Source organism: Pseudomonas veronii (assembly GCF_001439695.1).
Classification (GTDB): Bacteria; Pseudomonadota; Gammaproteobacteria; order Pseudomonadales; family Pseudomonadaceae; genus Aquipseudomonas; species Aquipseudomonas veronii.
The window spans coordinates 1-56,521 of record NZ_JYLL01000038.1 but is presented as its reverse complement, the minus strand read 5'-3'; the positions used below and the strand labels follow the sequence as shown (position 1 = coordinate 56,521).

Annotated in this window: 57 protein-coding genes and 2 pseudogenes (1 of these 59 cut by a window edge); 34 read left to right on the top strand and 25 right to left on the bottom strand. The window is 54.4% G+C overall.

The genetic code is table 11. The features are described from left to right. Positions 1-660: the 5' portion of a lipopolysaccharide core heptose(II)-phosphate phosphatase PmrG gene (gene pmrG / locus TU80_RS28205; protein WP_057005896.1), read on the bottom strand. Its footprint begins 27 nt before the window's first position; the window shows 660 of its 687 coding nt (coding positions 1-660); it begins with the start codon at positions 658-660; its stop codon lies beyond the left edge, outside the window. 132 nt (positions 661-792) lie between these two features. Here pmrG and tnpA point away from each other — a divergent pair, with 132 nt between their 5' ends. The 3 genes and pseudogenes from tnpA to tnpC all read left to right on the top strand — a co-directional run bounded on the left by tnpA (position 793) and on the right by tnpC (position 3,401). Continuing rightward, positions 793-1,419, top strand: a complete 627-nt coding sequence (gene tnpA / locus TU80_RS33835) for an IS66-like element accessory protein TnpA (RefSeq protein ID WP_306109636.1) — start codon at positions 793-795, stop codon at positions 1,417-1,419. Continuing rightward, positions 1,416-1,751 carry an IS66 family insertion sequence element accessory protein TnpB gene (gene tnpB / locus TU80_RS28200; protein WP_057005895.1) on the top strand — a complete coding sequence of 112 codons (336 nt, stop codon included), beginning with the start codon at positions 1,416-1,418 and terminating at the stop codon, positions 1,749-1,751. Before tnpA ends, tnpB begins: the two co-directional genes overlap by 4 nt. Positions 1,752-1,832: 81 nt before the next feature. After that, positions 1,833-3,401, top strand: a pseudogene (gene tnpC / locus TU80_RS28195) (IS66 family transposase). Between the two features lie 26 nt (positions 3,402-3,427). Here the strand turns inward: tnpC and TU80_RS28190 are convergent. After that, positions 3,428-3,784: a hypothetical protein gene (locus TU80_RS28190; RefSeq protein WP_234427167.1), complete on the bottom strand. Its 357-nt coding sequence runs from the start codon at positions 3,782-3,784 to the stop codon at positions 3,428-3,430. A gap of 427 nt (positions 3,785-4,211) precedes the next feature. Here TU80_RS28190 and TU80_RS28185 point away from each other — a divergent pair, with 427 nt between their 5' ends. Together TU80_RS28185 and TU80_RS28180 are read left to right on the top strand one after the other, a co-directional pair. Beyond that, the gene (locus TU80_RS28185) at positions 4,212-5,699 is read left to right on the top strand and encodes a SulP family inorganic anion transporter (RefSeq protein WP_057005894.1); all 1,488 of its coding nucleotides are present in this window, start codon (positions 4,212-4,214) and stop codon (positions 5,697-5,699) included. 11 nt (positions 5,700-5,710) lie between these two features. Then, positions 5,711-6,562, top strand: coding sequence for a universal stress protein (locus tag TU80_RS28180; RefSeq protein ID WP_057005893.1), 852 nt, complete (start codon positions 5,711-5,713; stop codon positions 6,560-6,562). Between the two features lie 95 nt (positions 6,563-6,657). On the opposite strand, the gene TU80_RS32230 is transcribed toward TU80_RS28180, so the two are convergent. Further along, on the bottom strand, positions 6,658-7,038 hold the full coding sequence (locus tag TU80_RS32230; RefSeq protein ID WP_082643907.1) for a rhodanese-like domain-containing protein: 381 nt from the start codon (positions 7,036-7,038) through the stop codon (positions 6,658-6,660). Positions 7,039-7,168: 130 nt separating this feature from the next. Between TU80_RS32230 and TU80_RS28175 the strand changes: the two genes are divergently transcribed. From TU80_RS28175 to TU80_RS33830, 9 genes are all read left to right on the top strand, one after another. Then, complete coding sequence (locus TU80_RS28175) at positions 7,169-7,495, top strand: ArsR/SmtB family transcription factor (protein WP_057005892.1); 327 nt, start codon at positions 7,169-7,171, stop codon at positions 7,493-7,495. Continuing rightward, complete coding sequence (locus tag TU80_RS28170; protein WP_057005891.1) at positions 7,492-7,926, top strand: YeeE/YedE family protein; 435 nt, start codon at positions 7,492-7,494, stop codon at positions 7,924-7,926. The genes TU80_RS28175 and TU80_RS28170 overlap by 4 nt, the downstream gene beginning before the upstream one ends. 2 nt (positions 7,927-7,928) lie before the next feature. Next, the gene (locus tag TU80_RS28165; RefSeq protein ID WP_057005901.1) at positions 7,929-8,348 is read left to right on the top strand and encodes a DUF6691 family protein; all 420 of its coding nucleotides are present in this window, start codon (positions 7,929-7,931) and stop codon (positions 8,346-8,348) included. A gap of 98 nt (positions 8,349-8,446) precedes the next feature. Then, positions 8,447-8,812: a YidH family protein gene (locus TU80_RS28160; protein WP_046482237.1), complete on the top strand. Its 366-nt coding sequence runs from the start codon at positions 8,447-8,449 to the stop codon at positions 8,810-8,812. Between the two features lie 255 nt (positions 8,813-9,067). Next, positions 9,068-10,084 (top strand): phosphate ABC transporter substrate-binding protein PstS, encoded by a 1,017-nt coding sequence (gene pstS / locus TU80_RS28155; RefSeq protein ID WP_082118724.1) that lies wholly within the window; start codon positions 9,068-9,070, stop codon positions 10,082-10,084. 73 nt (positions 10,085-10,157) lie between these two features. After that, on the top strand, positions 10,158-11,153 hold the full coding sequence (gene pstC / locus TU80_RS28150) for a phosphate ABC transporter permease subunit PstC (protein ID WP_057005900.1): 996 nt from the start codon (positions 10,158-10,160) through the stop codon (positions 11,151-11,153). Continuing rightward, entirely contained in the window at positions 11,150-12,022 is an 873-nt protein-coding gene (gene pstA, locus TU80_RS28145; protein ID WP_057005890.1) for a phosphate ABC transporter permease PstA, read from the top strand. Before pstC ends, pstA begins: the two co-directional genes overlap by 4 nt. Continuing rightward, positions 12,022-12,801, top strand: a complete 780-nt coding sequence (pstB, locus tag TU80_RS28140) for a phosphate ABC transporter ATP-binding protein PstB (RefSeq protein WP_057005889.1) — start codon at positions 12,022-12,024, stop codon at positions 12,799-12,801. Before pstA ends, pstB begins: the two co-directional genes overlap by 1 nt. Positions 12,802-12,865: 64 nt before the next feature. Further along, positions 12,866-13,276, top strand: a complete 411-nt coding sequence (locus tag TU80_RS33830) for a CrcB family protein (RefSeq protein WP_346243054.1) — start codon at positions 12,866-12,868, stop codon at positions 13,274-13,276. Between the two features lie 97 nt (positions 13,277-13,373). On the opposite strand, the gene TU80_RS28130 is transcribed toward TU80_RS33830, so the two are convergent. From TU80_RS28130 to TU80_RS28120, 3 genes are all read right to left on the bottom strand, one after another. Next, positions 13,374-14,594 (bottom strand): D-alanyl-D-alanine carboxypeptidase family protein, encoded by a 1,221-nt coding sequence (locus TU80_RS28130; RefSeq protein WP_234427168.1) that lies wholly within the window; start codon positions 14,592-14,594, stop codon positions 13,374-13,376. 84 nt (positions 14,595-14,678) lie between these two features. Further along, a complete protein-coding gene (locus TU80_RS28125) occupies positions 14,679-16,088 on the bottom strand; it encodes a sensor histidine kinase (protein WP_046482245.1) in 1,410 nt (469 codons plus the stop codon). Next, complete coding sequence (locus TU80_RS28120) at positions 16,066-16,743, bottom strand: response regulator transcription factor (RefSeq protein ID WP_046482248.1); 678 nt, start codon at positions 16,741-16,743, stop codon at positions 16,066-16,068. The genes TU80_RS28125 and TU80_RS28120 overlap by 23 nt, the downstream gene beginning before the upstream one ends. A gap of 212 nt (positions 16,744-16,955) precedes the next feature. Between TU80_RS28120 and TU80_RS28115 the strand changes: the two genes are divergently transcribed. Further along, positions 16,956-17,741 (top strand): substrate-binding domain-containing protein, encoded by a 786-nt coding sequence (locus tag TU80_RS28115; protein ID WP_046482250.1) that lies wholly within the window; start codon positions 16,956-16,958, stop codon positions 17,739-17,741. A 366-nt stretch (positions 17,742-18,107) separates the two neighbouring features. On the opposite strand, the gene TU80_RS28110 is transcribed toward TU80_RS28115, so the two are convergent. Genes TU80_RS28110 through TU80_RS32225 form a run of 4 tightly spaced genes read right to left on the bottom strand, consistent with a single transcriptional unit; the run spans position 18,108 to position 20,741 of the window. Beyond that, entirely contained in the window at positions 18,108-18,851 is a 744-nt protein-coding gene (locus TU80_RS28110) for a TraX family protein (RefSeq protein ID WP_046482252.1), read from the bottom strand. Then, entirely contained in the window at positions 18,848-19,285 is a 438-nt protein-coding gene (locus tag TU80_RS28105; protein ID WP_046482254.1) for a YqaA family protein, read from the bottom strand. The genes TU80_RS28110 and TU80_RS28105 overlap by 4 nt, the downstream gene beginning before the upstream one ends. A 12-nt stretch (positions 19,286-19,297) precedes the next feature. Next, a complete protein-coding gene (locus TU80_RS28100; protein ID WP_046482256.1) occupies positions 19,298-20,434 on the bottom strand; it encodes a nickel/cobalt efflux protein RcnA in 1,137 nt (378 codons plus the stop codon). A 7-nt stretch (positions 20,435-20,441) separates the two neighbouring features. Continuing rightward, positions 20,442-20,741 (bottom strand): metal-sensing transcriptional repressor, encoded by a 300-nt coding sequence (locus TU80_RS32225; protein WP_032894820.1) that lies wholly within the window; start codon positions 20,739-20,741, stop codon positions 20,442-20,444. 513 nt (positions 20,742-21,254) lie between these two features. Here TU80_RS32225 and TU80_RS28090 point away from each other — a divergent pair. The 3 genes from TU80_RS28090 to TU80_RS33765 all read left to right on the top strand — a co-directional run bounded on the left by TU80_RS28090 (position 21,255) and on the right by TU80_RS33765 (position 22,871). After that, the gene (locus tag TU80_RS28090; protein WP_057005885.1) at positions 21,255-21,992 is read left to right on the top strand and encodes a HupE/UreJ family protein; all 738 of its coding nucleotides are present in this window, start codon (positions 21,255-21,257) and stop codon (positions 21,990-21,992) included. Between the two features lie 12 nt (positions 21,993-22,004). Continuing rightward, positions 22,005-22,652 (top strand): hypothetical protein, encoded by a 648-nt coding sequence (locus TU80_RS28085; RefSeq protein WP_057005884.1) that lies wholly within the window; start codon positions 22,005-22,007, stop codon positions 22,650-22,652. Between the two features lie 90 nt (positions 22,653-22,742). Further along, entirely contained in the window at positions 22,743-22,871 is a 129-nt protein-coding gene (locus TU80_RS33765; RefSeq protein ID WP_258537024.1) for a hypothetical protein, read from the top strand. Positions 22,872-23,224: 353 nt separating this feature from the next. Here TU80_RS33765 and TU80_RS28075 read toward each other — a convergent pair whose 3' ends face one another. Next, positions 23,225-24,415, bottom strand: coding sequence for an MFS transporter (locus TU80_RS28075; protein ID WP_057005882.1), 1,191 nt, complete (start codon positions 24,413-24,415; stop codon positions 23,225-23,227). 261 nt (positions 24,416-24,676) lie between these two features. On the opposite strand from TU80_RS28075, the gene TU80_RS28070 reads away from it, so the two are divergent. From TU80_RS28070 to TU80_RS28060, 3 genes are all read left to right on the top strand, one after another. Next, complete coding sequence (locus TU80_RS28070) at positions 24,677-24,880, top strand: co-regulatory protein PtrA N-terminal domain-containing protein (RefSeq protein WP_017850086.1); 204 nt, start codon at positions 24,677-24,679, stop codon at positions 24,878-24,880. Positions 24,881-25,567: 687 nt separating this feature from the next. After that, a complete protein-coding gene (locus TU80_RS28065; RefSeq protein WP_046482581.1) occupies positions 25,568-26,308 on the top strand; it encodes a COG4705 family protein in 741 nt (246 codons plus the stop codon). 942 nt (positions 26,309-27,250) lie between these two features. After that, entirely contained in the window at positions 27,251-27,454 is a 204-nt protein-coding gene (locus TU80_RS28060) for a co-regulatory protein PtrA N-terminal domain-containing protein (RefSeq protein ID WP_017850088.1), read from the top strand. Between the two features lie 269 nt (positions 27,455-27,723). Here the strand turns inward: TU80_RS28060 and TU80_RS32215 are convergent, their stop codons facing one another. Further along, positions 27,724-28,428, bottom strand: a complete 705-nt coding sequence (locus tag TU80_RS32215; RefSeq protein ID WP_046482288.1) for a response regulator transcription factor — start codon at positions 28,426-28,428, stop codon at positions 27,724-27,726. A gap of 146 nt (positions 28,429-28,574) precedes the next feature. Between TU80_RS32215 and TU80_RS28055 the strand changes: the two genes are divergently transcribed. The 11 genes from TU80_RS28055 to TU80_RS28000 all read left to right on the top strand — a co-directional run bounded on the left by TU80_RS28055 (position 28,575) and on the right by TU80_RS28000 (position 40,933). Continuing rightward, positions 28,575-29,267 (top strand): response regulator transcription factor, encoded by a 693-nt coding sequence (locus tag TU80_RS28055; protein ID WP_017850090.1) that lies wholly within the window; start codon positions 28,575-28,577, stop codon positions 29,265-29,267. After that, positions 29,245-30,612, top strand: a complete 1,368-nt coding sequence (locus TU80_RS28050; RefSeq protein WP_026140411.1) for a sensor histidine kinase — start codon at positions 29,245-29,247, stop codon at positions 30,610-30,612. The genes TU80_RS28055 and TU80_RS28050 overlap by 23 nt, the downstream gene beginning before the upstream one ends. A gap of 507 nt (positions 30,613-31,119) precedes the next feature. Continuing rightward, a complete protein-coding gene (locus TU80_RS28045) occupies positions 31,120-31,905 on the top strand; it encodes a glycosyltransferase (RefSeq protein ID WP_057005881.1) in 786 nt (261 codons plus the stop codon). A gap of 1,028 nt (positions 31,906-32,933) precedes the next feature. Further along, a complete protein-coding gene (locus TU80_RS28035; RefSeq protein ID WP_057005879.1) occupies positions 32,934-33,947 on the top strand; it encodes an iron ABC transporter substrate-binding protein in 1,014 nt (337 codons plus the stop codon). A gap of 27 nt (positions 33,948-33,974) precedes the next feature. After that, a complete protein-coding gene (locus TU80_RS28030) occupies positions 33,975-35,537 on the top strand; it encodes an ABC transporter permease (RefSeq protein WP_082643910.1) in 1,563 nt (520 codons plus the stop codon). Beyond that, the gene (locus TU80_RS28025) at positions 35,534-36,562 is read left to right on the top strand and encodes an ABC transporter ATP-binding protein (protein WP_057005877.1); all 1,029 of its coding nucleotides are present in this window, start codon (positions 35,534-35,536) and stop codon (positions 36,560-36,562) included. The genes TU80_RS28030 and TU80_RS28025 overlap by 4 nt, the downstream gene beginning before the upstream one ends. Before the next feature lie 87 nt (positions 36,563-36,649). Further along, positions 36,650-37,414: a COG4705 family protein gene (locus TU80_RS28020; protein WP_057005876.1), complete on the top strand. Its 765-nt coding sequence runs from the start codon at positions 36,650-36,652 to the stop codon at positions 37,412-37,414. A 16-nt stretch (positions 37,415-37,430) separates the two neighbouring features. Beyond that, positions 37,431-37,859, top strand: a complete 429-nt coding sequence (locus TU80_RS28015) for a hypothetical protein (protein ID WP_057005875.1) — start codon at positions 37,431-37,433, stop codon at positions 37,857-37,859. 64 nt (positions 37,860-37,923) lie between these two features. Then, positions 37,924-38,589, top strand: coding sequence for a response regulator (locus TU80_RS28010; protein ID WP_057005899.1), 666 nt, complete (start codon positions 37,924-37,926; stop codon positions 38,587-38,589). Further along, a complete protein-coding gene (locus tag TU80_RS28005; RefSeq protein WP_057005874.1) occupies positions 38,565-39,914 on the top strand; it encodes an ATP-binding protein in 1,350 nt (449 codons plus the stop codon). Before TU80_RS28010 ends, TU80_RS28005 begins: the two co-directional genes overlap by 25 nt. An 833-nt stretch (positions 39,915-40,747) precedes the next feature. Beyond that, the gene (locus tag TU80_RS28000) at positions 40,748-40,933 is read left to right on the top strand and encodes a DUF3606 domain-containing protein (protein ID WP_057005873.1); all 186 of its coding nucleotides are present in this window, start codon (positions 40,748-40,750) and stop codon (positions 40,931-40,933) included. 160 nt (positions 40,934-41,093) lie between these two features. On the opposite strand, the gene TU80_RS34085 is transcribed toward TU80_RS28000, so the two are convergent. The 4 genes from TU80_RS34085 to TU80_RS27990 all read right to left on the bottom strand — a co-directional run bounded on the left by TU80_RS34085 (position 41,094) and on the right by TU80_RS27990 (position 43,473). Beyond that, on the bottom strand, positions 41,094-41,306 hold the full coding sequence (locus TU80_RS34085; protein WP_371918410.1) for a DUF6957 family protein: 213 nt from the start codon (positions 41,304-41,306) through the stop codon (positions 41,094-41,096). A 190-nt stretch (positions 41,307-41,496) separates the two neighbouring features. Then, complete coding sequence (locus TU80_RS27995; RefSeq protein WP_057005872.1) at positions 41,497-42,012, bottom strand: MarR family transcriptional regulator; 516 nt, start codon at positions 42,010-42,012, stop codon at positions 41,497-41,499. 400 nt (positions 42,013-42,412) lie between these two features. Continuing rightward, positions 42,413-42,805, bottom strand: coding sequence for a DUF6957 family protein (locus tag TU80_RS32850; RefSeq protein WP_134939371.1), 393 nt, complete (start codon positions 42,803-42,805; stop codon positions 42,413-42,415). Between the two features lie 122 nt (positions 42,806-42,927). Further along, entirely contained in the window at positions 42,928-43,473 is a 546-nt protein-coding gene (locus tag TU80_RS27990) for an arsinothricin resistance N-acetyltransferase ArsN1 family B (RefSeq protein ID WP_017848896.1), read from the bottom strand. A gap of 10 nt (positions 43,474-43,483) precedes the next feature. On the opposite strand from TU80_RS27990, the pseudogene TU80_RS32845 reads away from it, so the two are divergent. Continuing rightward, positions 43,484-43,573 (top strand): annotated as a pseudogene (locus TU80_RS32845) (arsenical resistance protein ArsH); the annotation flags it as partial. 122 nt (positions 43,574-43,695) lie between these two features. Here TU80_RS32845 and TU80_RS27985 read toward each other — a convergent pair. Next, positions 43,696-44,328 (bottom strand): antitoxin Xre/MbcA/ParS toxin-binding domain-containing protein, encoded by a 633-nt coding sequence (locus tag TU80_RS27985; protein WP_017848897.1) that lies wholly within the window; start codon positions 44,326-44,328, stop codon positions 43,696-43,698. Between the two features lie 227 nt (positions 44,329-44,555). Between TU80_RS27985 and TU80_RS27980 the strand changes: the two genes are divergently transcribed. Further along, positions 44,556-45,104: a 3'-5' exonuclease gene (locus TU80_RS27980; protein ID WP_010565120.1), complete on the top strand. Its 549-nt coding sequence runs from the start codon at positions 44,556-44,558 to the stop codon at positions 45,102-45,104. Between the two features lie 28 nt (positions 45,105-45,132). Here TU80_RS27980 and TU80_RS27975 read toward each other — a convergent pair whose 3' ends face one another. From TU80_RS27975 to TU80_RS33595, 8 genes are all read right to left on the bottom strand, one after another. Then, positions 45,133-45,615, bottom strand: coding sequence for a Mov34/MPN/PAD-1 family protein (locus TU80_RS27975; protein WP_057005871.1), 483 nt, complete (start codon positions 45,613-45,615; stop codon positions 45,133-45,135). Beyond that, positions 45,612-47,396, bottom strand: coding sequence for a ThiF family adenylyltransferase (locus TU80_RS27970; RefSeq protein ID WP_057005870.1), 1,785 nt, complete (start codon positions 47,394-47,396; stop codon positions 45,612-45,614). Before TU80_RS27970 ends, TU80_RS27975 begins: the two co-directional genes overlap by 4 nt. After that, positions 47,380-48,630, bottom strand: coding sequence for a nucleotidyltransferase domain-containing protein (locus tag TU80_RS27965; protein ID WP_057005869.1), 1,251 nt, complete (start codon positions 48,628-48,630; stop codon positions 47,380-47,382). Before TU80_RS27965 ends, TU80_RS27970 begins: the two co-directional genes overlap by 17 nt. Further along, a complete protein-coding gene (locus TU80_RS27960) occupies positions 48,631-49,797 on the bottom strand; it encodes an SAVED domain-containing protein (protein WP_057005868.1) in 1,167 nt (388 codons plus the stop codon). It lies immediately after the preceding gene. A gap of 356 nt (positions 49,798-50,153) precedes the next feature. Further along, the gene (locus TU80_RS27955) at positions 50,154-53,297 is read right to left on the bottom strand and encodes an efflux RND transporter permease subunit (protein ID WP_010565115.1); all 3,144 of its coding nucleotides are present in this window, start codon (positions 53,295-53,297) and stop codon (positions 50,154-50,156) included. After that, complete coding sequence (locus tag TU80_RS27950; RefSeq protein ID WP_010565114.1) at positions 53,294-54,778, bottom strand: efflux RND transporter periplasmic adaptor subunit; 1,485 nt, start codon at positions 54,776-54,778, stop codon at positions 53,294-53,296. Before TU80_RS27950 ends, TU80_RS27955 begins: the two co-directional genes overlap by 4 nt. Continuing rightward, positions 54,775-56,031 carry a TolC family protein gene (locus TU80_RS27945; RefSeq protein WP_010565113.1) on the bottom strand — a complete coding sequence of 419 codons (1,257 nt, stop codon included), beginning with the start codon at positions 56,029-56,031 and terminating at the stop codon, positions 54,775-54,777. Before TU80_RS27945 ends, TU80_RS27950 begins: the two co-directional genes overlap by 4 nt. A 99-nt stretch (positions 56,032-56,130) precedes the next feature. Then, positions 56,131-56,472 carry a hypothetical protein gene (locus TU80_RS33595; RefSeq protein ID WP_080752870.1) on the bottom strand — a complete coding sequence of 114 codons (342 nt, stop codon included), beginning with the start codon at positions 56,470-56,472 and terminating at the stop codon, positions 56,131-56,133. Positions 56,473-56,521 lie beyond the last annotated feature (49 nt).

Sequence of the window (56,521 nt, the reverse complement as noted above, 5' to 3'; positions counted from 1 at the left end):
CTTCCACTGTGTAAAACCCAGAGAGCCCAGGATCCTCGGCGCATTAGCACCATCGGCAGCTATGAAAAATGCCTCGGCGTAATCGCTGGATCGCTGACCTGCAGGCACCCGCATCGTGCGTTCGAAGTGATCGATGCAACCGCTGTGAGTAATCAGCACCAGGTTTTCCTTAGGTTTCTTGTAAGCCATCGCGGCATTCCTGAAGCCTGCGTCGCACTCGCCAACCCACTTCTGTGAGGTCGCGGTATTGCCCGCGATGAGATCGGCTGTCTGCTGGGTACGCGTCTTCGGGCTGGAGATGAGGGTAGCGTTATCAAGACCCAACTTCTGCAAACCCTTAGCGACAGCCAACGCCTGCTGCTGGCCATTGACCGTGATGCCGTTGGGGGGCCCGAAGCAGGGATTGCTTGAACGATCACAGCGCTCGGCATGCCTAACCATCACTATGACATTTCCCTCCATCCACTGTCCGTTAAGGCCGGACTGTACAAAGTTATTTCCATCACCCAGATCCGGCACGCGGGGCGCAAGGAAATACCATGTGGCAGCAGTCAATGCGGCAATGGCAGCTAAGCCAAATGCGATATTTTTCCTGCTCAAGCGCACGGTACGATTGTTCACTTTGCCTGCTGTAGCATCACCCATCTGGATGCTAGCCATATCATCACTCCTGCAGAGGTAGGAACAGCGGTACTAGTCAGGAGCTCGCCTTTTCGCGGCACCATAGATACTGCGGGAATGTAGAGATGGCTGTGTATTAAAACGGTGAAAACAACGTGAAAAAACAGAAGTATGCGTCACGCTTTGGGGCGACCAGAGTCAAGCATTCAGAGCCTCTTACTCGCCCCTGCATACGACGAAATCTTGGCCATCTGCACTAACGTCCCAGCCTCGTTGCCATCCTCCTCCAACATCCGGCCTCATGTAACCGGGGGGGGGGGCCGGAGGTCCATAAAATTAAAGGTCGGCGATTATAGAGATTGGGGCGTATGCGTCCGGCCAACACACCTTCCTGACCCCAACGCCAAAGGTGATGGTGTCCACCTGAAAGTGGACACCATTTCTAGCCTTTTAAGCGGGTCTTTCATGCAGTCACAACGCCGTTCCTATTCCAAATCCTTCAAGGCTCAGGTCATTCAAGAGTGCGCCCAGCCAGGGGCCTCGATTGCCAGCGTTGCGCTGAGCCACAGCCTTAACGCAAACCTCGTCCATAAATGGATTCGAGTCCAAGCGCAGAAAACCATGGCTCTGCAGCCTGCGTTCATTCCGCTGCCCTTGCAGCTAGCCGGAGTAAATTCACAAGCCGTGTCGTCGACTATTTGTCTCGAAATCCCGCACCCATGCGGCACCGTCAAAGTGAGCTGGCCAACCGAAAACGCCGCAGCCTGTGCCACCTTTCTGCGAGATCTGCTGCGATGATCCGCATCGATACCATCTGGCTCGCCACCGAGCCGATGGACATGCGCGCCGGCACCGACACCGCCATGGCCCGCGTGATTTCAGTGTTCGGTGCGGCGCAGCCGCACTGCGCTTATCTGTTCGCCAACCGCCGCGCCACCCGCATGAAAGTCCTGGTGCACGATGGGTTGGGCATCTGGTTGGCGGCACGTCGGCTCCACCAGGGCAAATTCGCTTGGCCTGGCACGCGCCACGGTTCACAAATGGAGCTGAGCACCGAACAGCTACACGCCTTGATACTGGGCTTGCCATGGCAGAGAGTTGGCCCCGCAAACGCCATTTCCATCCTCTGAACCGAGCCATGCCCCATCCGGCAGCGCAATTGTCCGATCAGCCTGTCGTCCTGTTTACGCTGATCTGGCAAGATCGGCGACATGACTTCGATCCCCGACCTCGACCAACTGAACCCCGAACAACTGCGTGCACTCGCGGCGCAGTTGCTGCAACGCGTCTCGGCGCTCGACGAGCAAGTTGAAACGATGGGCAAGACCGTCCAGGTCATGGACAAGAAGATCCATAACGACAAAACGTTGATCGAAAAACTCAGCCACGAGATCGCCCAACTCAAGCGTTTCAAGTTCGCCAAACGCAGCGAACAAATGAGCCCGGAACAGGCCAGTTTGCTCGACGATCTGATCGATACCGATATCGCTGCCATTGAAGCGGAACTGGAGTCGCTGCAAGTTACTCCGGCACCGACCCAGGAAAAGCAGAAACCCAAGCGTCGCGCCTTGCCGCCTGAGTTTCCCCGCACGCTGATCCATCACGAGCCGGACAACACGGAGTGTGCCTGTGGCTGCGCGCTCAAACGCATCGGTGAAGATGTCAGCGAGAAGCTCGATTACACACCTGGCGTGTTCACCGTGGAGCGCCATATCCGTGGCAAGTGGGTCTGCGACAGTTGCGAAACACTGATCCAGGCCCCGGTGCCAGCGCAGGTGATCGACAAGGGCATCCCGACTGCGGGCTTGTTGGCCCACGTCATGATTGCGAAGTTTGCTGACCATCTGCCGCTGTATCGCCAGGAAGCCATGTTTGGCCGCGCCGGCCTGGTTATCCCGCGTTCGACCCTCGCCCAATAGGTTGGCGCCTGTGGCGTGCAGTTGCAGCCACTGGTCGATGCGCTGCGCGAAGTGGTGCTTGAACAGCCGGTCGTTCACGTTGATGAAACGCCGGTGCAAATGCTCATGCCGGGCACCAAGAAAACCCATCGTTCCTACGTTTGGGCTTACGCCACCAGCCCGTTTTGCGAAACCTCGGCTGTCGTTTACGACTTCAGCCTCAGCCGGGCCGGCGAGCATGCGCATAACTTCCTGCAAGACTGGAAAGGCAAGCTGGTCTGCGATGATTTCGGCGGTTACAAGGCCAGCTTCGAACTCGGCGTGACTGAAATCGGCTGCATGGCTCATGCCCGGCGCAAGTTCTTCGAACTGCATGCGACCCAGAAGAGCACGCTGGCTGAACAAGCGTTGCGTTACATGCAGGTGCTGTACGAGATCGAGGGGGAAATCAAGGAACTGGAACCGGACATACGCCGCCGAATACGGCAGGAAAAGGCGGTACCCGTGATGGATGCGTTGCATGCCTGGATGGTTGCCCAGCGCGACATCGTGCATAACGGTTCGGCCATTGGCAAAGCCTTGGATTACAGCTTGAAACGCTGGACGGCGCTGTCGCGCTACCTCGATGACGGGGCCGTACCTATTGATAATAAATGGTGTGAGAACCAGATACGGCCTTGGGCGCTGGGGCGCAAGAACTGGCTCTTTGCTGGGTCGCTACGCAGCGGCAAACGCGCCGCTGCGATCATGAGTTTGATCCAGTCGGCCCGGAACAATGGGCACGATCCCTATGCCTACCTGAAGGATGTGCTGACGCGCATGCCTACGCAGCGAGCAAGTGAGATTGCAGAGTTGCTACCGCATAGGTGGCGTCCGGCTTAGTCGTGCAAGACGGTTTGCCCGTACGCTTACGAATCAAGCAGCACCAAGAGCACCGTATCGAAGGGTTGTCGTAGATCGATTGCACCCATACGTCCCGTAATCTTTTGCGGGTTCAGGATACAGCGACCCTTGATCTGGATTCTCGCGACACCATCTTCCAGCGCCTCTGTAGCGTCGTAACCTGCCTGCCTTGCAGGATGTAGCAACAGGCCGAGTCGAGTAGCAGCTTCGTACTCTGCGACCTCGCCGGTGACGCCCAGCGGCTTGCCGGTTAGGCGGTAGAATCTGCGCGCCAGCACCTTGGCGTCTTTCAGAATCTTTAGGATTTCCTCCTGAATCAATGCCGCCTGCAGGGGCTCGTTGCAATTATCGGGTTCAGTCATCCGCGAATGCTTCCAAGGCAGGGAGCAGCTTGGGTAGCTCAGTAAGGTTGGCAGTGACGATGTCATATTCTCCTCGACTGCTCAATCTAGTCCGATCAGGGCGAGTCCTAGGAAACCAACCAAACTGAGTCGGCGGGTGGCAATCGGCGATAACTCAACTGTATACTTATTGCTCAGCCCCGCGCTTGAGCTACAGGAACACCAGCATGACTGTACTCCGAACGATCTACTGGCAGCCTACGCCGCCTTAGCGCTACGCCCCCTCGCAACACCTCGCACCGGCCTGTTTTCGCTCGCGGTGCGTACTGCTGTATGCCCGGTTCTTACACCCAAAGCACACAGTCAAATAATCCTCAAAATTTGAATTCGTATCGACGCGCTCGCCATTCGCTTGGTGTACGTGCGGTGCATTGCCTTGGATATTCTGATGTTGCAATCACTCAAAAAAACGTGGTTCTCCAACGTTCGTGGAGATGTGCTCGCGGGGATCGTGGTCGCACTAGCGCTGATCCCCGAAGCCATCGCCTTTTCCATCATCGCCGGCGTCGACCCCAAGGTCGGCCTCTACGCCTCCTTCTGTATCTGCGCAGTTATCGCATTCGTCGGCGGTCGCCCTGGCATGATCTCGGCGGCGACCGGAGCGATGGCACTGCTCATGGTCACCTTGGTGAAAGATCACGGGCTTCAGTATCTGCTGGCAGCAACGCTGCTCTGTGGGGTACTCCAGATACTCGCGGGTTACCTGAAGCTAGGTTCGCTGATGCGCTTCGTCTCTCGCTCTGTGGTCACGGGTTTTGTTAACGCCTTGGCGATTCTGATTTTCATGGCGCAGTTGCCTGAATTGACCAACGTCACCTGGCACGTCTACGCCATGACCGCAGCAGGTCTCGGAATCATCTACCTGTTTCCATATGTACCGAAGATCGGCAAGCTGATTCCCTCGCCACTTGTGTGCATCCTGACCCTGACTGCTATCGCGATTTACTTGGGGCTGGATATCCGCACCGTTGGAGACATGGGTCAGCTACCGGACACACTGCCTATTTTCCTGTGGCCTGAAGTCCCGATGAACCTTGAAACCTTGCGCATCATTTTCCCGTATTCAGCAGCGCTCGCAGTTGTGGGCCTACTGGAGTCCATGATGACAGCGACCATCGTTGATGATCTGACCGATACCACCAGTAACAAAAACCGCGAGTGCAAGGGCCAAGGCGTTGCCAACATTGCAGCAGGGATGCTCGGTGGCATGGCCGGCTGCGCCATGATTGGACAGTCGATCATCAACGTGAAGTCTGGCGGTCGAACTCGCCTTTCAACTTTATGCGCAGGCATCTTCTTGCTGCTGATGGTCGTGTTCTTGGGCGAATGGCTCTCCAAAATCCCGATGGCGGCATTGGTTGCCGTAATGATCATGGTGTCCATCGGCACCTTCAGTTGGGACTCGCTGCGAAATCTGAAAGCGCACCCGTTGTCGACCAACATCGTCATGGTGGCAACTGTTGTGGTGGTCGTGGCAACGCATAACCTGGCCTATGGTGTGTTGGTTGGGGTGCTGCTGGCATCGCTGTTCTTTGCGAACAAAGTCGGGCACTACCTGGATATCACAAGCAGTCTTGAGGAGACTGAATCGCACCGGACTTACCGTGTTGTGGGCCAGGTGTTCTTCAGCTCCGCAGACAAATTCACCAATGTCTTCGACTTCAAGGAGGCACTCAAGAAGGTCACTATCGAGCTGACCCAAGCCCATTTCTGGGATATCACCTCGGTTGCAGCGCTGGACAAGGTGGTTATCAAGTTCCGTCGCGAAGGCGCCGAGGTTGAAGTGCTCGGTCTGAATGAAGCCAGTGCCACTATCGTTGACCGCTTTGGCGTGCATGACAAACCTGACGCCATCGATAAGCTCATGAGCCACTAAGGAGACCGACAATGACCCACGTAATGGCATGCATTGATAACTCACAATCCTCGCTGGCGGTCTGCGACTACTCAGCATGGGCGTCGCAACGACTTAGCGCGCCTCTTACCTTGCTGCATGTATTGGATGAGGAGAAATACCCTGCATCAGCAAACCTGAGCGGAAATATTGGTCTCGGAAGTCGAGAGCATCTACTGGAGGAGCTGGCTACTCTAGATGCTCAGCGTGCCAGGCTCGCTCTGGAGCAAGGTCAACACATGCTCGAGAAGTCCAGGGAGCGGACGGTCATAGCCGGCGCAGCTTTTCCTGAGTTAAAGCAGCGCCACGGACACTTGATAGAAAGTCTGATCGATCTTCAGGACGATATTCGACTGCTGGTCATTGGGCGAGTGGGTGAAGACAGCAAACGTGGAGTGCACAGCCTTGGCAGCCAAATTGAAGCTATTGTACGCACAATTCACCGTCCAATTTTGATAACCGCAAGCAGCTATAAAATGCCACAAAAGGTGATGCTCGCGTTTGACGGTAGCCGCACAGCACACAAAACCGTTGATCTGCTTGCCGCTAGTCCGCTTTGCGCAAACCTACCGATTCATCTCGTTATGGTTGGTGCTGATTCGGAAGGCAACCGAGAGTCGCTGGAGAAAGCGAGGAGCACGCTCCTTACTGCTGGCTTTGTCATCCACGCCCAGATCCTGCATGGAGAAGTGGACGAGGCTCTGCACGCTTATCAGGCGGAGCAGGGAATTGATCTTCTCGTCATGGGGGCCTACGGCCACTCGCGCATTAGACAATTTCTGGTAGGCAGTACAACGACGATGATGCTCAGCACAGCCACCATGCCGATACTGTTGCTTCGTTGAGTAGCTGCAAGTACACGAATTGGGTCGCATCTAACAAATACAGGTGCGACTCAGTGGATGCCAAACGAAGTGCAGTACCAAAAACCGAGACTCACTTATTCAAACGCAGGGAGGCTTGGCGTAGCTACTGCCTTAGCCTCTGCTACCCAAGCATCAAAGCCTCCAGCGATAGAAGACACATTGACGTAGCCCATCTCACCCAGAGCTAAGGCAGAAAGAGCAGCTCTTCCGCTCGTTTTGCAATAAAGAATTATCTTTAAGTCTCGGATAGCGAGTTCTGGCGTGCTGCTAAGCCTGAACTCCAAAATCCCACGTGGAATGTTTACTGCGCCAGGGATATGGCCAGCGCTGTACTCATCTGGCTCCCGTACATCGATCAGTAGATCAGCTTCCTCTACTGCAGCATCTGCTGAGCCAAGGTCTATTTCTCTGATGTGTAATTTAGCTTCTGTCACAAGATCATGTGAGCTTTTCATTTAAGATTTAATCTCATTTGCGTCGAGTTTTTCAATTCAGGATGCGGGCTGCACCCGCCTCGACACCATGGCCCTAGGCATTCATTATGTAAATATATATATTATATAAATTCTAAATGAGTCGGCAGTTATGCAACGCCCTGAAAATGAACTCGATATCCAGCAACTGCGAGCTAGCGCTGAAGCTGCTGGCCAGCTACTGAAAGTGCTGGCGAACCCTGATCGATTGCTCCTTCTCTGCCAACTGTCGCAGGGTGAGTTAAATGTGACCGATTTAGAGGCCTTGTCGGGCATTCAGCAACCTACGTTGTCTCAACAACTCGCGGTGCTACGTAGCAAGAGCATGGTGGAAACGCGACGCGCGGGAAAGCAAGTCTATTACCGAATCAGCAGCTCTGCCGCGCTTGCGGTGATCCATGTCCTTTATCAGCACTTCTGTGCAGGAGATGCAAAATGAGCATTGATTGGATCAACTTTACGCCTTGGACTTCCGTAGGCGGAGGGGCCTTGATAGGTCTGGCGGCTAGCTTGTTCGTTCTCGCAAATGGTCGCATCGCAGGCATCAGTGGGCTGATTGGAAGCGTGATGCAATTTGGCAGTGAAGGCTGGAGCGAGAAGGCGCTGTTTCTTCTTGGCCTAGTGATTGCTCCGTTGTTGTGGGGAGCGTTCACCTTATTACCGGAGATCGAGATCAAGGCTGAGTGGCCCGCTCTGATTATTGCGGGGCTGCTCGTAGGCGTGGGCACCCGTTACGGCTCCGGCTGTACAAGCGGTCATGGCGTTTGTGGGATCTCTCGACTGTCAGCCCGCTCGATCACTGCAACGATGTGCTTTATGTTCGCCGGTTTTGCAACGGTGTACGCCATTCGTCATGTGGTGGGAGCATGAAAATGATCAAGCTGAGCGCATTTTTTGCAGGACTGATCTTCGGCTTCGGGCTTCTTCTGGCAGGTATGGCGAACCCCGCCAAGGTGTTGGCATTTCTTGATGTGGCCGGGGCCTGGGATCCGTCACTCGCCCTGGTGATGGGAGGAGCTATCGCAGTGGCGGCTATCCCCTTGAATTGGGCGCGCAAGAACAAGCAATCGTTGCTTGGTGCCCCCATGCAGTTACCGATGAAACGGGAGTTGGATGCCCGCTTGATTGGCGGCAGCCTGGTGTTTGGTATCGGTTGGGGAATTGCGGGGATCTGCCCTGGGCCAGCGGTCGCTATTCTGCTTACGGGGCACGGGAAAATCATCATATTCGTATTGGCCATGTTGGCGGGTATGTACTTGTTCTCTCTATTAGAACGTCGGCGCACGGCCTGATTAGGTGATAGCCATGAAAGCGAATGACTGAAGCACGGTCAGACGTCTACACACGCTGACCAGATCGATTTCACCTATTGAGAGCCAAGGGGTATTTGATGTCAGACCTGAACGATCCACGAGTCTTCTTTGCTGCTGAGCGAACCTTGCTGGCCTGGAACCGAACCAGCCTTTCGCTGATGGCGTTTGGCTTTGTAATTGAACGATTCGGACTACTGCTGCAAATGCTCAAGCCAGGTGTTTTGAGCGCTCCAGGAAAACATTTTTCTTTCTGGATCGGACTCGCTTTTCTAATGCTGGGCTCATCGGTTGCCTGTTGGTCATCCTGGCAGTACAAAAAGGTGGTAAAGACCCTCAAGCCTGTTGAGATCCCCCTTGGCTACAGCGTCAATGCTGGCCCTGGCATCAATGTCATCACGGCAATCCTGGGCGTTTTGCTCGTTGCGTATTTGTCCATTATGTAAGCAAGACAGACCTTCGTTCGGCTCCCGACATCGCCCTCCGCATAAGAGGGTAAACGGCAGCCCCAGGGCTTTACACCGATGCAGACGAGCATTTTCAACGAGCAAACGAGTGAAGGTTCTCGATTCACACGTATTTCAAAATATTTCTGAAAATGCCGAAACTGTCATCGGATAGAAATATTTAAAGAATTAAATCGTCACTTCTCCGATAGGTGGATACCTCCACTTAACTCCTTTCATTGAGGTGTTGTCGTGATGTTGCTGACTAAAAAAAGCCTGTCTGTCTTACTGGCTTCCCTCTGCATGAGTGGCCTTGCTCATGCGACCGATGTTACCGGTGCGGGCTCCAGCTTTGTCTATCCGGTTTTGTCCAAGTGGTCGCAGGACTACAGCAAAAGCTCCAGCAACCGTATCAATTACCAGTCGATTGGATCGGGTGGCGGTATCGCTCAGATCAAAGCGGCAACAGTAGATTTTGGTGCGTCTGACGCACCGTTGTCTGCCGATGATCTCAAGGCCGGTGGCCTAGGCCAATTTCCCAGTGTGATTGGCGGCATCGTGCCGGTGATGAACATTGAGGGTGTAGCGCCGGGCCAATTGAAGCTCGATGGTGAGACCTTGGCGAAAATCTTCTTGGGTGAGATTACAGTCTGGAACGATCCGGCCATCGTCGCCCTGAACCAGGGCATGAAACTGCCAGACAGTAAAATCACCGTCGTCCACCGTTCTGACGGCTCTGGCACCTCATACAACTTCACCAACTACCTCTCCAAAGTGAGTGATGGCTGGAAATCGAAAATCGGTTTCGGCACGACTGTGCCTTGGCCGGTTGGTGTGGGTGGTAAAGGCAACGAAGGTGTCTCGGCCTACGTGAAGCAGATCAAAAACTCAATCGGTTATGTTGAGTACGCCTATGCCCTGCAAAATAAAATGACGCACGCGCAACTGAAGAACGCCGCCGGGAAATTCATTCAGCCCAATGCCAAAGCCTTCCAAGCGGCTGCCGACACTGCGGACTGGGCTAACGCCAAAGACTTCAACCTGATCATGACCAACGCGCCTGGCGATAGCGCATGGCCGATCACGGCGACCACTTGGATCATCATGTACAAACAGCCGAAGAATGCCGAGCAAAGCCAAGCTGCCTTCAACTTCTTCAAATGGTCGTTGGAGAAAGGCCAGCAACAGGCCTCGGCGCTGGACTATGTAGCCCTGCCTGACTCTCTGGTGAAGCGTATCGAAGGTTACTGGAAGTCTGACTTCGCCCATTGATTCAGCAACACTCAAACCCCTTCCTCAAGCAAGTTTTGCCTGGCGAAGGGGTTTGTTTGTGAGTAGACGTATGATGAACGACACAGTCCAACCTTTGACCATGACCCTCCACGTTGGCGACGTTACGAGTGATAAGCGTGCGGCTCGCGATCAGCGTCATGATCTCTGGTTCAAGCGTTCAATGCTGGGCGCGGCAATGCTGGTGCTTTTGCTACTGGCGAGCATCGCCGCCTCGACACTTTGGGGCGGTAGTCTTGCGCTCAAGACTTTTGGCCTAGACTTTCTGACAAGCACTGAGTGGGATGCCGTCAACAATCACTTCGGTGCATTGGTGCCGATTTACGGCACCTTGGTGACCTCTTTTCTGGCGTTGCTGATTGCCGTTCCCGTCAGCTTTGGCATTGCGATTTTCCTTACTGAAGTAGCACCGCCTTGGCTGCGGATGCCCGTCGCCTCGGCGGTTGAATTACTTGCGGGAATCCCATCGATTATCTATGGCATGTGGGGGCTGTTCGTTTTCGGCCCGTTCATGGCAGAGCATCTATCGCCCTGGATCAATGACTATCTGGGTGAACTTCCTTTGGTCGGTTCGCTGTTTCAGGGGCCGCCATTAGGAATTGGCATGCTGACAGCGGGCATTGTGCTGGCAATCATGATCATGCCCTTCATCACCTCTGTCATGCATGAGGTGTTCCGTAGTGTTCCCACAACCCTAAAGGAGTCTGCTTACGCGTTAGGTAGCACTACTTGGGAAGTGGTCTGGGACATTGTCCTGCCTTACACGCGATCTGCGGTTGTCGGGGGCATTTTTCTAGGGCTCGGACGGGCATTGGGCGAGACCATGGCGGTGACTTTCGTGCTGGGTAATGCTCAACAGTTCTCCGCCTCCTTGCTGATGCCAAGCAGTTCCATCGCGTCAGTCATTGCCAACGAGTTCAGCGAAGCCTATACCGACCTGCATCGCTCCGCGCTCATCGCGCTGGGTTTCCTGCTGTTTGTCGTCACCTTTATTGTCTTGGCGTTAGCACGACTCCTACTGATGCGGCTGTCACGCAAGGAGGGTCTATGACTGGTAACGAACGTCTCTACCAAATCCGAGCCTTCAAGAATCGGCTAGCAATGGTACTCAGTTGTGGCGCCACAGCCTTCGGCCTCATTTGGTTGGTCTGGATTCTGTTGACTACGGTAATAAACGGATTCCAGGCGCTCAATCTTCGTCTCTTTACACAGATGACACCGCCGCCCGGTACGGAAGGTGGACTGGCAAATGCGTTCTATGGCAGTGCCCTGATGTCCGCTATCGCCCTGCTCATCGGTACGCCCATTGGCTTGATGGCGGGAATCTGGCTAGCGGAGTTCGCACGACACTCGCGCCTGGGCAACACAGTCCGCTTTATTAACGACATTCTGCTTTCGGCACCGTCCATTGTGCTGGGTCTGTTCATTTACACCGGCGTCATCCTGCCGTTGAACATACTGACTAACCACCAAGTCGGCTTCTCCGCTATCGCCGGCGCTCTGGCACTGGCGCTATTGGTGATTCCAGTGGTGGTGAGAACCACTGACGAGATGCTTCAACTGCAACCCTCAACCATGCGGGAAGCCGCACTGGCGTTAGGCGTCCCGCAATGGAAACTGACTCTGCAAATCGTACTGCGAGCTGCAAAAGCAGGCGTGGTGACCGGGGTGCTTCTCGCACTGGCCAGAATCACTGGTGAAACAGCGCCGCTGCTGTTTACAGCGTTCGGCAACCAGTTCTGGAGCAGCAATCTTCTGAAACCGATTGCCAGCGTGCCCGTAGTGGTTTTCCAGTACGCCATGAGCCCATTCGATGACTGGCACTCCCTAGCCTGGGCTGGCGCATTGGTGCTGACCTTGTTTGTACTGGTACTCAGCTTACTGTCCCGCTTGATCCTTTTACGCAATAGGTTGACCTGATGAATAGCCGTGACCTTGCCGACGAAAGAACAAAAATTCGCGTTCGTGGCCTGGAGTTTTTTTACAACAGCCAGCGCTCTCTTAAGTCCATCGATATGGATATTCCAGAGAAACGCATCACTGCGATCATTGGCCCTTCAGGTTGCGGGAAGTCGACGTTACTGCGGGTATTCAACCGCATCTACGCCATGTACCCGAAGCAGGAGGCGCGCGGCGAGGTGCTGCTTAACGGAGAGAATATTCTCGCGCCGGATTACTCGATGAACCGGCTACGTAGCCATATCGGCATGGTATTTCAGAAGCCAGTGCCGTTTCCGATGTCCATTTACGACAACGTTGCCTACGCCGTGCGCCACCATGAACAACTCTCCCGGTATGAGATGGATGCCCGCGTAGAGCAAGCCCTCAATGGTGCAGCGCTTTGGGACGAGGTAAAGGACAAGCTCAAACAAAGCGCACAAAGCCTGTCGGGTGGTCAGCAACAGCGCCTGTGTATCGCTCGCACCATCGCGCTGCGCCCCCAAGTATTACTTCTGGATGAGCCGACTTCCGCACTTGACCCAATCTCAACCGGGCGCATAGAGCAGTTGATTACTGAGTTGAAAGAGCAATATACCGTCATCATCGTGACCCACAACATGCAGCAAGCGGCTCGGGTTTCGGACTACACCGCCTTTATGTTTATGGGCGAATTGATTGAGCATGATGTGACCGATACCATCTTCACCAAACCAAAAATGAAGCAGACGGAAGACTACATTACAGGTCGCTTTGGATAACCAATCCCTTTCCTTCAGTACATAAGCTCTCAGCCCCTAGAGCGGCAAGGAGTTCGTCAGCTTGGTGAGAACATTAGTGGCCATCGCCATAAGCGCATCGTTTGGAGGGTGGCTACGCAGTATTTTGGGGTCGAAGCTCAAGGCTTTGTTTCCTAGCATGCCCGCAGGAGCGCTCGTAGCGAATTTAGTCGGGGGGTACTTCATTGGCCTGACCATCGGCTTTTGGGCGGATTCGCCGCTGCTCTTTCCTCGTTGGCACCTTGCGATCATCACAAGCTTTTGCATAGGGCTCGCGGTCTTCTCGCTAGCCTCGGCAGGATCGGCTACGTTAAGCCACAAAGAACGGTTTATTCCTGCAATTGGGGCTATCTCGCTTCATGTCATAGCGTTGTTTGCCATGACTGCGTTAGGAGCGCTCACATTCCAGTGGGTAGACGACATCGAAGCAAATGTCCTTGGGCATCGAGGATGCTGACTCAACTGGATGTTTTCGTCCCTGCCAAGTCAGATCAGTGGGCATCATTTGAGATTGTCAGTGAGGTGAATCACGGCTGGATATCATCCGTCCAGATTCAGGCCTTTGCCTCTCCCGTGTCGTCCTTCACATCAAACAATCCTGCAAAAAAAAGATGAAGTGTGTCCCAGGTACGCACCCACCAACCACCTGCTTCTCCCGCTTCTAACGCTATGAGTGATCGGGTAGTAAGTTTATTTACACCGTCATACAGCTCAAAACTCCCGACTACATCGCCGACAGCAATAGGAGCTTGTAGAGCGTTATTAATGTGTAGGCGCGTTTCTACCTTGCGACCACTATTCTTGGGTAGCGTGAGTGTCACATCATCGCGCAAGCCAACAGCGATTACGTCCTTGTCGCCTTTCCAAAGTCGCGGTTGAGCTAAAATTTTTCCGCCTTTCTGATAGGTATTCGTCTCAAAATTGCGAAAGCCATAGCTCAGGATCTTTTGAGCATCTTCCGCACGACTGTTCATCGTGGTCGAGCCAAATACTGCACTGATTAGGCGCCGCCCATCACGAACAGCAGAAGTCACCATGCAGTATCCGGCTTCCTCAGTATGGCCAGTCTTGAGGCCGTCAACACTCGGATCGCGCCAAAGGAGAAGATTCCGATTGGGTTGGCGAATGTTGTTCCAGGTGAAATATTTGTGCGCGTACAACGAGTAGTAAGCTGACTCATCGGTGATGATCGCCCGTGCAAGCCGAGCCATATCATGAGCTGAAGAATAGTGTTCAGGTGCCGGCAAGCCTGTAGGGTTCACAAAGTGGGTGTCAGTCAGCCCAAGTTTATTAGCTGTGACATTCATCAACCCAGCAAACGCATCTTCGCTACCCGCGATATGCTCAGATAGCGCCACACTGGCGTCATTGCCAGAGTCGATCACCACGCCGCGCAGTAGGTCTCGCACAGGCACAACGGCGCCCGGATCAAGAAACATTCTAGAACCGCCCGTTCTCCAGGCATTCTCACTGACAGTGACCGGGTCGTCGACCTTGAGGCGCCCAGCCTGTATCTCATTGGTAGCGACATAAACGGTCATCAATTTGGTCAGGCTGGCTGGGGGCAAGCGCATATCAGCGTTTTGGCTATCTATAACCGTACCGGTCGCTGCATCCATAAGCACCCAGGATTTTGCGCTCAGTTGCGGTGCTGCGGGGATCATCGCTCTCGGGGTAGGTGACGCAGGACTTGGGGTTGATACTGGAGCCGCCCAAGCTGGTGTCAAAAAAGAACACACAAGAATGAGTGTAAGCCGCAATTTAGGGTGTTTCACAAGTGCCCGCCTCGGATAGCAGAAAGACGCGCCAAACTAAGTTAGGACTTGTGATCGCTCAAATTAACCCAGGTTAAAATAAATTTAACTTGGCGCGGCAAGGGATGCTTTCACCTCTGGCAAAGGACAGATAATCGACACCGTGGCTCCGCAACCACGCGGTGACTCTTGGATGCTCAATACGAATCCATGCAACCGAACGATTGCCGATACCAGAGAAAGCCCCAACCCATGTCCAGGTTGCTGGCGAGTAGAGTCGACGCGATAAAGCCTGCGAATCACGCTTTCACGTTCTTCCTCAGGGATTCCAGGGCCATTATCAGAGACCTCGATATTGAGCGAGTTACCCGCCAGATAGCCCCTAAAGTGAATGACACCACCCTCGGGAGTAAATTTGATGGCGTTATCCAAAAGATTAACCAACGCCTCGAACAGAAGAGAAACATCACCCGATAAAGCCGGAAGATCCGCTGAAATCTCAAGGAGCAGTGTTAGCCCCTGTTCCTGTGCCAACGGTTCGAAAAATTCGTGCGCCTGCGTTATTAGGGCCGCAGGTTGAAAAGATTCAAATCCTGACCTTCTCCTCGTATCTTCAAGTTCAGATATTCGCAGCAGCCCTTGGAAGCGCAACATGATGGATTCGCTTTCTTCCAGTGCCATGTTCAAGGTCTCTGCATGAGAGCTATCCAGGGGTAACTGCTGTAGCTGGTCAAGATGGGCACGCAGGCGAGTCAGGGGTGTACGCAGATCGTGCGCAATACCGTCACACGCCCCCTTAACCTCATGCATAAGCTGCTCTATATGCTCGAGCATGACGTTGACAGCATTGGCCAACATGTCGAGCTCATCGCGGCGTGGAGACAGCGGAAGTCGTTCGCCGAGATTGCCCGATACGATACTTTCAGTGCAGCTTTGGAGTCGCTGTACCCTGCGTAGGGGCCTTCGCCTCAGGAGCCACCAACCGATCAGCCCAGGGATAAGGGTAAGAGAAAACCCCCAAAATAATGCTTGCTCGATAATACCGCCGACTGCGGAGATAGAGCCCCCATCGCGCGACAGGATCAAAATTCGACCATCGTCACGATGCTGCATCAGTGCATGACTGCTTCGGGTTTGCTCTCGTGGCAATGCAATGCTCAATCCTCTCTCGAGATAATGTACCTGGCCGTCACCTGGCAGACTTGCTCGCAAACGAAGCAGGTCGCCGGCGATATGGGTGCCGTCAGCTTCAAATAAGCCGTAGGCGTCGATCCCCGACGTCGAATACACCTCACTAGCGGCCAACTCGTCTTTTAGGCTGGCATCATCAATTTTTTGGTAATAGTGGGCTCGCTGCATCAATGTCCGCTCGGCAACAGCTCCGAGATAGGTTGATATTTTCCAATAAAGCACACCTGTAAAAACGGCTCCCCAAGCGATAAAAAACAAGGCGTAGAGCCCAAGAAGGCGGCTATTGGAGGAACGCCAACGCTCATTCCTGGGAGGCAAGAACATAACCAGAACCGCGTATGGTTTGAATAACGGGTGAATTTCCACCCTCGATTTTTTTACGCAGGCGACCGATATGGACATCAATAATGTTCGTGCCTGGATCGAAGTGATATCCCCAAACTGCCTGGAAAAGCATGGTTCTAGTAACCAGCTGACCCGCGTTGCGCATGAAATAAGTGAGCAGTTTGAACTCGGTTGGGAGAAGTGGGATCTGCACGCCCTCGCGACTGAGTGACTGCTCAATAAGATCAATATGGAGGTTGCCGACGCTCAGTAGGCGCTCACTCACACCGGCAAGCGGGCGCCTCAGCAGCACCTCCACCCTGGCGATCATTTCAACCGTAGAGAACGGTTTGGTCAGGTAGTCGTCGCCCCCTGAACGAAGCCCTTTGACCCGCTCATCGACATCTGACAATGCGCTGATCATCAAGACTGGCGTCTGAATACCGAGGCTTCGCAGCGTACTGATTATCGTCAAACCATCAAAATCAGGCAGCATCCGGTCAAGTGTTATCACATCATGCCCGCCAGAAATGGCCGCTGATAATCCATCACGACCGTTCGCCGTCCATAGAACTTCGAATCCATGGGAGGTCAGCGTGTTAACAATAGCCTTGGCTGTAACCTCATCGTCCTCTATCACCAGCGCGCGATTCATTTTTACTCCACACAACGATTGCAAACCTAAAGCTCGAGCGAGCTCCAAGCGCCGTAGGCTTTAAAGATCAGTGCAGCCTAGGTAGGGTGCATCGGGCGGTAAACTAAATATTTCTTAACCATCCTTAATTTCGTCTTTGCTTGAAAGGTGCCTATTTTTTCGCGCCCCCACTGCTAAATCTCATCTCTACACTCGATTCAGGATATCCCGTCATGACGAAGACCTTATCGAGGCTCGCATTGGCTTGCTTGTTTCTATTTGCAGATGGCATTGAGGCACAGGATGCCACTCCCACCAAAACGCTTACCCTCTTTACGACAGGAGGCTTCATCGCGGCGATTCAATCCATAGCCCCCCTTTATGAAAAAACGACAGGAATCAGCCTGGTAATTAAAGAATCCCCGCCCACCGGCAATACGCCAACGGCAATCGAAAATCTGTTGGAGAGCGGTCAAAAAGCAGATGTTGTAATCATGGAGGACTGGGAGCTGCGAAAGCTTATAGATCAAGGCCATTTGCAAAAAACGAGTCGAATTGAGCTTGCCAAGTCGTTCATTGCCATGGCCGTCCGCAAAGGCGCTAAAAAGCCCGATATAAGCACCATGAAGAACTTCAAAAAGACGTTGCTCAACGCAAAGTCTCTGGCTCTATCGGATACGCCCAGCGGAACATACCTGTCACGTATTCTCTTCCCTCAAATGCACATCTCAGAAAGGTTGAGGATCAAGACCAAAACGATTTCCGCGAAGCCTGTCGCAGAAGCAGTAGCCCGTGGCGAAGCGGAGATAGGCTTCCAACAATTGAGTGAGCTGATGCACATTGAAGGCATCGATGTGATTGGGCTTATCCCCGATCAGGTTCAGAAAATGACAATGTACTCAGCGGCCATCACCACAGGCAGCGTGCAGCAAGAGGAGGCTGCCACGCTATTAAAGTTCCTCAGTTCAGAGGCCGCTAGGAGTGCCATGAAGCTAGGCGGATTAACACCTGTTCGATGAACCCTGCTAGGAGCTGTGTGCTCTCTATTGGGCCACCGCCAGGATTGTAGTTGCTTTATGGTCGGTTATTTGAGGAGGCGATTTCGTTTGCCGACTCAAGCTTAAGCCATCAAGTTCTTGAGGGCTTAACGTGGCCCCTCTGTCAGACAGAATCAAGGCAAGAACTAGAATGGTAAAGCCTACTAACACTGGGAATGAGCCCAACCAGAATTGGATGCGTCGGCGGCGCTGGTATGCGTCCATTTTTACTAGCCCCTGTCGGCGTTGGCGAGTATTTCTCGCTTACTTATACTTCTGTTGCTCAATGCAATTTCTACCATCGATTACTAATAAGCACCAGGCTCCCACTATATGATTTGACCTCCCTCAGGTCAGAAGCCGGAGAGCTTGCAAAGCAGCAAGGTGCCCCGGATAGAACCAGTAGCCCCATTGCCCGACCGGCCAGACCTTGAAGGTGAAAGTCTGACGAAGAAGCCAGAGCCCGATCAGGGGAGCCGCGAACGCGGAGCTCAAAGCCAACAATGAATAGATTTCCAAGTCCATCGCCCTGGTCACGATGCTGCTGCGGGTATTGCTCAACAGGCATAGAGCCGCTGGCAGCAACCAAAGAACACCGGGGCTCTTGATCGCTAACAAGACCGCCGATGGAAGGAGTGCTCCGTAGAAGCCATACATCAGTGGATCATCCAGCACGTAGGCAACTGCGGCGGCCATCAACGCCGTAGCGCCGCTCAACAAGGTGCGATATTGCAATCCCCACGCAATCAATAGCCCTAATGCCAGGGTAACCAACACGTTGAATGATCCCGAGGTGCTGATGTAGCGATAAGGCACTTCTGAAATGGCAGCAAACAACAGCATCAACGCAAGGTATCGACCATTCGTCGCCGTCAGCAATTCGCCCGGTTTGGAGCGCGCCACGTTGGCCGCAATGGCGACACAGAACAGCGGAAAAGACAGTCGTCCCAGAATAAACAGATTGCTCATCTCCGGCCACACCAAGCGCAAGTGATCGATAACCATGGTCAGCATCGCCAGCCACTTGATCAGATCCAGGCTAATGCTTCGGTTCTTGAGTGAAGGATGCGGGGTTGTATTAGCCGTCGTCATGTCCATCCCAATGTGACTGCGGTAAGCACGAGATAACGCACGCCCTTGGCCAGGGTGACGATCAGTAGGAAACTCCAAAATGGTTCGCGCATGACTCCGGCGACGACCGTCAGCGGATCGCCAATGATGGGCACCCAGCTCAGCAACAGTGACCAGCGCCCGCTGCGCATATAGGAGTGCTGGGCTTTTTCTAACTTGCTCTCGCTCAAGGGGAACCAGCGCTTGTGGCGGAATCGCTCAACAGAACGGCCCACAAACCAGTTCAGTGCGGAGCCAAGAACGTTGCCAAAAGTGGCGACCGCCAAGAGCGTAGATACGACGTACCGGTCGGAGAGCAACATTCCGACCAGCACGGCTTCAGACTGCATTGGCAATACCGTGGCGGCACCGAATGCCGCCAGGAATAGACCAACGTAGCTGGTGAGTTCAAACACGAAAGAGTCGCCTCAAGCGTTCAAGCCGATCCAGCCATGGAAGCCCACGTAGAGACCAACACCGATGATCAGGACACTGGAGAGGTAGGGCGCACGACGCGCAACGGTGCCGAACCACGGCCAACGGTTGGACGCCTGCTTGGCGCCAATCGCGGCTGCAGCACCGACGGTTACCAGTGTGAGTGCCAGACCAATGCTAAAACACAGGACTAGCACGCCACCCAAGGCGACCTCTTTGACCTGAAGACATAGCAACAGAACGGTGATAGCAGCCGGACAAGGAATCAAACCACCAGTCAGACCGAACATGATGATTTGGCCGGTGGTGACTTCGCGGTTAGTGAAGCGTTTACGGATATCGTTAGCATGAGCACGTTCGTGTGCATCCTGATAGCCGTCAATCGACAACTCCAGGCCTTCCAGTTCGGAATGCACATGGCCGTGATTATGCTCCTGGTAGTCCAAGTCATAATCATGGGAGTGCCCCGCGTGCCCAAGACTCAAGCGAGCACTGAACTCATGAGGCTCGGGGATATCGACTGCCGATTCCAGGAAGCCCTCGCGCTCGACGAAGGTGAACGACTGGGTGCTGCCGTCCGGACGGGTAGTCATCAGACGAACATCTGAGGCTGCCCAAGCGTGCCCGGTCAATGTCTTCATGCGCCAGTGCGGTGGCACACCGTCTTCGAAGATCGACAGCTCAACACGACCATGGCCAGTATCGATTCGGTGGGTTTCATCATGATGGCCGTGGTCATGCTCGCCATGGTGGTGATCATCACCTTGCTCGAACTTGAACATCTGCTCACCGCGCCATGTACGCCAAAGCATCCACAGCGCAATTACGATGATCAGGGCAGAGGATGCTAGCTGGAAGTATGGCTCAGTGGTTTGAGCGTCCAGGCCTTTGCCCAGATACATGCCGCCGATGGCGACCAGCCACACTACGGCGGTGTGCGATAGCGTTGCAGCCAGCCCCAGCAATACGGCCTGTTTTACCGAGCCACGGATGGCCACGATGAAAGCCGCCATCATGGTTTTTGAATGGCCCGGTTCAAGCCCATGTAAAGCACCGAGCAGAATGGCGCTCGGGAAGTACAGCCAGGCGTGCGAACCACCCTGTTGCAAGAGTTCAGCGAAGTTGGGCATATCAGACCTAAAGGTACTTGGTGATTTGTTTGAAAGCTTCCAGCGGTGCACGCTCTCCATTGCCCAGCGCCGAAACGGTGTCCTCAAGGCAGTGATCAATGTGATCTTGGATGAGCGTTCGTTTTGCCTGACATACGGCTTTCTCAACTGCATGCAACTGCTGAGCAATGTCCACGCACTCACGACCCTCTTCGATCATGGTGATGATGCCGCGTAAATGGCCGTCCGCTCGTTTGAGGCGCTTGATGATCGCCTCATGACTTTGGTGGGTGTGGGGATGGCTGTGTTCGTGTTCGTGCTCACTCATGACTTGAGCCTCAGGCCTCAATGAATTACGCTGGCATCGTATCCCCCCTAGGGGGATACGGTCAAACGAATCAAAGCCCTACAAAACGAGTTGAAACCCGAACACTATGTTCAGCAAAACACTGACAATGACGGTGGTAATCGCACTTGCTCTCGCCATGTTTGTGGCTTGGGCCGGGCACACCTATACGTTGTCGGTGACATCGAAACAGCCAGCCTGGGAGATTGCGCAAGACGCACATCACTCCCATGAGCAGCAGGCAGAGATGTCGAGCGCGAGCTACTCGGATCATTACCACTCGCCGTTGACCCCTGACCATCAGCACGAAACGCCACAGCTCACGTCCGCGTTGAGTTTGGCTGCACAGCCAAAGCTGTCCATACGAGTTGATGCGCGCAGATATTCCGTTCCTCGTCCGCCGATTTTCTTGATCGAGCGTCCGCCCCGTCCTTCGTTCGCATCCTGACCATGGCCGCACTGCGGCCTTTGATCCCTGCAACGTAGGATTGATCTATGCATTCGCACTCAATGAGTGGCGTTGTCGCATTCACTGCGCCATCGCACCGCCCACTACTGCTGTTGTTTTTACTTGTCGCTGCACTTTTCCTCGGGATGCCCGAGGCGATGGCTCATGCCGTCGCGGAAGGTGACAAGGGCTTCATCCAGGAAAGTTCCGGCGTCATGTTGCTGCCCTTCATCTACATGGGCGCCAAGCACATGATGACGGGGTACGACCACCTGCTGTTTCTGTTCGGGGTGATCTTCTTCCTCTACCGCCTGAAAGACGTGGGGCTCTACGTCACGCTATTCGCTGTAGGCCACTCGGTTACGCTGCTGCTGGGCGTGCTGACCGAGATCAGCATCAGCTCCTACATCATCGACGCCATCATTGGTTTCTCTGTGGTGTACAAGGCGCTCGATAACTTGGGTGCATTCCAGCGCTGGTTCGGCTTCCAACCCAACACCAAGGTGGCCACGCTAATCTTCGGCCTGCTCCATGGTTTCGGTCTAGCCACCAAGATTCAGGAGTACGAGATCTCGCCTGATGGCCTGATTCCCAACCTGATCGCCTTCAACGTCGGCGTCGAGATCGGCCAATTGCTGGCCCTCAGCGCGATTCTCATTCTGATGGGGTATTGGCGGCGCACCGGCAGTTTCTGGCGCCACGCCTATACCGCCAACGTCGCCATGATGAGTGCCGGTTTCCTGCTGATGGGTTACCAGCTGACTGGCCTATTTGTCTCTGCGTAAGGAATTCTGACCATGTTCAATACTCCGCTTCCAACTGTTAATGAATTGCCCAGCACTCGCAAACTGTTACGTTCGACTGTCATTGCAATACTGGTTGCTGCCGGTCTTCTGGTAACGGTCGTAATGCCTTCGGAATACGCCATTGATCCTACAGGTTTGGGTCGAGCACTCGGGCTGACCCAGATGGGCGAATTGAAGATCATCCTTGCCCAAGAGGCTTTGGCGGATACAGCGCCACCTCAACAAGCCCCTTCAGCTCCGGCTCCGGCGCAGCAGGTTGCGCAAGTCCAACCTGTTGCGAAACCCGTTGCTCCGCCAGTGGCGATACCTACCTCTGCTCTGAAGACCAATCAAATCACCGTCATGCTCAAGCCTGGTGAAGGGAAAGAAATCAAACTGGAAGTCCTGAAGGGCAGGACTGTCAGCTATGAATGGACAGCGGTTGGCGGGCCAGTGAACTACGAGACCCATGGCGAGCCCTACAACGCTAAAAAAGGCTATTTCCACAGTTATGGTAAAGGCAAACAAGTCAAAGATAACCAGGGAGAATTTACCGCGATTTTTGACGGTACTCATGGCTGGTTTTGGCGTAACCGCAGCAACAGTGACGTGACCATTTCACTGAAAGCCACCGGCGATTACTTGAGCGTCAAACAGTAATCCTATGCGGCGATGGCTGTTCTGCTGTCGAAAGGCAGCGTTCAGCCTAACCACGGAAATTTCTTTATCCATTTTTTGAAGAGTGCTCCCGTGAAAACTCAAACGACCCTGATCCGTTCGATGCTCCTGATCTGCTTCCTTGGCCTGATGGCGGCATGCGATGGTGGCGAAAAACTTCATACCGCCGAAAGTGCTGAACACGGCCACTCACACGAGTAAAACCCTGCAAAGATAAAGCTAAATTTGCGAGGTTATTGAAGGGCTGGCATTTGGATCGGCGTGGCCGGCACTTCTTGGGTTGTCCAATCCAGGGAGTTAAACCGGCCACGTTGAGCCAGAGGGACTACTCGTCGACGGATGCTAGACACTGATACTTACCGAAGGCTTCGATATCTATCGTAGCCATGCAACCGATACCGAGCGCTATGCTGTCATGGCGCAAACCCAACCCTTGACCGCCACCTATTGGCAGGCTTCAGGTTGGCAGAAACTGCCGGCGCGGCATATCGATCTGATGGACGAGACGAATGGGCACCTGATGTTCCAGTGAGCAGATGATCTGACCTGAGGAATTATTGACTCTTCAGCAACAGTAAGAGAAGAGCTGTTGAGGCAAGCAATGCCCCCACGACGAAGGTGCTGTCTGATCCGATGCTTTGCCATAGCCAGCCCGCAAGAACACTGGCGATCAGCATGCATACACCACTGACCAAATTGAAAATACCGAAGGCGGTGCCCTTAAGTTTTCCAGGCGCTTTATCGGCTACAAGCGAGGCAAGAATGCCTTGGCTGAATCCCATATGAAGCCCCCACAATGCAACGCCCAGCATCATCGTGATGGCAGAGCTGGACTGAGCAAGCACCAGATCCGCTAGGATGAGTAATCCCATCCCCACAACGAGCAGTTTCGTACGGCTGATACGATCAGATAGCCAACCGGCAGGGTAAGCAGACAAGGTATAGAAAAGTGCCATTACCACCATCACCAGTGGAGTCCAGGTGGCCGAAAAGCCTAACTGTTGGGCCCGTAATACCAGAAACGCTTCACTGAACCGGGCTAGTGTAAATACCCCGCCAATGACAACAACCCACCAGTACCCAGACGAGAAGTCGAGCAAGGCTCTCCAATGAATCGGAGAGCGAAATTTGTGTTCACTGGGGGCGTGTACGGGCTCTTTTACTCCTGTGACAATTAGAGTCACCGCTATTGCTGCAGGAATCACTGCAACCCACAGTACAAGCTGTATGTCTGCGAGCCACAACATCAGCAATATGGCCAGAGCGGGGCCAAGAACGGCTCCTACGGTATCCATCGATTGTCTTAACCCAAAGCAGGCGCCCCGGATCTCTGGTGGCGAAACATCTGCGACCAGTGCATCTCGCGGTGCGCCACGAATCCCTTTACCGATACGATCCAGAAAGCGAGCAGTGAAGACCACCTCAACCGAGTGAGCCAAAGGGAAAAGCGGCTTGGTCAGGGCGGCCAAACCATATCCAAGTAGCATTAGTCCTTTGCGTCGCCCTATAAAGTCGCTGATGGCGCCAGAGAATATTTTGACGAACATGGCGGTCGACTCGGCAATCCCCTCTATCACCCCTACAGTCAATGCACTCGCGCCCAACGTAGTGACTAAAAACACAGGCAGCAAACTGTGTACCAGCTCAGACGATAGATCCATGAACAGGCTAACAAAGCCCAACGCCCAGATCGTGCGCGGAATCCGAAGACGCTCAACATTTGTATTAGGACTATCGCTGCTCATATTTTCATCCTGTACTCGTCGGTGCCGCAGAGAGGTATGGAAAGGCAGCGCCCCTTCCACGTGACTATCTCACTCGCGTGGACTGCAGATAGTAGTAGGAAGAAATGGTGCCCAAGATATGGAGGTTACACGGGACACACCTAGGCATCTGCCTGTCAAAAAATTCATTTTGTGGGGATGAGCGTGAAATGCCCCTAGCTTCAGTATTAGCCCAAGCCAGAAAACATTCTGATGGCTAAACCTAAACACTGGAGATTTGCCATGAAAACCCTGAAAGCTCTTTTGATCGTAACCTTGATGAGTGCCTCTGTAGCTGCCATGGCAGAAGGCGGTGGCGATACAGTAACTGCAAAGATGGAGGCCGCAAGAGAGTCTGCGATGGCAACGTACCAGCAGTCTGAACACGCAACCGCCGTTGCCAGCAATCAGAAAGCGCCATCCAATGATGTCGAATGCACAAATTGATATTACGCAATACTCATCAAAGCATTTAGCAGACTGCGACTTGCTCGTGCGCTTTAACTGCCATGGGCCACAGCCAAAGAACCTGCTAAAAACAACCACTAAAAAAGCCACTTGCTCGCAGCATGCAGTAGGGGTTACCAGGTTAAAAGAATCAAAGATTTCAACTCGGATTGCGATGTGCATCGACAATCCGAGCAACGGGCGTGCAAAAATTACTTTTTGCATGATGATACTTAACGCATATAATTTATATGGGAGTTATAGCCAATCTAAATTGCGTGCCCCACATCCAAGACTCACGTGAAAAATATAGCCGGCGACAATTTTATTGAAATTAAAAAATCACAATAAATCTGCTCGTTAGCTCGCATTAAATCCTAATTCCAACAAGCTGAAAACTTCTTGCTGGATGGTTAATAAAATAAACCCTCAGGGCTGAATTTTACGCCAGAGACAACACGATTAATAAACTTAATCCTGATTATTATTTGACAGGATTTTTATATTTTGCCCCCTAAGCTGTACTCGTCCATACATCGAGCTATAGCTTGAACGTTGCACTCACAACCTATACTGGTCGTCTCTAATGATACATGTGAGTCCGGTGCGAACGGCGAGCTTTTAGACGCTGTAATTTATAGATTTAATCCGTTTTCAGGACCCCCCCCTATGAGCACCCCTATCAGTTTGAATAAGCTGCCAGAAATAACCTTGGCGTTCTGGGCGATGAAAATCTGCGCCACCACCCTCGGTGAGACTGCGGGTGATTTACTGTCGATGACGCTGAATGTGGGGTATGCGATCAGCTCAATGATCCTGATAAGCGCCTTCCTGATTACACTTGGTTTGCAGCTATTTTCGAAAAGTTATAATCCCGTGTTGTACTGGGTCGTTATTCTCTCCACCAGTACCGCAGGCACCACCATGTCGGACTTTATGGATCGTACCTTGGGCCTAGGCTATGCGTCCGGCTCTCTAATTCTGATCAGCCTGTTGATCACTATTTTTGCGGTCTGGCGCTTGAGCGAGAAAACGCTGTCGGTAAACAACATCCACACCACTAAGGGCGAGGTGTTCTATTGGGCGGCAATTCTGATTTCCAACACGCTGGGCACAGCGTTAGGCGACTACCTGGCAGATGACTCCGGACTGGGCTTCGCTGGAGGTGCATTGCTGATCGGGGCGGCGATTACCGCTGTGATGCTGGCCAAGTTCTACACGAGGATTTCCACAGTGCTGCTCTTCTGGTTGGCGTTTGTCCTGACCCGACCGTTCGGCGCGACACTCGGCGATTTTTTGACCAAGTCTCACGAAAAAGGCGGTCTGGATTTTGGCACCGTTGGTTCATCGTTAGTGTTGGCCAGTGTGTTGGTAGTGTTGGTGTCCTTCGCCGTCAAGGCACGCAGCGCTGAAGAAATGTATGGCTGAACGGCTTGTGGGGGAGTGCTACAAGGTCGAGTTGGTGCTTGGCAGCGTTTTGTGTGAGCCAAGTTTTCCGCGTACGGCGTTCATCGTCACTGTTGACTACGTTGTGTGGTCGCCCCAACCTTGAGATGTGCCTGGTCTAAAAATCGAAAATGCTCGATAGGGCATTTGATCTTAAGCCAATTAGGCGCTTTGAAAAACGCATCGAGGAATTTCCCGCTACCGTTGACCGCTTCAGAATGGTCGTGTGACCTATCGGGCACGATTGTCTCATCACCGGTACTCTATAGGCAGCCCCCGAATCATGGCGTCCCTGTCTCAACGCTCATTGAGTTCCTCACGGTGCATCCCCATGCTGCGTATCTCGCGGTATTTTCTTGGCTCTTTCCGAGTCAGTTCCGATCATCGGAGTCTTTGTTTCAGGCACTGCCATAATAATCGCGCTCAGTGCCTTTGTTGCTCTGCGCGTTGGTATTCGCCGCGACGTTGGGTGCTGACGTGGGGATGGTCTTTCGTTTTGGCTAGGGCATCGACACCCGCCCAAAAACTCTCGGTTTCTCGCCTTCGAGCCGCCACCCTGAACTGATTCAGAGCAGCAAGGCCTTTTTCGAGCGATACGAAGCCAAGAGCATATTTCTCGCGCGCTTCGTACCGGGCACTCACGCCTCCATATCGCTGCTCATATTTTCATCCTGTACTTGTTATTGGCGAAGAGAGGTCGGGAAAGGCAGGGCCACTTCTACATTCCTATCGTACTCGCCGAGAATGCAGATAGTGGTCTGAAGAAATGGCCTCCAGGATACGAAAGTCACACATAGCGCACCTCAGATATTTACCTGTCAGAAAATTCATTTTGCGGGGAAGAACGTGAAATACAGCCAGCTTTAGTATTAGCCCAAGCCAGCAAACATTCTGATGGCTGAACCTAAACACTGGAGATTTGCCATGAAAACCCTGAAAGCTCTTTTGATCGTAACCTTGATGAGTGCCTCTGTAGCTGCGATGGCAGAAGGCGGTGGCGATAAAGTAATGGCGCAGATGGAGGCCGCAAGAGCGTCTGCAATGACAACCTACCAAAAATCTGAACACGCAACCGCCGTTGCCAGCAATCAAAAAGCGGCGTCCAACGATGTCGCACGTTCGAATTGATAGGGCGTTCTACTCATCAAATTCATTAGCAGCCGACTACTCGATCATGCGCTTTAAGTGCCATGAAGTGCAGTCGGGAAAACTGCCGAAAGGACGCATAACCAGAGTCGCTTACTCGCCGTGTGGCAGTAGGACTAATCCTTTAAACAGTCAAAACGACCTGCTCGGGTTGCGGGGTACACCGACAATCCGAGTAATTGGTCGGCAGCACAAAAGCTGCTCTAATGATACGCAAGCATTTCACCACCCAGCTGCTTCGATTCAGGTTACTATCGAGCAGGAGCTTCAGATAAGTTTGTCGATACGTTGAGGCAATAGCCTGCGCCAGGAATGGTAGCAATTAGCGAAATTCCAAATCCATCATCTAACTTTCGACGTAGGCGATAAATATGTTTATCGATAACGTTGTCGTTTGGATCGAATTCATAGTCCCATGCACTCTCAAGTAGCATCAAGCGAGTAACAACCTCACCACAATGTTTCATGAGTTTTTCTAGAATCAAGGTTTCGCGGTGAGCAAGGGATATCGTTCGCCCCATCCATGTTACCTGCCGAGCTGCAGAGTCAAGGCACAGTTCGCCAATACACAAGGTACTCGCCTTACCAGGTTGTTGATCTCTAGGTCGCAATAACCCTTCCAGTCGCGCCAATACTTCAACAAAGGCATAGGGCTTCGCCAAGTAGTCGTCGCAACCCGCCTGAAGCCCCTCAACTCGCTGCTGGGTCGAGGCTAAGGCGCTGAGCATCAATACTGGCGTCTGCATCCCCTCCCTGCGTAACTCTCGAACCAACGACAAACCGTCCATACCAGGTAGGCATCGATCAACGATCAAAGCGTCATAGATACCCTCAAGCGCCATCGCGAGCCCGTCACGACCTTCTGCACTGGCATCGACGACATGTCCGCTCTCTCCGAGTCCTCGCACTAGGTATGAAGCGGTACGGGCATCATCCTCAATGACTAAAATACGCACTCAAACCTCGCAAAGACTTAAATAAATTTTTTTTCATCTTGTCGGAAGCTCAGTGTATAGACTGGCTTGGCACACTATGCCATCAAAGGGGTCGTTTGATTTACATCGGCCTATTAATTTCAAGCCAGGAGCTCAGCGCGACGCCTATGACCCACGTACTGGTTATCGAGGATGATCCTGTCACCTCGCGGGAGATCGAGGCAGCACTTCAAGACCATGGCTTTGACGTGACCCTTGTAAACAATGGTCGTGAAGGCTTGTTAGCAGCCATTAGCGATACCTTCGACATCATTGTTCTTGATCGCATGCTACCTGGAGCGCTTGACGGCCTAGGTATGCTTACCGCATTGCGTGCTTCCGGCATCACCACACCGGTTCTGATTCTCAGTGCGCTAAGCGCTTTAGATGAGCGGGTTCGAGGCCTTCGTGCAGGAGGCGATGACTATTTGACCAAGCCGTTCGAGTTCATTGAGCTGACTGCTCGACTAGATGCTCTGAATCGCCGAAGGGCACCTCCTTCCGCAGCAAATCGAGACAGTCGATTACGCATTGGGAATCTGGAAATTGACCTCCTACGACGCTCAGTGCGCCGAGGCGAAAGACAGATTGACTTATTGCCTCGTGAATACGCGTTACTAGAGTATCTCGCTCAACATGCCGGGCAAGTCGTCACGCGAACCATGCTCTTCGAGGCTGTCTGGAATTATAGTTATGACGACCGCACCAATGTGATAGATGTTCATATTGGTCGTCTGCGTCATAAGATTGATGGCGAGGGCGATTCTCCAATGCTCCAAACCATTCGGGGGGCTGGTTATGTCCTACGTTCGCCTGAGTGAGATTCCACGTACCATCAGCTTTCGAACAGCCCTTATGTTCCTGGCATTATTTGGGTGCTCGTTTTTCGCGTTATTTGGTTATATTTATTGGCAGACTACCGGATATCTGATCTCAGAGGTGGATACTGCACTGCATCGAGAGGTAGACCGCCAAAACGCCCAAGAGCCTGCGCTACGACGTACAGAAATACTTAAACATACGGAACAAGACCCCGAAGGGCGGCTCCCATATACGCTATTCGATTCTGCTGGTACAACGATTGCGGGGGCGCTATCAACCCTGCCTACGTTCAGTGCATACGATAAGCCTGCGGAATTTTTCTGGGATAAAGCTAACGGGCATGATCGGCCTATCCGCTACCTTGTTCACAAACTGGATGATGGAAGCACTCTTCTGATCGGCCAGGATATTCACGATATTCGTGAGTTTGACGAACTTTTGGTCAATGCTCTGGTTTCAGGAGGCTCACTACTTATAGTAGTTGGGCTACTAGGAGCGATTGCATTAGGCGTATCTGCTCGCCGCCGTTTAGACGTACTTAGCCGCTCCATAAAAATAATTGTGGAGGGTGATCTCAGTGGGCGTTTACCTACACGGGGAAATAACGACGATATTGATCGTATTGCCGGCGTGGTAAACGGCATGCTAGATGCACTTGAACGGCTGATGAGTGAAGTCAAAGGTGTATGCGATGATATTGCTCATGACTTGCGAACACCGCTGACTCGATTGATCGCTGGATTAGAACGTGCACAGCGGCGTAGCTTGACGCAAAAAGAGTACGCCAGCGCCATCGACACAGCCATTGAGGATGCTAAGGGTCTAATGCAAACCTTCCGGGCACTGCTGCGCATTTCAGAAATAGAAGGCAGTGCTAGACGCAGTAATTTTACCCTTGTTGGTTTCAATCAAATCTGCGCTGATGCAGTTGAGCTCTTTGAGCCTCTCGCTGATGAACGTGGTATGAATCTAGAGTTCAAGCCATGCGAGGGAGTCGACACAGTAATGGGGGATTCGCAGTTACTGTTTGATGCGGTTTGCAACCTCATCGATAACGCCATCAAGTTTTCACCGGACGGAAGTGACGTCGAAGTAACAGTCTCGGCAGATTCTAACAACTGTGGAATCAGTATCCGTGACCATGGGCCCGGAATACCGGAGGAGGAACGGGAAGCGGTTTTCCGTAGACTTTATCGCTCAGAGTCCAGCCGTCATACGCCAGGCAATGGCCTGGGCTTAAGTATGGTTTCAGCTGTAGCACGTTTACATGACATGTCCCTACAGGTGCACGATGCCCGGCCTGGATGCCGGGTGGACTTGATAGGTAAAGCACAAAACGCTTGAGACCCTGTATCCATATCTAAAGCTTTCGTCACTCGGCGAGCAACCCATTCGATTGCTTGCCTGTCTCTTGGCTCAACTGATATCCCTGTATTTGGATCGTCCGCTATGCACGTCAGCAGGTCTTTGACCTGCTTTCGTTTCAGAGTTACATCCTGAATTTTTTTGCCTACCAGTAGGATGCGACGATTGTTGGGGTATCAACCACCTCTCATAGCGACAAACCTGTCAAAAAATTCATCTGCAAGGGAACTGAACTATAAGCTCCCAGGCGCAGAATAAATAAAGAATAAATCCCCTAAAGCAAACAGCTAGGCATTGAGTTCTCCATAGGTAAAAAATTCTGCAATAAGAGGCATTGTCTTTTTATGGCAGTTTAATTGCGCGCATCCAATGTAAAAGTCTCAGAATTGGACGAGCATACTTTTTCGATGGGGGGGGGTAGCCGGGCGGCTTCGCTGGTTGTTGCCTGCTATAACAAAGACAATCAAATTCGAGAGTTAATTGGCTATGAAAGATCACCACCCAGAAAAGGCAATCTACAGCATCGCTTTGGTTAACTACAAGTCGCTTGAGCTGACCAAGAAATGCCTCCAGCTCCTGCAAGATACCGTGAAAGAAAAAGGTATTTCTGTTTATGTGGTGGACAACGACTCCAGAGATTCAAGCACAGAGTATCTTCGAACTTTAAGTTGGATCAACTTGATTGAGCGAAAACCAGAGCATCCTGAGGCTGGAAATATTGCTCATGGCCGAGCTCTTGATCTCGCTTTAGGTTTCGTGGAAACGGAATATGTATTTCTTTTGCATACCGACACTTTCATTTATGACCTTGAAGTTTTTAACATGATGCTCGCGCAATGCGCCGAACAACAAGACGTAGCAGCCGTTGGATGCTTGGAGCAGCTGAATAGAGGCTTTTTTCGCTCGGCCTGGAGAATATCATCACGATTTTTTAAACATTACACCAGGCGTAGTCTTAAAGCGCTTGGAATAAAATCGAGGGAACCGAAACCATATATAGAAAAACACCTAAAAAGCTTTTGCACCCTGTGGGATGTAAGATTGATCAAAAAGCACGGCTTGCATTTTCAAATGGATGAACGCAATCCAGGCTATGAGCTTCAGGACAGGATGACCGAGTTGGATTATAAAATTAGATTTATATCGCCTCGGAAAATGTTTCGCTATCTAGACCATATTCAAAGTGGAACGATTTCCTCACTAGGCGGCTACACCAGAAACCACAGAAGAGTCAGGATGTATAACCAGATTACACAGGGTTTAAAACGTTAAAAGGCGGCAACGGATCTGTATTCGCTCAACCTCAGAAAAATTCCGCTATCTAACTTCGCCTTTACATAAGCTCAGCGCATATAAAAAGAGGCTGTGCTTCACCATTGGTGACACTCTCCATAGCCAGAAGTTGGCCTCTCTTCTGGGCAAGCCATCTACCCAGAAGATTTGTGGTAGCCCTTCGATTACTACGCGGGGGCTATTCGACGAGTAGGTAATCAGGCGGTATTTAATAGAAGGGTCATGCGGACTGAAGTTAATACGATCAACGGTAGCCAAGAAATATCTCTGTAAGAAAAAGCGTCACGTAGGTAGCCAAGACACCCTACCCAACCCCGACAGCTCTCACCGATGCCCTTGGAGGTAAGGAGGAGAAGTGGACGCGCGCTGCCGATGCCTAGCGAGTTGCACCCCAGCAGGCTTTGCAGTAGGTCATAGTCGTTGACACCTGGGTGCCAGCGGCGTTTATCCAGCTCCGGCGAATCGCTTCGGCATGGCGCACCAACCAGGCTTCTTCCAGCGAATAGCTCAGGTTGTAGGGCACAATCACCAGCTGTCTGGACCTCACCAGCTCACGGCGCAGGTGGCGGATCAACACATCAAAATGGTCAGAACGTTACAGGCTGATGCCAGGGTCCATCAAGCGGGATTTCAAGCTGTGGTAGTCGGTCGTGCGGTCGTTGATATAGCCCTGCGCCATGCCTCGCATCCCTGAATGCAATGAAGATGGCTTCGGAATATATGCAAGCGAATACGCCTCAGACACCAGCTCGGAGGGTTTGAATTACATTTGGGAAGTTGCCTACAGCCAAGAGAATAAGCGCAGACAGAACAGCTTCCTCCCATAGTTCTAACAGCGTCGCCTGATAAGGCTAATTACATTTGTTAACCGTTTATTTGACATTTTTTTCTCTTTCACGGCTCTACATTCGCCGCGCTTCAACATGCAAATGATTCCTATTGATCCAGTCTCAATCGACAACCCACGGGCTTCCCGTGTATCCATAAAAAAACGGAGCATTCAACGTATGGCTTCCCGTCTACCATCTTTCCTCACTAAAGCCCTTATCGCCACCGCATTGTTCGGCGCCGGGCAGGTGTATGCCGCCGACACGGCCGGCATCGTGGTGTACAACGCCCAGCACGAAAGTCTGACCAAGGCTTGGGTTGAGGGCTTCACCCAGGAAACCGGGATTCCAGTCACCATCCGTAACGGCGACGACACCGAGATGGGCAACCAGATCGTGCAGGAAGGCGCCGCCTCCCCGGCCGATGTGTTCCTCACCGAAAACTCCCCGGCCATGGTGCTGGTAGACAATGCCGGGCTGTTCGCGCCGGTCGCGCCGGCCACCCTGCAACAGGTGGACGCCGCCTACCGCCCGACCCAAGGCAAGTGGCTGGGCATTGCCGCACGCTCCACGGTGTTTGTGTACAACCCGTCCAAACTCAAAGAGGCCGACCTGCCGAAATCCCTGATGGACCTGGCCTCGGCCAACTGGAAAGGCCGCTGGGCCGCCTCACCGGCCGGTGCCGACTTCCAGGCCATCGTCGCCGCGGTGCTGGAACTCAAGGGTGAAGCCGCCACCCTCGACTGGCTCAAGGCGATGAAAGCCAATGCGACCATCTACCGTGGCAACAGCGCCGTTCTCAAGGCCGTCAACGCCGGCCAAGTCGACAGCGGCGTGATCTATCACTACTACAGCTTCGTCGACCAGTCCAAGACCGGCGAAAACAGCAAGAACACCCAACTGCACTATTTCAAGCACCAGGACCCTGGCGCGTTTGTGAGCATCTCCGGCGCCGGGGTATTGGCTTCCAGCAAACATAAAGAAGAAGCCCAGGCGTTCTTGAAATGGATCACCGGCAAAGACGGCCAGGCCATCCTCAAGGACGGCAATTCGTTCGAATACGCCGTGGGCCAGGGCGCGCAATCCAACCCCAAGCTGACCCCGCTGGCACAGCTGGACGCGCCGAAAGTCGACGCCTCCAAGCTCAACAGCAAAAAAGCGGTGGAGTTGATGACCCAGGCCGGGCTGCTCTGATTGTTGCCTGAGGCTGCGGCCCAAGCGCTGACGGCGCCCGCGCAACGCCGCGTTCACGGCCTGTTCAAAGGCCGTGAGGGCAGGTGGGTTACGAGTTTGTCGGTGCTGGTGTCGCTGCTGGCACTGCTGCCGATTGCGTTTGTGATCGGCGTGTCCTGGCAAATCGGCTGGGCGCAGATCGAAGCGTTGGTGTGGCGCGCGCGTGTGGGTGAACTGTTGGTCAACACCGTTCTGCTGGTGGTGATCACCCTGCCACTGTGCATCCTGCTGGGCACTGCGCTGGCGTGGCTGACCGAGCGTACCGACCTGCCGGGGCGGCGGCTGTGGTCGCTGTTGGCAGTCGCGCCGCTGGCGGTGCCGGCATTTGTGCATAGTTACGCGTGGGTGAGCCTGGTGCCTTCGATGCACGGCTTGCCGGCCGGCGTACTGGTGTCGGTGATTGCCTATTTCCCGTTTCTGTACATGCCGGTGGCGGCGACCTTGCGTCGGCTCGACCCTGCGATTGAAGACGTAGCCGAGTCCCTGGGCCTCAAGCCGTGGGCGGTTTTTTTTCGCGTGGTGCTGCCGCAGTTGCGCCTGGCGATCTGCGGCGGCGCACTGCTGGTGGGCCTGCATTTACTCGCCGAATACGGCTTGTACGCGATGATTCGTTTCGATACGTTCACCACCGCGATTTTCGATCAGTTCAAATCCACCTTTAACGGCCCTGCCGCCAATATGCTTGCGGCGGTGCTGGCGCTGTGTTGCCTGGCGATGCTCACCGCTGAGTCCGCCGCACGCGGCCACGCCCGCTATGCGCGGGTCGGCTCCGGCAGCGCCCGCGAGCAGCGCATCGTGCGCCTGAGCCCGCGCACCATCCCGCTCGCCCTGGGCCTGCAAAGCCTCACCTGCGCGCTGGCCCTTGGCGTTCCGCTGGTGACCCTGAGCCAATGGTTGATCGCTGGCGGCCGCGAGGTCTGGCGCTTCAACGAATTGCTGCCGGCGCTGGAGCAAACCCTATTGCTGGGGGTGGCCGGCGCGGTGTTGACCACCTGCGCGGCAGTGCCGATTGCGTGGCTGTCGATCCGTGCGCCGGGGCGCTTGCGGCGCATTCTGGAGGGTTGCAACTACATCACCAGTTCGTTGCCGGGCATCGTGGTGGCGCTGGCCTTGGTCACGGTGACCATCCACTTCGCCCGGCCAATCTACCAAACCACTATTACCGTGCTGCTCGCCTACCTGTTGATTTTCCTGCCACGGGCCCTAGTGAGCCTGCGCGCAGGCATCGCCCAGGCGCCGGTGGAGCTGGAAAACATGGCCCGCAGCCTCGGCCGCTCGCCGGGCCGAGCCCTGTGGCAGATCACCCTGCGCCTGGCCGCACCCGCCGCGGCTGCCGGGGCGGCGCTGGTGTTCCTGGCTATCGCCAACGAACTGACTGCCACCTTGCTGCTCGCACCCAATGGCACGCGCACCCTGGCCACCGGCTTCTGGGCGATGACCAGCGAGATAGACTACGCTGCCGCCGCGCCTTACGCGCTAATCCTGATCCTGATGTCACTGCCGTTGACCGGCCTCCTCTACCACCAATCCAAACGCACGGCAGGCCGATGAACGCCCTTGAACTCCACGCCCTCTGCAAATCCTTCGGCAGCCAGCGCGCCTTGGCCGACGTCAGCCTGTCGGTGCCCACCGGCGGGCGCACGGTGATCGTCGGGCCCTCCGGCTCCGGCAAGACCACCTTGTTGCGCATGATCGCCGGGTTTGAATTCCCCGACAGCGGCAGCCTCACACTCAACGGCCAGGTCCTGGTGGACACCACCCACGCCGTGCCGGCCCATCAGCGCCAGATCGGCTATGTGCCGCAGGATGGCGCACTGTTCCCGCACATGACGGTGGCCGACAACATCGGCTTTGGCCTGACGGCCAAGGGCGAGGCGCACCACAGCCGTATCGCCGAGCTGATGGACAGCGTGGCCCTCGACGCCAATATGGCGCGGCGCTGGCCCCATGAACTGTCTGGCGGCCAGCAACAACGGGTGGCACTCGCCCGGGCCTTGGCCCAGCAGCCAAGGCTGATGTTGCTGGATGAGCCGTTTTCCGCGCTGGACACCGGCCTGCGCTCGGCGATGCGCAAGATGGTTGCGCGGCTGCTGAGCGATGCCGGCATCACCACTGTTCTGGTGACCCATGATCAGGCGGAAGCACTGTCGTTTGCCGACCAATTGGCGGTGATGCGCCAGGGCCGCCTGGTGCAGTCGGGCCCCCCTATGGAGATGTACCAGTACCCGGCCGATGAGCAGACCGCGCTATTTCTCGGAGATGCGGTGGTGCTGCCCGCGCGTATCCAGGCCGGCTGGGCCGACTGCGACCTGGGGCGGATCCAGACCAACAGCCCGCTGAGCCACGACACGGCGCGGATCATGCTGCGCCCTGAGCAGGTGCACCTCAGTGCCACCGGTTGCCCTGGCGTGGTGACCGAGCGCGAGTTCGGCGGCAACACCTGCACGCTGACCGTGGCGTTGCACGCTGACCCGAGCCATACGATCCTGGTGCGCAGCGCCGGCCTGCTGGCGCCACTGGCCGGCAGCGCGGTGCACCTGTCGACCACGGGCACCGCCCACGTGCTGTTTGGATAAAAAACCCGGCCCTCAGTCTCAGCTAAGTCTCGTGCCGTACATTCTCCCTTGCGCCAACCGCCGCGCGGTCAAGGAGAGGTAATCCCGATGAATGCCACAGCAGCCCGTTGGCTGAACAAAGTACCCGAGGTGACACTGTCATTCTGGGTGATCAAGATACTGTCCACCACCGTGGGCGAAACCGGAGCGGATTACCTCGCCGTGGATGCCGGCTTCGGCGCCGGCCCCACCAGCCTCGGCATGGCCGCACTGCTGGGGCTCGCGCTGTTCGGACAGCTGCGCACCAAGGCCTACACGCCGTGGATCTACTGGCTGACCGTGGTGCTGGTGAGCATCGTCGGCACACAGATCACCGATATCCTCACCGATAAACTCGACGTCAGCCTGTATGCCAGCACAGCGATTTTCTCGGTGCTGCTCGCGCTCAATTTCATGCTCTGGTACCGCACCGAGCGCAGCCTGTCCATCCGCGACATCGTCACCCCACGGCGCGAATGGTTCTATTGGACCACGGTGCTCTGCACCTTCGCCCTGGGCACTGCCGCCGGCGACCTGGCCACCGAAGCACTGGGCCTGGGTTTCACCTTCGGCGCCGTGATTTTCGCAGGCCTGATCGGCGTTGCCCTGCTGGCCTGGCGCCTGGGCGTCAACAGCGTGCTGACCTTCTGGGTCGCCTACATCCTCACCCGCCCCTTCGGTGCTTCGCTGGGCGACCTGCTCACCCAGGCCAAGACTTATGGTGGCCTGGGCATGGGCGCCAGCTGGACCAGCGCGCTGTTCCTGTTCGTCATCGTTCTGCTGGTGGCCGTGGCTCAATTCAGCATCGGCAACCGCAAACCCCTTACTCATTGAACCCAAGGACATCTCTATGCTTAACCTCAGAGACATGATTCGCCACGTCGCGATTCTTTCCGCCATCGGCCTGCTGAGCATCGTCACTGGCTGTTCGAAACCTGCCGATAAACCTAAGGACGCAACCAGTGCCGGCTCAAGCAGCAGCCAGCGCCAATCCTCGAAACTAGGGGACCTGTCAGAGTTCCGCAACATTGCCGCAGACGTGTCGGCCCTGGTCTCCAAGCACGACCTGGCCGGCGCCAAAGCCCGCATAAAGGACCTGGAAAGCAGCTGGGACAGCGCCGAAGCCGGGATCAAACCGCGTGCAGCCAGTGACTGGCACGTGCTAGATAAAGCCATCGACCACGCGCTCTCGGCATTGCGTGATACCAGCCCGAACCAGGCCGACTGCCAGGCCGCAATGGACGACCTGCTCAAGGGCTTCGATTCGATGAAAGGCTGACAACATGCTTCACTACACACGCGGCGACTTCCTCGCCGCGTTTGCGTTGGTGCTGGAGAGCAAGATGCGGATTCTACTGGTCGAAGACGACCCCATGATTGGCGACGCCATCCAGAGCGCGCTCAGCGATGCGAGCTATGCCGCCGACTGGGTTAAAAACGGCCTCACGGGCCTGGCCGCCCTCGACACCCACGTCTACGATCTGGTGCTGCTTGATCTGGGCCTGCCCGGCAAGGACGGCCTCGACGTGCTGGACTGCATCCGCGCGCGCAACAACCCCGTGCCCCTGCTGATCATCACCGCCCGCGACAACCTCGACGACCGCCTGCGCGGCCTGGACAGTGGCGCCGACGATTACCTGCTCAAACCCTTCGACATCGCCGAACTGCTGGCACGCATTCGCGCCGTGCTACGCCGCAAGGGTGGCGCCGCCCAGTCGGTGCTGGGCAATGGCGTGGTGACCTTGGACCTGCTGAGCAAACACGCGAACACCGACGAACAGCGCGAGGTGGCGTTGTCCAGCCGCGAATTTGCCCTGCTGCAAGCGTTGCTTATCCGCCCGGGGGCGATCCTTTCGCGCAGTGAGTTGGAAGACCGCCTGTATGGCTGGGGTAATGAAGTGGAGAGCAACGCCATCGAGTTCCTGATTCACGCCTTGCGGCGCAAGTTGGGCACCCACGTGATCAAGAATGTCAGGGGCATGGGATGGATGGTTTCAAAAAGCGTTTGAGTGAGTCGGTGCAACTGCGACTGTCGGTGACCCTGTGCCTGGCGATCCTGCTGGTGGCGTTGGCGGCCAGCGTGTTTGCGTTTGTCTCGGCGTTTGAAGAAACTCACGAACAACAGGACGCCACCTTGCGCCAGGTGGCGATGCTGTTCGACCGCCAGCAGATGACCCTGCAATACCCACAAGGCCCGGCGCTGGCCGGCGACGACGAAGAAACCCGGGTGATCATCCAGCGCCTGAGCGACAGCCCGCACGCCACAGGAACCACCGATGAAGCTCTGCCGATGCCCTTTCCCGTCAACCTGGCGGATGGCTTGTCCACGGTTCAGGTGGCCGGTGAAGCCTTTCGCGTGCTGGTGCACACCACCACCGGTGGCGAGCGCATCGCCGTGACCCAGGAGTCCGACGCCCGCGACAAGGACGCCCGTGAAGCCGCCTGGCGCAGTTTGTTGCCGTTCCTGATTCTTTTCCCCGTGCTGTTACTGGTAGTCGGCGACCTGGTGCGCAAGCTGTTTCGCCCGATTGGTGTGCTGGCGGCCGAGATCGACCAACGCGCCGAGCAAGAATTGCATCCCATCGAGGAACAGCACCTGCCCACCGAAGTGCGCCCGTTTGTGGTGGCGATCAATCGCCTGCTGGCGCGCGTCGCACAGTCCATGGACATCCAGCGGCGGTTTGTCGCCGATGCCGCCCACGAGTTGCGCTCACCCATGACGGCCTTGGCGTTGCAGGCAGACCGGCTGGCCGCCACCGATATGTCGCCCATGAGCCGCGAACGTTTTGTGCCGCTGTTCCGGGGCATCGCGCGTGGGCGCCAGCTGATTGACCAACTGCTGTGTCTGGCGGCAGCACAGTCAACCTCGGAACGAGAACACACCCGCCTATCGGTGCATGCTGTGTATCGCCAGGTCCTTGAAGACCTGTTGCCGCTGGCCGAACGCAAGCAACTCGATATAGGCGTGGACGGCGCTCAGGACGTGCACGTGACCTTCAACGCGATGGACCTGTTCACCCTGGTGAAAAACCTGGTGGACAACGCCATTCGCTATACCCCGGAGGGCGGGCGCATAGACCTCTCGGTGACCCAGACCCCAGGCGGAGTACTGCTGCACATCAAGGACTCCGGCCCCGGCATTGCCACAGAGGAACAGGCGCGGGTGTTCGACCCATTCTACCGCAGCCTGGGCACCGACGAGGCCGGCTCCGGGCTGGGTCTGTCGATCGTCAAGGCGATTGCCGAGCGCAGCGGCGCACGGGTGCAGTTGTCGTTCAGTGATACCCAAGCGCAGCGTGGCCTGTGCGTGACGGTTTGGCTGCAAGCGCTGTAAGCACCTGCGCCGAACAAAGACAATCACCACCTTTTTTGACCTTTTTTGCCAACATCCGCCCTAGATTGGCCTTATCAGCCCTATAGACGCCCGACAATGAAACCCTCTGACGCCACGGACGACGCGCTCCTCACCCAAGCCCCTGTACTGGCATGCCAGTGTGGGGGCTTGATTACCGACAAACCTTAAAAAAGGCCCCCCACACCTGGTTCAGGTGTATGGGCCTTTTGAACATAAGCGGCGTATTGGAAGAGAGTTACGTAGGCGTTTACGACGTGAAGGGCGCTTTGGTGCGTTTCTCCGACTTTGGCTCACAAGCATATTTAAAAATTGCGGTAGCTCGAGGACGCTATTGGGAGTCAACTGAGATACCTCTCGATGATCAGCGCGATGAATACGATCCAAGCAACCGCCAACATACTAGTAATCGCAACCCATTGCCCGCCCATTAGGTCCGTTCCGTTTATGCTTATCTATTCAGTCGAGAATATCCAGTTACCTAGTTATGTGTCTGTAGGAAAACTCCCATAAAACCATGGGCGATTCGTTTAGTCTCCATTTAGGCTGCAGGATATGATCCTCCCCAAGAAGACCTGCCGCTTTCGAACGGGGAATTATCAATATCGGCTCGAGGGCATTGGGTATCAATGTTCACTGTCAAGTATATGACTGCCAAACAGGGATCCATCGGCTCGATCGCATTCCTTGATCGCCAGATCTTTTAGAGCCTAATGATCATGGCCCCCTGAAGAAAATCGCTAAAAAAATCAGCGGGATTCGTCAGCATAAATTACTCTGATAGACAACCTGTGAATGCTGGCAAGGAGAGCCCGATGAAAAAGAAAAAGTCCGCGGATAACACTGATGCGCTCATAATCAACATAAACGACGGCTTCGAGCTCAGCTTTTGGGCCGTGAAGTTCGGGGTCACTAAAGATGAGATCCGAGCAGCCGTCCGCCAGGTGGGGAATTCACTTACGGCAGTGAAGCGCCATTTCACTCTCTCCCAGCACGCCTGACCACTCAAGACTTCGCTTAATAGACGTCAATGCTTCGGCTTCATTCGTGCATTAGCAATGCCGCTCACTAGCCCGGTGAGAGCTCTGCGCTTCCAAGACGACAGACGGTTGAACGCTGCAGGAAACTCAGCGTTTCAGCACAGTGTGAGTTATCACCCTATCAGTAACAGCGGCAAACCTCCAACGTTGATCTGACCCAATCACCAGGTGCAAAACGGCCTTTACTATCTTGGATAACGGTCAATGCATAAACCAGGGCAGGGATAAGCCCTCTATCGGTGATGGCTGTTCGTTCGTCGGTGTCCACTACCAACCTGAATGGCGATTCACCAAGCAAAGGAAAAATTCGCAGACTCAAGCTAGAACGAAGCATCACAGGGAAGTGGTGCCTGCGAAATCGATTCAAACCTGCCTCCTTATCCTGCATCAATTGCAGGTGGGACTGGTCCGAATATCTCCTATATTCACTATCTCGGAGTAATGGCATCCGCGATGTGGTGTCTCTTAACACCGGTAATCAGCGCTAACCGGTCATAGGACAGCATAGCGATGCCACCTCGATTTTAGTCCCTGTACGCAAGTAAGGCTAAGTACACCTTTAATGCCGACAATGACGCTCTGCTGAAGTTGAACTCAGTAAGCATGAGAATTTTCGCTCCAGACGAGCCATCGTAGAGCCAGCGTTTCGGGATCTTCGCCCAGCTTTTACTTTCAAGCCAGCCGCAAATCAGGATGCTCGACCCCTTCCTGAGGGCCTGTGCTTTTCGCTGAATAAGCCCCTCTACTTCTAGTCGCGTCAACGCCTTCGCAACAGTTGGCCGAGACAAGCCAGTGAGCCGAATCAGCTCCTCATAAGTCACCTTCGCATTTCCAGTTATGAAATCTGCTCGACAGCACAGCGCTAGGTAAAGCTTGAGCGAGGAAATGCATGCGTTTCTTGCGGACTTATCCTCCTTCAACCACATCGACTTTACCGAATAGGACTCATCCGCAAAGTTGACTAGCTCGCCTGCACGTATCCAATCGACAGGCATTTTGGCCCATTCAGACACAGGACGACCCATTTCGACTTCGCTCATTTCGACCTCCACGCATGCATCAGCAAACCAGCACTCAGAAGCAAGATACAGCACAACGCTAGCTTCAACGGATCAGCCGAAAGCGCTCTATCAATCACAAACAGGACGGAATTCATTGCCTGGAACCTCAAAAAAAATGGCTACAGGAGAAACGTTATCGCCAAGCGCAGCTGCTATCTAAATAGAGGCGCCCATCAGAATCGTCATAACTATCTGTTAAATATGAAGATACTGGCAAAATTATTAGTTAATTTTAGATAGGCTTGAGACGCGGATTTTTGCCTGTTTTTTGATCAATTTGAACTCAAGTTTAAATTGCAATGCGCTCCAGCACGTCCTATCGAACGAGAACATGTGCAGTGAAACCAGCTGACTTATGAGCACTCATTGTTGCAACGGCTCAACATAGGCTAAGTGCTATATCGAGATCTGTACGAAGCCTTCGACCGAACCCCATCAATACATAAATCGTATTCTTCGTCTCAAACAGACACCCATGAGTGAAAGAAACCGCCAAAGTTGTTCGAATCCAATCGCCAGTTGGGAAGCGGCCTTTGCTATCTTGGATAACGGTCAAAGCGTAAACCAGAGCAGGGATTAACCCTCTATCGGTGATGGCTTTTCTCTGACGTGTTGTAACTTCGATGTCCAATATTGCCCAATCAGCAACAAGACAGTAGGCACGGGAAGGGAAGTGCAGATTGGCCAGGGCCACAGCGTCCGGGTTGGCGAGTTGGCACCCGCTTGTTTTCTCCCCTGCAGAAAGCAGTGAGGTAAACCCTGCCAAATTCATTCGTTCCTCCGGCCAATCAAAAAACCGATTCGAATGAGAAGCATCCTTCAGCATAGCTCCCGGCGAATCGCCTGGTACCGATGGCGACGAATAGCAGCTAGATGATCCCACATCTCGTTCCTCTACTCTCCCTTTATCTCACTGAACGGGATGATTTCTATTGGCGGCTCCACCGCACAAAGTGTTTTGCGCCAATACCCCACGCTATGCCATTGGCCGTGCTTGAACCCTACCTCGGGGTAGGTGCCGATTTGGGTGAGCCCGAGCGCTTCATGGATGCCTATGCTTCCCGCGTTGGGTAAGGCGATGCCGGCATAGGCTGCATGAAACCCCTGTTTCTCTAGGACTGGTAGAAGCTGCTGATAAAGGGCACGACCAACCCCTTTTCGGTGCACTGACGGGTCGACATACACGGTGACATCCACCGACCAACGATAGGCTTCCCTGGCTCGATGCTGGCTGGCATAAGCGTATCCAACGACCTTGCCGTCCATCTCTGCTACCAGATAGGGATACGTTGGCAGTGTTGCGGCTATTCGTGCTGCCATCTCATCGACAGTCGGTGGCGTCAGCTCAAACGAGATGACCGTGTCCAAAACCATCGGCGCATAGATAGCCTGGATGTCAGAGGCATCAGCGGGTGTAGCAACCCTCACTTTATAATTCATGTCTTTCCTTGACCGTCAGGACTACTTGGTAGACCGTTACTCCGAACGCAAAGAGTCGGCTGAAGAGCTGTCGAAACGAGTGAATCAGCGCTCCATCTGAAGATAGGTTAGAAAAATATTCAGCAATTCCGTGGGCACCCGAGTTAACGGAGCGCGCCGCCTTAACAATGCCAGCTGCGATCGCGTACTCGCTTGGGTTGATTCTACTCGGCTGCGGCTGGATTAAAATGACATGCCTTCAGACACCTGAATCAGCATTTCTTCGACTAGATGTGTGCCGTGAGATGTAGTGACCATCGCCGATGGGCTTTCTCCCAAAAAACGGGCTTTGGGTTTCGAAAGCCATTGTTTGGCCTTCCCTTTGTCACCGAAGATCACCTCGGCCATGGCGGTAATGTGTCCAAACCGGAACAGGTGGTCACTCTCATGCAACGTTAAAAGCTGATTGGCTGCCAATTTTGTTTTGAGCGCTTTTGGGTGAATTATTCTGTCGCGTTCTTCGTCGCTTAGGGTTCCATCATCACAAAGCACCTTGATCAGGCTGGCCGAGAAGCCAGCTACAATCATGTCGTGAATGTCCAGATCCGAAGCATTGACGGAGATATGAAGAAGCGCCTCCAGACGCGTGCGGTAAGCATGATAGGCATCCTGACGCAGGACGCCAGCAAACATGGGCCGCACTGATGCTGCGTTGTCCATGGGCGTCAGCACTAATGTGCCATTCGCTACCGTTAGCTCCAGGTCGTCCCCAACACCTAACCCCATTTGGTCAAGCAACTCTGGAGGTAGGTCAATGATGATGTCGCCAGTACCGTCCTCAGTATTCTGGCACTTGACTATCCAACGCTCGCTCATGATTGTCCGGCCCTCATCCGCGATTAGAGAATGACACACATCATTATGCTCGGGCGCAGAGCTGACCAAAGGAACGTGCACTCCTCCGGTAGACATGCACTGCCGCTGCTCGAACGCCGGATAGCGAGTGCAACAGCAAAAAATGGGGCAATGGCTTTGCCGCCTTTCCACCGTCACATGGTTACGAGCTTGAGCGTGATCTGGCAACTACACGAAAAGGATATGACATGAACCCTGATGAGCTTTATGTTTCCGTCGACGTCGAGACTTCTGGACCTATACCAGGCGAATACAGTCTGCTTTCCATTGGAGCTTGCCTTGTAGATCAACCTGCCACGTCCATCTATCTTGAACTACGACCTGACAGTCCAAAACACGACCCAGAAGCACTGGCAGTATCGGGGCTGAGTCTGGAGAAGCTGGAGCGCGAAGGACTCACTCCGCAACAGGCGATGCTGACATTTGGTGAATGGCTGAAATCATCCTGCCAAACGGGGCAGAAGGTCATTTTCGTAGGACTCAATGCACCGTTTGACTGGTCATTCGTCAACTACTACTTCCACAAATACTTGGAAACCAACCCCTTTGGTTTTACCGCTATCGACATGAAGGCCTACTTCATGGGAGCTGTAGGTTGCAGCTGGCAGGAAACAAAATCATCCAAGATGACCGCTGCGCTGAAGCCACTCAGCGAACCGAACCATAACGCATTGGATGATGCTCGCTTTCAGGCAGAGCTCTTCGCGCTAATGCTGGCGGGTAAGGGTAACCGCTGACGTGCCTCCCATGGCACCGACTTGAAGCTTATCTAAGCCAGGTTGCCTCAACATATCTGCCGCCCCTGAACGACCAAGCCTTGATGCCTTCTGGTTTTTCGGACTTGCCAACGATAACGGCTATTGGGTGCGGCAGATCCTGCGTGTAACGCGCAGCAAATCTGGAGAAACTTCCTATGTCTGCCGGAGAAATCACCGGAACAGATTGGGGATGCGTATGCCAATAGCCCACCAGACGTAACCCTTGTTCGTTGGCAGCTTGGATCTCCTGACGGCACCGCTCCGCATCCAACTCTAACCAAGACCAGCCTGACCGATCGGCGCGATGAGGCAACGTGGCCAAGGCCAGCAGCAATCCTTTCGGATTAACCGGGTTGACGAATAACTGTCCCCCTCGCTCCACGCCAAAAAGGCCCTGCCGATGACTATCCAAGATGTTCGCGACAGCTTGCGACACCAATAGCTCGGAATCCACCTCCGCCCATCTCCAGCGCCAAGCGATATCCGTCATACCATTTCATCCTTAGGTTCCGGCCATCCGCGCTCGAGTAGGAGTTGCTGCGCCCCCTCTGGCAGTTTGGGCCCATGGTATTGGCCTCCTAGGCTCTGCACATCTTCAGGTCTGTAAATACTGCTGACCCAGGCCGCACTGTCGATGTTGCCGGTCAATGCGCGTAAAGCCGTGTGTGACACCATTGAAGCGATATTGGTCATTCCCAGTGATCCGCCTGGAATGAAGCTCTCCCCACACGCGGGGAGTGAAACAACACCTCCACCCGGCCAGTCCGTGAATTTATGCAGGAAATCGCCGATGTCTGTAAACAAATGACGGCCATCAAAGGTACCGGCTGGTGCGAATAGCGCATGGCCTACCTGGGTGTACGGTTCGCTCCAGGCTTGTAACAGTCCCCAAGTAACGCCGCTGGATTTTGCTCGCCATACAGTGACTTCCGACTGCCAGTCTGCTGTTGTGATCACCACCAGATCTGCGTTATCGAATACTTCTGGTTTGCTGCTCATCACTACTTCGGCGAAAGTCGAATAAGCGGTGCATTCTGTAGTCGGAAGATCTAACAGAATCTTGTCCCTCAACGCTGAGGCTTTCAGCCTCCCTAGGCTATCCGCTCCCAGAACGTGCCTACCCAGATTGGCTGACACCAGAGTGTCAGGATCGATGAGGGTAAGGTGGCCGACACCGGAGCGTGCCAATTGTATTGCCACCGCACTGCCTAACGAGCCAACGCCAACACAAACGACCCGAGCATTTTCAAGGTGCTTTGCAGTGCCGCTTATATCGCGGGACAGAATGGACGCACGATCAAGCACGTCTAGGGCAGTTGCGCGGACAAGTGCCGGAGGATGTGCATTTGCGATGGCTGGCCGGCGGCGCGCTGTGCGCAAGCCAAACTTTGCCCCCCGCTCTTGCTGTACGCCAAGCGAGCGCACATTGAGGCAATAAGTTGGAGCATCCGTCCCCCCAGGAAGCTCCAGGACAATCCATCGACTCGCCAACGTTCCATGCAGCTCAAACCATGCCAGTAATTGCTCGGCATCGTCTGGTTGAAGGTGTGGCGTGAGCCACAGCAATAAATCTTCTGGATCCGGGGTGCGGATATCCGGATAAGTCTGAAGCTTGACGTAAAAACCGGGAGTTTCGGCCGCGCGAATGACAGCGGAACGTCCGACAACCCGTCGGTAATGCGCTTTGAGTGCAGCTATGTTCGATGCTAGCCAAACCGTTTCCTGACCGGATGGCACAGCCCGGCGCGGATCGCTGAGAGCAAACAACTGCGAGGCAGCCTGAGGTCGATCCAAAAGTAAAAGGTTTTGGTACGACTGTCCGTGCTGAAAAGACCAGTAGGTAGTGATCTCATTCTGAAATTCGATATCGCGCGTTGCCTGACTTGATCCCATCTTGGACAACGAAACGATCTGGGCCAAGCGAGCAAGGCTGTCCTCTACCACGACCTCCGGAGAGCCCATAATGGGGCGTTCCTGAAAGCCATGAAGGCAAAGCCCCGACTTAGTGGCATGCGGCCAAACCAGCCATGGAGAAGGTTCGACGTTCAGCCGCAAGAGCCCACGGGGAAAGTTGGAGGGGAAACCAATACGCAGTCGCCGCTCCTGCCCCGTGTAATCGATGGGCAAGGGGAAGTGAAAGCACGCCGCTTCGTCAGCCCGCATGGGTGCGGGCTGAAGCAATGCATCGGCTGCATCCTGACCTAGGGTATTTCGCAGTGCTGCGATTCCGCGCTGCAATGGCGTCTTAAGAGGATCAGCCAAGGCGTCCAACTGGCTTTACGCTCGACTGAGAGGTTCCTCCACCGCTGGCACCTCCGAAGAGCGAACCCATCGAAGCAGAGTTTCGAGTAGTGCCATCCGGTCGGCCGGGCATCGTCCAATTCGCAGGGATCTCATTGTTCACTGCCGTGATGAATGCCGGTGCAATACCGAAATTCTTTTTCACTGCCTCGGCAAAGGAATCGTTGGATTCAAAACTTTCCAAACCCAATGATACGGATGCACTGGCGTCCGCATGCCACTTGGTAAATGCTTGACGATAGCCTTGCCCCTCGCCTGGCCGATTCCACTTTTCTGCAAAGTTTTCGCCGTTATCGGCAGGGTTGCAGACAAAGCAATCGTTACCTCTATGCGCGATGTGCTGCGGCATTCTGCGGACAATTTCCAAAATTGCATCGAGCGGAGCCAAAGGCTTCGACTGCGATTCCTTCACGACATCCAGGTATGCGTGAGTGGCCAGGGTGGTGATGACCGCCGATATGGGGCGAGTATCAGCGCTCCTTGTATTGATGGCCCATTCATCGCGATGCCGCTTAAGCAGCTTTATGGTCGCACGCAGGGGATCTTGATCGATGTAGTCCTGATAATGCGGCAAAGGATCTTGTGTCGCGGCATCAAGCATTCGCTGGCTTTTGGCAATCACCAAGCTTTCCAAGGAGATTTCCTGGGCGGAAGCGACCTGCAACCAATTCGAGTAAGGAATAGGGCTGCTTGCTTTCCACCCTGTGACCCGATCCGGAACCTCCAGCTTTCCCTCGCCGTTTGCTTCGCCATTTCCGTTGATCGCGCGGGCAGGTGTGACATCGATGTGAAAACCTGGATTTTCATCGGCATAAACGATCCGAATACCACGACGTAGTTGCTTAACTTCTTCCTGAACGCGGGAGCCTTCTCTAAAACGCTGTTCAATCGCCTCTAGAACTTCCTTCGCACCAGCGCCTTGAGCGTGAGGGAGCCAGATAATCGCGTCCGCATCAATGGTGTCCAGATCCGCAGGCGCGCCGGGAATTGGCTTGATGGTGGTTTTCAGCCGCATTGAGCCCTGAACGAAGATATGGGCCTCAGCGAGCAGCGGGTTGTCGGAAGCCGAGAGGATTTTTTCCAGTTGGGAGTAGCGGTCATTGATTTTTTCGTACTGCGCTTCCGACAGCGAGATTTCCCGTGCGGCGCGCAGCAGAAAATATTCCCAACTGCTGCGCTTAGTCTGTTCGTTGCTCAATAGCATTTACCTAGCCTCCTGGGCCACCGAGCCCAATTGCAGTGTTTGCGTAAACCGATCTTGGTTTTCTTTGTCCCGATCGAAGATCAGGTACGTATGTTGATGCTGCGTTGTGAGCAACGCGCCAAACTCGATGGCCAATGCCGCAGGAATAGCGGCGAAGACGTGGATAGGGTCAGGAGTCAGAGCTTCAAGCTGGCTCAGTCGTATTTGAAGTGCGTCACGAAAGGCATGAATCACCCGGCGGTTTTGTACCATCGCATAGCTTGGTTCTGGGATCGACAGCTCTGCAATACGTGCACCGGGCAGAGCATCGGTCACGTCGCGAACTGGAACTTGCGCAGAAATGGAGAGCACCAGCGCCAGTGGCCCGTCGCCGTCGGGGGGAGGTGTAAACAAAAAAGCGGGCGGCTCAGCGGACTGATCAGGCCAGCGCAAAAGATGCTCGCGGTGAAAGGAGAAGATCAAGCGCTTGGAACGGTCGCCGATACTCTGGCCCAACATCATCAAAGCCGGGATGTCGGCCAAGCCGACTACTGCCAGCGCGGGCGAGTCGCCATAGGTGCCGCCGCGACGCTTGAGTTGCTGCTCTAGCTCATACTGGACGCTGTCTTTGACGTTCTGCCAATAGGTAGTGTCCCTGCCACGTGGTCCGGGCGCAGCGAAGGCGATTTTGATGCCTTGATCGAAGGCGGTTAATCCCTCGGCGGACATCGCAGTCAACAGATCGCGAACGGGGATATCGTTGATCGTCTGAAAATGCTGACTCTGGACGATGAGAGGAATGGCTCTGCCACCATCGGGGGTCGTTGCGGCGAGTCGGATGCGTTCAAGGTACGCTTGGTGCAAACCGCTCAGATCATTTTCAGGGTAGCCATCTGCGTCACGATCAATTTTGTCATGACAACCTGGGCACAGGAGCATCAGATTAGCGGTATTGTTTGTGTGCGCCTCAGCATCATGATCCGCGCGTCCCCGAGGGCCTTTGGGACTGGCGGGCAGGATATGCGCCACTTCTCCCCATTTCATTGGCTTGCCGGCACGATAATCGAACGTCAGATCCGTGCCGCACAGTTCACAATGACCAGCGGTCTGGGTCCATACGATCCGCTTCGTCTCATCATTTGTGTTGAAGCGCCCGCTTGCGGGCTTAGCGTCTTCTTGTTCTGCCATTTCGACCTACCCCCGAGAAACATCCATGATTGAAAACGATGATGGCAAGATAAGATCATATTAAGGTCATTTGCCTCGTTTTCAAGAGAGATCTTGAGGGTAACGAATGCTGAGTCGGCATTGAGCATGATGCTTTTTTTGGCTCATCGAAATGGAGTGGTGGCAGCGTTCGTTTTTCTGGCAAGTGCTGGTGGGTAATTGCACTGACCACAGCGTATGTATCGAAATTAGCGAGTTTATGCAAAAGACATAAACTTGCTAATTTCGATACATACCACGCGTAGGACTGATGAAAACGGGCTATGCAGCTCAAACGAGGCTGCAAGCGCAGCCCCTTTCGTATGCATTTTTACGCGTCAGTGCTTGCCAGGCTCAACGGACAAGTGTCGACGACGCATGAGGTGATAGGCCGCCGGGATCACAAACAGCGATAGCAAGGGTGCCGTAACCATACCGCCAATCATCGGGGCGGCAATGCGGCTCATAACCTCGCTACCGGTACCGCTTCCCAAAAGTATAGGTAACAAACCAGCGATAACCACTGCCACGGTCATAGCCTTAGGTCGAACGCGCTGGACAGCGCCTTCACGAATCGCGGCCATCAACCCGCGTTCTGTGTTGTCAACGAGGTCTTGACGCTCGGTCCATGCATTTTTCAGGTAGAGCAGCATGATCACGCCAAATTCGGCAGAAACACCGGCCAAGGCGATAAAGCCGACCCCGGTGGCAACCGACAGGTTGAATCCCAACAGATAGAGAAACCATGCCCCACCAGTCAGTGCGAATGGCAGAGTGGCCATGATCAGCAAGGCCTCATCAAATCGAGAAAACGTTAGGTAGAGCAGCACGAATATGATCAACAGCGTGGCAGGCACCACCAGTTTGAGTCGTGCGTTGGCCCTTTCGAGAAATTCGAACTGTCCTGAGTAGCTCAGGCTCATACCGGGCTGCAACTTAACCTGCTCGCTGACGATCCGTCGAAGATCGGCGACTACTGAGGCAATGTCCCGGCCACGCACGTCGATATACACCCAGCCTGAAGGTCGTGCGTTCTCACTCTTGAGCATAGGCGGACCATCGCTGACCTTGATCTTCGCCACAGTGCCAAGGGTGATCTGACTACCCAAAGGTGTGTAGATCGGCAACTGCTCCAGGGCACCGAGTGAGTCACGCCACTCGCGAGGGTAACGGACGTTGATCGGGAAACGAGCCAGCCCTTCAATCGTCTCCCCGACGTTTTCACCGCCTATTGCGCCGGCCACGATCGACTGCACATCGGCAATATTTAACCCATAGCGGGCCGCAGCGTTACGATCTATATCCACGTCAATATAGCGGCCACCGGTCAGTCGTTCGGCCAACGCTGAACTGACACCTGGCACGTCCTTGGCTACACGTTCGACGGCTTGGGTTACGGCATCGATCTCCGTCAGGTTGGTACCGGCAACTTTCACACCAATCGGGCTTTTGATACCGGTAGCCAGCATGTCAATGCGGTTACGAATCGGCGGTATCCAGATGTTGGTCAAGCCTGGGACACGCACCACTCGGTCCAGCTCCTCCACGAGTTTTTCCTGGGTCATGCCTGGCCGCCATTGCTCGTGCGGCTTGAATTGGATGGTGGTTTCGAACATTTCCAAAGGTGCGGGGTCAGTCGCGGTTTCAGCGCGGCCGGCTTTTCCGAATACGTGTTCGACCTCTGGAACTGTCTTTATCAGACGGTCAGTCTGTTGAAGCAGTTGCGCGGCCTTCTGAGCCGATAATCCCGGCAGAGCTGATGGCATATAGAGCAGGTCCCCTTCGTCCAGCGGGGGAAGAAACTCACCACCCAGACGAGAGATCGGCCACAACGCGCTGACAAAGACCAGCAACGCAACCAGCAGTGTTACTTTGGGTCGACGTAATACGGCGTCCAGAGCGGGCTCGTAGATCCGGATCAGCCAGCGATTTAGCGGATTCTGTTGCTCATTGGGAATTCGTCCACGAATCCAATACCCCATCAGCACCGGTACGAGAGTTACCGACAGTCCAGCCGCTGCGGCCATAGCGTAGGTTTTGGTGAACGCCAATGGACCGAATAGACGTCCTTCCTGAGCCTCCAGCGTGAACACCGGAATGAACGACAGGGTGATGATCAGCAGACAGAAGAACAATGCAGGTCCTACCTCGGCAGCCGCTTCGGTCATCACGTGCCAGTGATGCTCACCCTTGAGTTCCTCCCCTGGGTGGGCCATGTGCCAGGCCTCTACCTTCTTGTGGGCATTCTCGATCATCACCACTGCGGCGTCGACCATGGCGCCGATAGCGATGGCGATCCCGCCCAAGGACATGATGTTGGCATTGATGCCTTGGTAGCGCATGACGATGAAAGCAATCAACACCCCCACTGGAAGGGAGATAATTGCTACCAGGGATGAGCGCAGGTGCCAGAGAAAGATCCCGCAGACCAACGCGACGACGATGAACTCTTCGATCAGCTTGTGGCTGAGGTTTTCCACGGCACGATCAATCAACTTGCTGCGGTCGTAGGTGGTGACGATTTCTACCCCGGCCGGCAAACTGCTTTTCAGCTCGTCGAGTTTGGTTTTGACCGCCGCAATGGTTTCACGAGCATTCTTACCGCTGCGCAGAATCACCACGCCGCCGACAGTCTCACCTTCGCCATCCAGTTCGGTGATGCCTCGACGCATCTCAGGCCCCAACTGAATCGTGGCAACATCGCCCAGGGTGACCGGCACACCGCCGGTGCCCAGTTTGAGTGGGATAGCGCGAAAGTCATTGAGCGTCTTCAGGTAGCCGGAAGCTCGTACGATGAACTCTGTCTCCGCCATTTCCAGCACGGCCCCACCGGTTTCCTGATTGGCCTTGCCGATCGCCTCGGTCACCTCAGACTGCGTGATACCCAAGTTCGCCAACTTAAGCGGATCGAGTTGGACCTGGTACTGTTTGACCATGCCACCCACGGTGGCCACTTCCGCAACGTTCGGCAGTGTCTTGAGCTCGAACTTGAGAAACCAATCCTGTAGGGCTCGCAGTTGCGCCAGATCGTGCCCACCACTGCGATCAACCAGCGCGTACTGAAAAATCCAGCCAACCCCTGTGGCATCAGGTCCTAAGGCGGGCTTGGCACTGGCCGGAAGGCGACTCTGTATCTGGCTCAGGTATTCCAACACCCGCGAGCGGGCCCAGTACAAGTCAGTTCCGTCTTCGAACAGCACGTAAACGAAGCTGTCGCCAAAGAAGGAATAACCGCGCACAGTCTTGGCCCCAGGCACTGAGAGCATGGTGGTTGCCAATGGATAGGTCACCTGGTTCTCGACGATCTGTGGGGCTTGGCCTGGATAAGGTGTACGGATAATTACCTGAACATCCGACAGGTCTGGCAATGCATCGATGGGCGTACTTTGAACCGCCCAGATACCCCATGCCGTGACGAACAGCGTCGCCAGCAACACAAGAAAGCGGTTGGCCACCGACCAGCGAATAAGGGCCGCAATCATGGCTGGCTCCCAGAGCGTTCCAGACGCTCAACGCGCAGACCATCATCCGTCTGGCTGACAGCAATCCGAACCTTGTCGCCCGTTTTTAGGCCCTTCATCAGAGCTGGAGTGGCGAGAGGGAAAGTCATCGTCATGCCTGGCATACCCAATGTCTTGAAGGGACCGTGGGCGAGCGTGACTTCTTTGTCGTTGATCTCAACGATCTGACCATCGGCCTCATGCAAAGCTCCGACGGTTACAGTAGATGGCGAAACGTCCAATGAGCTTGCGACAACGCCCTTGAGACTGGCCTCCGAGTCGAGCAGGAACTGGCCAGAGGTCACCACTTTCTGCCCCTCTTCCAAGCCTTTCAATATAGCCGTCTTGCCATCGTTATCCTGTCCTAACTGCACCTCCACCGGGCGATATCGACCAGCGTCTTCAGAGAGCATCACCAACGCACGTCGACCGGTACGAATGACGGCCTCGCTCGGCACCCACAAAACACTTTGCTCCGTCGAACGGTTGAGGCTTACCTGTGCGGTCAAACCTGGTCTAAGTCGACCATCCGGATTGGGTAACTCGACTCGAACGCGAAGTGTGCGACTGTCCGAACTGGTTTCCGGAAGAATCGCACTTACGACGCCCTTGAGCACAACTCCAGGGAACGCGGACAAACGCGCTTCGGCTGCTTGCCCTATGACGATTGACCCAGCTTCCGACTCTGGTACAGCCACGGCCAGCCAGACACTGCTCAAACCATTAACACGAGCCAGCGTCTCGCCTGCGGCCACCGTCATACCTTCACGCACACTCAGTTCTTGAAGCACACCACCAATAGGGGTGGTCAGAGTCAGGTTCGGCTGAACCTTGCCACTGCGCTCAACTTGAGCAATTAACGAAGTTGGCATTCCGGTTAGCCGCAATCGCTGCCGGGCCGCTGTAAGCAAGCCAGCATCGCCACTACGCTTGAGGGCGAGAAATTCCTCCTGAGCAGCTGCCCAATCCGGAACCAACATATCTGCCAAGGCGGCATTCGCTTTCAGCACATCACCAGGTGCATGGGCATACACGCGCTCGACAAAACCCGCCGTACGGGCCTGAATGACTGCAACGTCCCGTTCGTTGAAGGCCAGCACACCTACCACGTTCAGTGTCGAGGCAAATAAGCCTCGACTGACACTTGCCAATCGCATACCAAGGTTCTGAGTCAGGCTTGGATCAATTCGAATGGCAGCGCTGTCCCCCTTGGTATCTGCGTATTGAGGGATCATCTGCATGTCCATGAAGGGTGACTTACCCGGTTTATCGAATTTCTGTTGTGGGTACATTGGGTCATACCAATACAGAACTTTTCGATCAGCAGAGGCTTTGGGTTCCTGATCCTGCACAACACCAGCTACTCCGCTCATTCGCGGTTGAGCTAACCAGTAACCACCGGCAACACCCAAGGCAATCGAGATGCCGACGACTAAAGTCCCTTTCCATACTTTAAAAATCATTGAGCGGACTCCCCGTAGGAGAAATACAGGCGAGCGCTGGTAAGAGCACGTTGCTCTTCAACGTCAATCTGCTTGAGACGGGCTTCGATGAGTTCGCGTCGGGCGGCCACAACCGATTTCAAATCACCCTTGCCGGAGCGGTAGCTGGCCATGGTGAGTTCGACCTTTTCTTTAGCCAGCGGCAACAAGCTTTCCTGATTACGGTTGACTGAACGATTGAGGCGCTCGTAGTCGGCCAGTTCATCCTCTAGTTGCTGGGTATGCTCGCGTGACAGGGCTTCGCGCTCAGCCTCAAGCTGGTTTAGTTCGGCGTGCTTGGCCGCAATCTTGGGGTTTTGCCGAGAGTCAGGAAACAGCGGGAGATCCCATGAAAACTGCACGCTGACCATATCACCGAACTGTTGGCCGCGATGCTGATAGTCGAATTCCCAGCTCCAGTCAGATTGCTTTTCCGCCTTAGCTTCACGAATCTTGGCTTGTGCTTCTCGGGTCATCGGCACAAAAGCAGCTAGTTCGGGGTGATGTTGCAGCTTATGGGAGTAACCAGAGGTTTCGATGGGCCAATCAGGCAAGCTGCCCACCGGTTTGTCATTGGCGGCAGGGCCAATCCAGCGCTTGAGGGCAGCCCGGGCCTGCGCACGTTGGCGAACTAAATCATCCTGCAGCTCGGCCAGTTGAGCAGCTTCCTGTTTAGGTGTGACCGCATCGGCGGGTTGAGCGCGGCCACCCGCAATCTGTGACCGGACGGTATCGCTTAGAAGACGGTTTTCTTTATAGAAGTCCTGGAACATCACATCTTTACGCTCAACCGAGTAGCTACTGATCCAGGCCAGTGCCGTGGACTGTCGGACGTTCAGACGCGCCACTCGACGCTCGGCGGACGCTCTATCAACAGCCGCATCCGCGACCTCGATACGTGCTTTGCGCTTGTCGCTGTTAGGCATCTCCTGCCTGATCCCGACCACTTGCATGGTCATGAAGTCCTGGTCGATGCTCCATCTGTCCGGACCACCAATGGGGTAGTTCTGGACGCCCAGCAGTAGCTTGGGATCTGGTAGTTCGCCAGCGGGAATGGCCGCGCTGGTGGCTGCTTGAATTTTGGCGTCTTGTGCGGTCAACGACGGTGCATTGTTTTCGGCCAGCCGCAAAGCTTCATCGAGTGTCAATACGCCAGCGAGGCACGGCAATGCCAGTACGCTTGCCGCCAGGCCGGCCACAAGGGACCAACCTGTGCAATAGCACTTGAAGTTCATGTTCACGATTCCTGTGATGATCCACCGCGCGCTTCATAAGACATGCGCGCAGATATGCCATCCCGCTAAAGCGGAATGAGGCTCAGTGTGGTACAGGAATCAAGTACGGGGCGGTCGCCATACCCCTGAAGGGGTTTGTACGAGTGGGAAATGGCTGGAGAAGGGCAGAACGAGAGGACTGGACAAGGTGATAGGAGGCTTGATGATCGAGACTTGCAGCATACCGCCAGTTTTGCATTCCTGGCCCGGCTTACAGGGTTTTCCATGCTCGGTGGGACTTTTCATGTCGTGGCAGCAGTCTTGCCCCATACCATCCATCATCGCCATGCCCATGGTTTTCATCGGGCATGGTTCAGTCGATGCCTGAACACCCGCCATCCCGCTGAGGGGAAGCGCCAAGCTAATCAGGAAAATTAGGCAAAACCGCAGGTAGCGTTTCATGAGCTGGAGTGTAGACGGTGCAAATGGCCCTTACAATTCACCCTTGAGA

Coding starts and splice junctions, on each gene's coding strand:
- TU80_RS28125 (WP_046482245.1), bottom strand. CDS start 16,088: ATGTTCTTGCCTCCCAGGAATGAGCGTTGGCGTTCCTCCAATAGCCGC.
- TU80_RS28160 (WP_046482237.1), top strand. CDS start 8,447: ATGTCAGACCTGAACGATCCACGAGTCTTCTTTGCTGCTGAGCGAACC.
- TU80_RS28090 (WP_057005885.1), top strand. CDS start 21,255: ATGCATTCGCACTCAATGAGTGGCGTTGTCGCATTCACTGCGCCATCG.
- tnpA (WP_306109636.1), top strand. CDS start 793: ATGCGTCACGCTTTGGGGCGACCAGAGTCAAGCATTCAGAGCCTCTTA.
- pstS (WP_082118724.1), top strand. CDS start 9,068: ATGTTGCTGACTAAAAAAAGCCTGTCTGTCTTACTGGCTTCCCTCTGC.
- TU80_RS28100 (WP_046482256.1), bottom strand. CDS start 20,434: ATGCCCAACTTCGCTGAACTCTTGCAACAGGGTGGTTCGCACGCCTGG.
- pstC (WP_057005900.1), top strand. CDS start 10,158: ATGAACGACACAGTCCAACCTTTGACCATGACCCTCCACGTTGGCGAC.
- TU80_RS28190 (WP_234427167.1), bottom strand. CDS start 3,784: ATGACTGAACCCGATAATTGCAACGAGCCCCTGCAGGCGGCATTGATT.
- TU80_RS28185 (WP_057005894.1), top strand. CDS start 4,212: ATGTTGCAATCACTCAAAAAAACGTGGTTCTCCAACGTTCGTGGAGAT.
- TU80_RS28110 (WP_046482252.1), bottom strand. CDS start 18,851: ATGACGACGGCTAATACAACCCCGCATCCTTCACTCAAGAACCGAAGC.
- pstA (WP_057005890.1), top strand. CDS start 11,150: ATGACTGGTAACGAACGTCTCTACCAAATCCGAGCCTTCAAGAATCGG.
- TU80_RS27945 (WP_010565113.1), bottom strand. CDS start 56,031: ATGAACTTCAAGTGCTATTGCACAGGTTGGTCCCTTGTGGCCGGCCTG.
- TU80_RS28085 (WP_057005884.1), top strand. CDS start 22,005: ATGTTCAATACTCCGCTTCCAACTGTTAATGAATTGCCCAGCACTCGC.
- TU80_RS28060 (WP_017850088.1), top strand. CDS start 27,251: ATGAAAACCCTGAAAGCTCTTTTGATCGTAACCTTGATGAGTGCCTCT.
- TU80_RS27995 (WP_057005872.1), bottom strand. CDS start 42,012: ATGAGCGAAGTCGAAATGGGTCGTCCTGTGTCTGAATGGGCCAAAATG.
- TU80_RS28020 (WP_057005876.1), top strand. CDS start 36,650: ATGAATGCCACAGCAGCCCGTTGGCTGAACAAAGTACCCGAGGTGACA.
- TU80_RS28050 (WP_026140411.1), top strand. CDS start 29,245: ATGTCCTACGTTCGCCTGAGTGAGATTCCACGTACCATCAGCTTTCGA.
- TU80_RS34085 (WP_371918410.1), bottom strand. CDS start 41,306: ATGCTTCGTTCTAGCTTGAGTCTGCGAATTTTTCCTTTGCTTGGTGAA.
- TU80_RS27960 (WP_057005868.1), bottom strand. CDS start 49,797: ATGGCAGAACAAGAAGACGCTAAGCCCGCAAGCGGGCGCTTCAACACA.
- TU80_RS28170 (WP_057005891.1), top strand. CDS start 7,492: ATGAGCATTGATTGGATCAACTTTACGCCTTGGACTTCCGTAGGCGGA.
- TU80_RS28070 (WP_017850086.1), top strand. CDS start 24,677: ATGAAAACCCTGAAAGCTCTTTTGATCGTAACCTTGATGAGTGCCTCT.
- TU80_RS27975 (WP_057005871.1), bottom strand. CDS start 45,615: ATGACGGATATCGCTTGGCGCTGGAGATGGGCGGAGGTGGATTCCGAG.
- TU80_RS28000 (WP_057005873.1), top strand. CDS start 40,748: ATGAAAAAGAAAAAGTCCGCGGATAACACTGATGCGCTCATAATCAAC.
- TU80_RS27990 (WP_017848896.1), bottom strand. CDS start 43,473: ATGAATTATAAAGTGAGGGTTGCTACACCCGCTGATGCCTCTGACATC.
- TU80_RS28045 (WP_057005881.1), top strand. CDS start 31,120: ATGAAAGATCACCACCCAGAAAAGGCAATCTACAGCATCGCTTTGGTT.
- TU80_RS28075 (WP_057005882.1), bottom strand. CDS start 24,415: ATGAGCAGCGATAGTCCTAATACAAATGTTGAGCGTCTTCGGATTCCG.
- pstB (WP_057005889.1), top strand. CDS start 12,022: ATGAATAGCCGTGACCTTGCCGACGAAAGAACAAAAATTCGCGTTCGT.
- TU80_RS28005 (WP_057005874.1), top strand. CDS start 38,565: ATGGATGGTTTCAAAAAGCGTTTGAGTGAGTCGGTGCAACTGCGACTG.
- TU80_RS28015 (WP_057005875.1), top strand. CDS start 37,431: ATGCTTAACCTCAGAGACATGATTCGCCACGTCGCGATTCTTTCCGCC.
- TU80_RS27980 (WP_010565120.1), top strand. CDS start 44,556: ATGAACCCTGATGAGCTTTATGTTTCCGTCGACGTCGAGACTTCTGGA.
- TU80_RS28175 (WP_057005892.1), top strand. CDS start 7,169: ATGCAACGCCCTGAAAATGAACTCGATATCCAGCAACTGCGAGCTAGC.
- TU80_RS27965 (WP_057005869.1), bottom strand. CDS start 48,630: ATGCTATTGAGCAACGAACAGACTAAGCGCAGCAGTTGGGAATATTTT.
- TU80_RS32225 (WP_032894820.1), bottom strand. CDS start 20,741: ATGAGTGAGCACGAACACGAACACAGCCATCCCCACACCCACCAAAGT.
- TU80_RS32850 (WP_134939371.1), bottom strand. CDS start 42,805: ATGAATTTGGCAGGGTTTACCTCACTGCTTTCTGCAGGGGAGAAAACA.
- TU80_RS28055 (WP_017850090.1), top strand. CDS start 28,575: ATGACCCACGTACTGGTTATCGAGGATGATCCTGTCACCTCGCGGGAG.
- TU80_RS27950 (WP_010565114.1), bottom strand. CDS start 54,778: ATGATTTTTAAAGTATGGAAAGGGACTTTAGTCGTCGGCATCTCGATT.
- TU80_RS28025 (WP_057005877.1), top strand. CDS start 35,534: ATGAACGCCCTTGAACTCCACGCCCTCTGCAAATCCTTCGGCAGCCAG.
- TU80_RS28120 (WP_046482248.1), bottom strand. CDS start 16,743: ATGAATCGCGCGCTGGTGATAGAGGACGATGAGGTTACAGCCAAGGCT.
- TU80_RS28115 (WP_046482250.1), top strand. CDS start 16,956: ATGACGAAGACCTTATCGAGGCTCGCATTGGCTTGCTTGTTTCTATTT.
- TU80_RS27955 (WP_010565115.1), bottom strand. CDS start 53,297: ATGATTGCGGCCCTTATTCGCTGGTCGGTGGCCAACCGCTTTCTTGTG.
- TU80_RS28165 (WP_057005901.1), top strand. CDS start 7,929: ATGATCAAGCTGAGCGCATTTTTTGCAGGACTGATCTTCGGCTTCGGG.
- TU80_RS33595 (WP_080752870.1), bottom strand. CDS start 56,472: ATGAAACGCTACCTGCGGTTTTGCCTAATTTTCCTGATTAGCTTGGCG.
- TU80_RS27985 (WP_017848897.1), bottom strand. CDS start 44,328: ATGAGCGAGCGTTGGATAGTCAAGTGCCAGAATACTGAGGACGGTACT.
- tnpB (WP_057005895.1), top strand. CDS start 1,416: ATGATCCGCATCGATACCATCTGGCTCGCCACCGAGCCGATGGACATG.
- TU80_RS28035 (WP_057005879.1), top strand. CDS start 32,934: ATGGCTTCCCGTCTACCATCTTTCCTCACTAAAGCCCTTATCGCCACC.
- TU80_RS32230 (WP_082643907.1), bottom strand. CDS start 7,038: ATGAAAAGCTCACATGATCTTGTGACAGAAGCTAAATTACACATCAGA.
- TU80_RS28180 (WP_057005893.1), top strand. CDS start 5,711: ATGACCCACGTAATGGCATGCATTGATAACTCACAATCCTCGCTGGCG.
- TU80_RS28010 (WP_057005899.1), top strand. CDS start 37,924: ATGCGGATTCTACTGGTCGAAGACGACCCCATGATTGGCGACGCCATC.